Origin of the sequence: Zoogloea sp. (assembly GCF_030157465.1) — a bacterium.
Taxonomy (GTDB): Bacteria; Pseudomonadota; Gammaproteobacteria; order Burkholderiales; family Rhodocyclaceae; genus Zoogloea.
On the sequence record NZ_JAOAUU010000079.1, the window covers coordinates 57672 to 113356 of the forward strand.

Annotated in this window: 59 protein-coding genes (2 of these 59 cut by a window edge); 25 read left to right on the forward strand and 34 right to left on the reverse strand. The window is 67.1% G+C overall.

Annotation, left to right across the window (positions count from 1 at the left end; translation table 11 throughout):
* Window positions 1–657 carry the 5' portion of a murein transglycosylase A gene (locus Q1W26_RS10445; protein ID WP_300439491.1) on the reverse strand. The gene continues 384 nt to the left of window position 1, outside the view, so only the first 657 of its 1041 coding nucleotides appear in the window; the start codon lies at window positions 655–657; the stop codon falls past the left edge of the window.
* Window positions 658–1050: 393 nt separating this feature from the next.
* On the opposite strand from Q1W26_RS10445, the gene Q1W26_RS10450 reads away from it, so the two are divergent.
* Together Q1W26_RS10450 and Q1W26_RS10455 are read left to right on the forward strand one after the other, a co-directional pair.
* Complete coding sequence (locus Q1W26_RS10450; RefSeq protein ID WP_300439494.1) at window positions 1051–1914, forward strand: ATP-binding protein; 864 nt, start codon at window positions 1051–1053, stop codon at window positions 1912–1914.
* Window positions 1911–2861, forward strand: a complete 951-nt coding sequence (locus tag Q1W26_RS10455) for a Nudix family hydrolase (protein ID WP_300439497.1) — start codon at window positions 1911–1913, stop codon at window positions 2859–2861. Before Q1W26_RS10450 ends, Q1W26_RS10455 begins: the two co-directional genes overlap by 4 nt.
* Window positions 2862–2935: 74 nt before the next feature.
* Here the strand turns inward: Q1W26_RS10455 and yacG are convergent, their stop codons facing one another.
* From yacG to Q1W26_RS10510, 11 genes are all read right to left on the reverse strand, one after another.
* Window positions 2936–3142 carry a DNA gyrase inhibitor YacG gene (gene yacG / locus Q1W26_RS10460; RefSeq protein ID WP_300439500.1) on the reverse strand — a complete coding sequence of 69 codons (207 nt, stop codon included), beginning with the start codon at window positions 3140–3142 and terminating at the stop codon, window positions 2936–2938.
* The gene (gene zapD, locus Q1W26_RS10465) at window positions 3142–3897 is read right to left on the reverse strand and encodes a cell division protein ZapD (RefSeq protein ID WP_300439503.1); all 756 of its coding nucleotides are present in this window, start codon (window positions 3895–3897) and stop codon (window positions 3142–3144) included. The genes yacG and zapD overlap by 1 nt, the downstream gene beginning before the upstream one ends.
* Window positions 3898–3951: 54 nt before the next feature.
* On the reverse strand, window positions 3952–4596 hold the full coding sequence (gene coaE, locus Q1W26_RS10470; protein WP_300439506.1) for a dephospho-CoA kinase: 645 nt from the start codon (window positions 4594–4596) through the stop codon (window positions 3952–3954).
* Window positions 4584–5339, reverse strand: a complete 756-nt coding sequence (locus Q1W26_RS10475; RefSeq protein ID WP_300439508.1) for an SPOR domain-containing protein — start codon at window positions 5337–5339, stop codon at window positions 4584–4586. The genes coaE and Q1W26_RS10475 overlap by 13 nt, the downstream gene beginning before the upstream one ends.
* A 73-nt stretch (window positions 5340–5412) precedes the next feature.
* Window positions 5413–6132 carry a type III pantothenate kinase gene (locus tag Q1W26_RS10480; protein ID WP_300439510.1) on the reverse strand — a complete coding sequence of 240 codons (720 nt, stop codon included), beginning with the start codon at window positions 6130–6132 and terminating at the stop codon, window positions 5413–5415.
* Entirely contained in the window at window positions 6132–6896 is a 765-nt protein-coding gene (locus tag Q1W26_RS10485; protein WP_300439701.1) for a biotin--[acetyl-CoA-carboxylase] ligase, read from the reverse strand. Before Q1W26_RS10485 ends, Q1W26_RS10480 begins: the two co-directional genes overlap by 1 nt.
* A 221-nt stretch (window positions 6897–7117) precedes the next feature.
* Window positions 7118–8521 carry a nitrogen regulation protein NR(I) gene (gene ntrC, locus Q1W26_RS10490; protein ID WP_300439512.1) on the reverse strand — a complete coding sequence of 468 codons (1404 nt, stop codon included), beginning with the start codon at window positions 8519–8521 and terminating at the stop codon, window positions 7118–7120.
* Window positions 8522–8617: 96 nt separating this feature from the next.
* Entirely contained in the window at window positions 8618–9691 is a 1074-nt protein-coding gene (gene glnL / locus Q1W26_RS10495) for a nitrogen regulation protein NR(II) (RefSeq protein WP_300439514.1), read from the reverse strand.
* Between the two features lie 70 nt (window positions 9692–9761).
* A complete protein-coding gene (locus Q1W26_RS10500) occupies window positions 9762–10241 on the reverse strand; it encodes a DUF4124 domain-containing protein (protein WP_300439516.1) in 480 nt (159 codons plus the stop codon).
* A 160-nt stretch (window positions 10242–10401) separates the two neighbouring features.
* Window positions 10402–11811 carry a type I glutamate--ammonia ligase gene (gene glnA / locus Q1W26_RS10505; RefSeq protein ID WP_300439518.1) on the reverse strand — a complete coding sequence of 470 codons (1410 nt, stop codon included), beginning with the start codon at window positions 11809–11811 and terminating at the stop codon, window positions 10402–10404.
* A gap of 199 nt (window positions 11812–12010) precedes the next feature.
* Complete coding sequence (locus tag Q1W26_RS10510; protein WP_300439521.1) at window positions 12011–13189, reverse strand: cation diffusion facilitator family transporter; 1179 nt, start codon at window positions 13187–13189, stop codon at window positions 12011–12013.
* A 63-nt stretch (window positions 13190–13252) separates the two neighbouring features.
* On the opposite strand from Q1W26_RS10510, the gene Q1W26_RS10515 reads away from it, so the two are divergent.
* The 12 genes from Q1W26_RS10515 to Q1W26_RS10570 all read left to right on the forward strand — a co-directional run bounded on the left by Q1W26_RS10515 (window position 13253) and on the right by Q1W26_RS10570 (window position 24967).
* Window positions 13253–13705: a rhodanese-like domain-containing protein gene (locus Q1W26_RS10515; protein ID WP_300439524.1), complete on the forward strand. Its 453-nt coding sequence runs from the start codon at window positions 13253–13255 to the stop codon at window positions 13703–13705.
* A 16-nt stretch (window positions 13706–13721) separates the two neighbouring features.
* Window positions 13722–14822, forward strand: a complete 1101-nt coding sequence (gene nadA / locus Q1W26_RS10520) for a quinolinate synthase NadA (protein ID WP_300439527.1) — start codon at window positions 13722–13724, stop codon at window positions 14820–14822.
* Window positions 14823–15024: 202 nt separating this feature from the next.
* On the forward strand, window positions 15025–15792 hold the full coding sequence (locus Q1W26_RS10525) for an endonuclease/exonuclease/phosphatase family protein (protein ID WP_300439530.1): 768 nt from the start codon (window positions 15025–15027) through the stop codon (window positions 15790–15792).
* On the forward strand, window positions 15789–16949 hold the full coding sequence (gene clsB, locus Q1W26_RS10530) for a cardiolipin synthase ClsB (RefSeq protein WP_300439533.1): 1161 nt from the start codon (window positions 15789–15791) through the stop codon (window positions 16947–16949). The genes Q1W26_RS10525 and clsB overlap by 4 nt, the downstream gene beginning before the upstream one ends.
* 84 nt (window positions 16950–17033) lie before the next feature.
* A complete protein-coding gene (locus tag Q1W26_RS10535) occupies window positions 17034–17519 on the forward strand; it encodes an adenylyltransferase/cytidyltransferase family protein (RefSeq protein WP_300439536.1) in 486 nt (161 codons plus the stop codon).
* Between the two features lie 118 nt (window positions 17520–17637).
* The gene (cysK, locus tag Q1W26_RS10540) at window positions 17638–18570 is read left to right on the forward strand and encodes a cysteine synthase A (RefSeq protein ID WP_300439539.1); all 933 of its coding nucleotides are present in this window, start codon (window positions 17638–17640) and stop codon (window positions 18568–18570) included.
* A 123-nt stretch (window positions 18571–18693) separates the two neighbouring features.
* Window positions 18694–19848, forward strand: coding sequence for a PatB family C-S lyase (locus Q1W26_RS10545; RefSeq protein WP_300439542.1), 1155 nt, complete (start codon window positions 18694–18696; stop codon window positions 19846–19848).
* A gap of 70 nt (window positions 19849–19918) precedes the next feature.
* Complete coding sequence (locus tag Q1W26_RS10550; protein WP_300439544.1) at window positions 19919–21733, forward strand: NAD(P)H-dependent oxidoreductase subunit E; 1815 nt, start codon at window positions 19919–19921, stop codon at window positions 21731–21733.
* Window positions 21730–22437: a 2Fe-2S iron-sulfur cluster-binding protein gene (locus tag Q1W26_RS10555; RefSeq protein ID WP_300439547.1), complete on the forward strand. Its 708-nt coding sequence runs from the start codon at window positions 21730–21732 to the stop codon at window positions 22435–22437. The genes Q1W26_RS10550 and Q1W26_RS10555 overlap by 4 nt, the downstream gene beginning before the upstream one ends.
* A complete protein-coding gene (locus Q1W26_RS10560; RefSeq protein ID WP_300439550.1) occupies window positions 22434–22985 on the forward strand; it encodes an NADP oxidoreductase in 552 nt (183 codons plus the stop codon). Before Q1W26_RS10555 ends, Q1W26_RS10560 begins: the two co-directional genes overlap by 4 nt.
* Before the next feature lie 14 nt (window positions 22986–22999).
* Window positions 23000–24466: a Ni/Fe hydrogenase subunit alpha gene (locus Q1W26_RS10565; protein WP_300439553.1), complete on the forward strand. Its 1467-nt coding sequence runs from the start codon at window positions 23000–23002 to the stop codon at window positions 24464–24466.
* A 9-nt stretch (window positions 24467–24475) separates the two neighbouring features.
* Entirely contained in the window at window positions 24476–24967 is a 492-nt protein-coding gene (locus Q1W26_RS10570; protein WP_300439556.1) for a hydrogenase maturation protease, read from the forward strand.
* On the opposite strand, the gene Q1W26_RS10575 is transcribed toward Q1W26_RS10570, so the two are convergent.
* From Q1W26_RS10575 to gspG, 15 genes are all read right to left on the reverse strand, one after another.
* Complete coding sequence (locus Q1W26_RS10575) at window positions 24957–25451, reverse strand: hypothetical protein (RefSeq protein WP_300439559.1); 495 nt, start codon at window positions 25449–25451, stop codon at window positions 24957–24959. The two genes, Q1W26_RS10570 and Q1W26_RS10575, sit on opposite strands and share 11 nt — an antisense overlap.
* Window positions 25452–25906: 455 nt before the next feature.
* The gene (locus tag Q1W26_RS10580) at window positions 25907–26530 is read right to left on the reverse strand and encodes a response regulator (protein WP_300439562.1); all 624 of its coding nucleotides are present in this window, start codon (window positions 26528–26530) and stop codon (window positions 25907–25909) included.
* A 46-nt stretch (window positions 26531–26576) separates the two neighbouring features.
* The gene (locus tag Q1W26_RS10585) at window positions 26577–26753 is read right to left on the reverse strand and encodes a hypothetical protein (RefSeq protein WP_300439565.1); all 177 of its coding nucleotides are present in this window, start codon (window positions 26751–26753) and stop codon (window positions 26577–26579) included.
* A 260-nt stretch (window positions 26754–27013) separates the two neighbouring features.
* Window positions 27014–27769: a LuxR C-terminal-related transcriptional regulator gene (locus Q1W26_RS10590; RefSeq protein WP_300439567.1), complete on the reverse strand. Its 756-nt coding sequence runs from the start codon at window positions 27767–27769 to the stop codon at window positions 27014–27016.
* Window positions 27766–28242 (reverse strand): type II secretion system protein, encoded by a 477-nt coding sequence (locus Q1W26_RS10595; protein ID WP_300439569.1) that lies wholly within the window; start codon window positions 28240–28242, stop codon window positions 27766–27768. The genes Q1W26_RS10590 and Q1W26_RS10595 overlap by 4 nt, the downstream gene beginning before the upstream one ends.
* On the reverse strand, window positions 28239–28619 hold the full coding sequence (locus Q1W26_RS10600; protein ID WP_366143664.1) for a prepilin-type N-terminal cleavage/methylation domain-containing protein: 381 nt from the start codon (window positions 28617–28619) through the stop codon (window positions 28239–28241). Before Q1W26_RS10600 ends, Q1W26_RS10595 begins: the two co-directional genes overlap by 4 nt.
* Window positions 28619–29089 (reverse strand): type II secretion system protein, encoded by a 471-nt coding sequence (locus tag Q1W26_RS10605; RefSeq protein ID WP_300439574.1) that lies wholly within the window; start codon window positions 29087–29089, stop codon window positions 28619–28621. Before Q1W26_RS10605 ends, Q1W26_RS10600 begins: the two co-directional genes overlap by 1 nt.
* A gap of 330 nt (window positions 29090–29419) precedes the next feature.
* A complete protein-coding gene (locus tag Q1W26_RS10610) occupies window positions 29420–31693 on the reverse strand; it encodes a secretin N-terminal domain-containing protein (protein ID WP_300439576.1) in 2274 nt (757 codons plus the stop codon).
* Window positions 31690–32175: a hypothetical protein gene (locus tag Q1W26_RS10615; RefSeq protein WP_300439579.1), complete on the reverse strand. Its 486-nt coding sequence runs from the start codon at window positions 32173–32175 to the stop codon at window positions 31690–31692. Before Q1W26_RS10615 ends, Q1W26_RS10610 begins: the two co-directional genes overlap by 4 nt.
* Complete coding sequence (locus Q1W26_RS10620; protein WP_300439581.1) at window positions 32172–32717, reverse strand: GspMb/PilO family protein; 546 nt, start codon at window positions 32715–32717, stop codon at window positions 32172–32174. Before Q1W26_RS10620 ends, Q1W26_RS10615 begins: the two co-directional genes overlap by 4 nt.
* Before the next feature lie 2 nt (window positions 32718–32719).
* Window positions 32720–33271 (reverse strand): hypothetical protein, encoded by a 552-nt coding sequence (locus Q1W26_RS10625; protein WP_300439584.1) that lies wholly within the window; start codon window positions 33269–33271, stop codon window positions 32720–32722.
* Complete coding sequence (locus Q1W26_RS10630; RefSeq protein WP_300439586.1) at window positions 33268–33978, reverse strand: hypothetical protein; 711 nt, start codon at window positions 33976–33978, stop codon at window positions 33268–33270. The genes Q1W26_RS10625 and Q1W26_RS10630 overlap by 4 nt, the downstream gene beginning before the upstream one ends.
* Window positions 33959–35626, reverse strand: coding sequence for a GspE/PulE family protein (locus tag Q1W26_RS10635; protein ID WP_300439589.1), 1668 nt, complete (start codon window positions 35624–35626; stop codon window positions 33959–33961). Before Q1W26_RS10635 ends, Q1W26_RS10630 begins: the two co-directional genes overlap by 20 nt.
* Complete coding sequence (locus Q1W26_RS10640) at window positions 35623–36798, reverse strand: type II secretion system F family protein (protein WP_300439592.1); 1176 nt, start codon at window positions 36796–36798, stop codon at window positions 35623–35625. The genes Q1W26_RS10635 and Q1W26_RS10640 overlap by 4 nt, the downstream gene beginning before the upstream one ends.
* A gap of 3 nt (window positions 36799–36801) precedes the next feature.
* Window positions 36802–37245, reverse strand: coding sequence for a type II secretion system major pseudopilin GspG (gene gspG, locus Q1W26_RS10645; RefSeq protein ID WP_300439595.1), 444 nt, complete (start codon window positions 37243–37245; stop codon window positions 36802–36804).
* A 215-nt stretch (window positions 37246–37460) separates the two neighbouring features.
* On the opposite strand from gspG, the gene Q1W26_RS10650 reads away from it, so the two are divergent.
* The 3 genes from Q1W26_RS10650 to Q1W26_RS10660 all read left to right on the forward strand — a co-directional run bounded on the left by Q1W26_RS10650 (window position 37461) and on the right by Q1W26_RS10660 (window position 41838).
* Window positions 37461–40502, forward strand: coding sequence for an ExeM/NucH family extracellular endonuclease (locus Q1W26_RS10650; protein WP_300439597.1), 3042 nt, complete (start codon window positions 37461–37463; stop codon window positions 40500–40502).
* 7 nt (window positions 40503–40509) lie between these two features.
* On the forward strand, window positions 40510–41172 hold the full coding sequence (locus tag Q1W26_RS10655) for a hypothetical protein (protein ID WP_300439600.1): 663 nt from the start codon (window positions 40510–40512) through the stop codon (window positions 41170–41172).
* A gap of 186 nt (window positions 41173–41358) precedes the next feature.
* Entirely contained in the window at window positions 41359–41838 is a 480-nt protein-coding gene (locus tag Q1W26_RS10660) for a hypothetical protein (protein WP_300439602.1), read from the forward strand.
* A gap of 113 nt (window positions 41839–41951) precedes the next feature.
* On the opposite strand, the gene ssb is transcribed toward Q1W26_RS10660, so the two are convergent.
* Window positions 41952–42494: a single-stranded DNA-binding protein gene (gene ssb, locus Q1W26_RS10665; protein ID WP_300439605.1), complete on the reverse strand. Its 543-nt coding sequence runs from the start codon at window positions 42492–42494 to the stop codon at window positions 41952–41954.
* A gap of 31 nt (window positions 42495–42525) precedes the next feature.
* Complete coding sequence (locus Q1W26_RS10670) at window positions 42526–43710, reverse strand: MFS transporter (protein WP_300439704.1); 1185 nt, start codon at window positions 43708–43710, stop codon at window positions 42526–42528.
* 90 nt (window positions 43711–43800) lie between these two features.
* Between Q1W26_RS10670 and uvrA the strand changes: the two genes are divergently transcribed.
* The 4 genes from uvrA (at window position 43801) to lgt (ending at window position 49246) form a co-directional block, all read left to right on the forward strand.
* The gene (gene uvrA / locus Q1W26_RS10675; RefSeq protein ID WP_300439608.1) at window positions 43801–46635 is read left to right on the forward strand and encodes an excinuclease ABC subunit UvrA; all 2835 of its coding nucleotides are present in this window, start codon (window positions 43801–43803) and stop codon (window positions 46633–46635) included.
* A gap of 17 nt (window positions 46636–46652) precedes the next feature.
* Window positions 46653–47564 (forward strand): DUF1186 domain-containing protein, encoded by a 912-nt coding sequence (locus tag Q1W26_RS10680; RefSeq protein ID WP_300439611.1) that lies wholly within the window; start codon window positions 46653–46655, stop codon window positions 47562–47564.
* A gap of 79 nt (window positions 47565–47643) precedes the next feature.
* On the forward strand, window positions 47644–48351 hold the full coding sequence (locus tag Q1W26_RS10685; RefSeq protein ID WP_300439614.1) for a YceH family protein: 708 nt from the start codon (window positions 47644–47646) through the stop codon (window positions 48349–48351).
* Window positions 48352–48457: 106 nt separating this feature from the next.
* Complete coding sequence (lgt, locus tag Q1W26_RS10690) at window positions 48458–49246, forward strand: prolipoprotein diacylglyceryl transferase (RefSeq protein ID WP_300439617.1); 789 nt, start codon at window positions 48458–48460, stop codon at window positions 49244–49246.
* Between the two features lie 42 nt (window positions 49247–49288).
* Here lgt and Q1W26_RS10695 read toward each other — a convergent pair whose 3' ends face one another.
* Together Q1W26_RS10695 and Q1W26_RS10700 are read right to left on the reverse strand one after the other, a co-directional pair.
* Complete coding sequence (locus Q1W26_RS10695) at window positions 49289–50110, reverse strand: hypothetical protein (protein ID WP_300439620.1); 822 nt, start codon at window positions 50108–50110, stop codon at window positions 49289–49291.
* On the reverse strand, window positions 50076–50399 hold the full coding sequence (locus Q1W26_RS10700; RefSeq protein ID WP_300439622.1) for a hypothetical protein: 324 nt from the start codon (window positions 50397–50399) through the stop codon (window positions 50076–50078). Before Q1W26_RS10700 ends, Q1W26_RS10695 begins: the two co-directional genes overlap by 35 nt.
* A 263-nt stretch (window positions 50400–50662) precedes the next feature.
* Between Q1W26_RS10700 and Q1W26_RS10705 the strand changes: the two genes are divergently transcribed.
* Window positions 50663–52018, forward strand: a complete 1356-nt coding sequence (locus Q1W26_RS10705) for an ATP-binding protein (protein ID WP_300439625.1) — start codon at window positions 50663–50665, stop codon at window positions 52016–52018.
* A 6-nt stretch (window positions 52019–52024) separates the two neighbouring features.
* Window positions 52025–53404: a sigma-54 dependent transcriptional regulator gene (locus Q1W26_RS10710; RefSeq protein WP_300439627.1), complete on the forward strand. Its 1380-nt coding sequence runs from the start codon at window positions 52025–52027 to the stop codon at window positions 53402–53404.
* Window positions 53405–53408: 4 nt separating this feature from the next.
* Here the strand turns inward: Q1W26_RS10710 and Q1W26_RS10715 are convergent, their stop codons facing one another.
* The 3 genes from Q1W26_RS10715 to Q1W26_RS10725 form a co-directional block, all read right to left on the reverse strand.
* Window positions 53409–53723: an AzlD domain-containing protein gene (locus tag Q1W26_RS10715; protein WP_300439629.1), complete on the reverse strand. Its 315-nt coding sequence runs from the start codon at window positions 53721–53723 to the stop codon at window positions 53409–53411.
* The gene (locus Q1W26_RS10720) at window positions 53720–54424 is read right to left on the reverse strand and encodes an AzlC family ABC transporter permease (protein ID WP_300439632.1); all 705 of its coding nucleotides are present in this window, start codon (window positions 54422–54424) and stop codon (window positions 53720–53722) included. Before Q1W26_RS10720 ends, Q1W26_RS10715 begins: the two co-directional genes overlap by 4 nt.
* Before the next feature lie 61 nt (window positions 54425–54485).
* A complete protein-coding gene (locus Q1W26_RS10725; RefSeq protein WP_300439634.1) occupies window positions 54486–54917 on the reverse strand; it encodes an MAPEG family protein in 432 nt (143 codons plus the stop codon).
* A gap of 224 nt (window positions 54918–55141) precedes the next feature.
* Here Q1W26_RS10725 and Q1W26_RS10730 point away from each other — a divergent pair, with 224 nt between their 5' ends.
* Entirely contained in the window at window positions 55142–55357 is a 216-nt protein-coding gene (locus Q1W26_RS10730; protein WP_300439636.1) for a VF530 family protein, read from the forward strand.
* A gap of 56 nt (window positions 55358–55413) precedes the next feature.
* Window positions 55414–55685, forward strand: the start of a protein-coding gene (locus Q1W26_RS10735; RefSeq protein WP_300439638.1) for a transporter substrate-binding domain-containing protein. The gene runs 532 nt beyond the window's last position; only the first 272 of its 804 coding nucleotides appear in the window; it begins with the start codon at window positions 55414–55416; its stop codon lies beyond the right edge, outside the window.

Below are 55685 nucleotides of genomic sequence, written 5' to 3' on the forward strand. Positions count from 1 at the left end.
GATGCCTTCCATCGACGCCTGCTCGACCCGCAGCTCACCCTTGTCGGCCAGCCAGCGACCGATCGACTGATAGGGATGGCCGTTGGTATCAGCGTAGGCCAGGCGCACCACGCTGCCGTCGGGCAGCTGCACCCGGCCCGAGCCCTGCACCTGCAGGAAGAACAATTCCACCGCGTCCTCGGCGTAAAGAATGGTCTTGCCGACAAACTTGTCCGCCAGCCGCGCCACGTCGGCCCGCGAGTAATAGGGCACGACCTTGTTGCCGACCAGCCGGCCGCGCAGGCGCTGCCCCTTCAGATCGGGGAATACATCGCCCATGTCGATGCCGAGCAGATCGTCCGGTACGCCCAGCACCGGCCACGGATAAGCCTTCGAACGGCTCCGGCTGCCCTTGATCAAGGGCTCGTAATAGCCGGTGACCAGGCCCTCCCGGCTGCCGTCGGCGTTCACCACCCGCCACGGCGTGAAACGCGACTCGAAGAAAGCACGCGCAGCAGCCGCGCCCGGCCGCTCGCCCACGCCACGCGCCGCCTCGCACACCGGCTGCCACGCAGCCTGCCTGGCCAGCGCCCGGCACGAGGCGAGAAAAGCCGGCCAGGCCTCGTCGGATGCGTCGCTCCCCCAGCCGGGCAGATCGGCCCAGGCCGCCTGTTGCAAGGGGCGCGCCAGGGGCTGCGGTGCCGGGGCACCACCTGGAGCAGGCGCGGTAGCCGCCGGGGCGGCAGGTACGGCCGGTTTGCAGTTCGGGCACGGCGGCTCACTGACCGGCCGGGGCGCGCTTGCGCAGGCGGCCAGGAGCAGCATCGATGCAAAAACGGGAACGCGGGACGGATGAATCCGGGGACGAAAAGTGGGCAACATGGATGGGGTACACTCGCAGCCTGCAATCATTAGCCGCCCGAGTATAACCACCGGCCCGCCGGCCCGGGCCTGCAAAGGACGCTTCCATGTGGCTGATCGGCCTCGAACTCGGCCTTGTCGCCGTGCTGCTCGCCATCCTTGGCCTGGCACTGCGCAGCCCGAAGAAAAACGATACGGATGACTCCCCCCATGACTGACCTGACCCCGCTCCTCGCCCGCGCCGAGCGCCTGCTCGAACGCCTCGAACGCCTCCTCCCGGCCGAAGCCGCCGCCCCAGACTGGGCCGCCTCGACCGCCTTCCGCTGGCGTCGCAAGCACAACGCGGTGGCCCTGGTGCCGGTGCTGCGCCCCCACCAGATCCGCCTCGACGACCTGCAGGACATCGACGAGAAGAAGGCACGCATCGTTGCCAACACCCGCCAGTTCCTGGCCGGCAAACGCGCCAACAACGTGCTTCTGACCGGCGCCCGCGGCACCGGAAAATCCTCGCTGGTTAAGGCCCTGCTCAATGAGTTCGCCGCCGACGGCCTGCGCCTCATCGAAGTGGACAAGGACGACCTGATCGATCTGCCCGACATCGTCGACCTGCTCGAAGGCCGCCCGGAACACTTCATCCTGTTCACCGACGATCTGTCCTTCGAAGACGGCGAGCCGGCCTACAAGGCGCTCAAGAGCGTGCTCGACGGCTCCCTCGCCGCCGTGCCGGACAACGTGCTGATCTACGCCACGTCCAACCGCCGCCACCTGATGCCCGAATACTTCGACGAGAACGCGGCCACCAAACACAAGGACGGCGAGGTTCACCCCGCCGAGGCCGTGGAAGAAAAAATCTCGCTCTCCGAACGCTTCGGCCTGTGGATTTCCTTCTACCCCTTCAGCCAGGACGAATACCTGGCGGTGGTCAATCACTGGCTGGGCGAATTCGGCGTCCCCCTTGACGCGGCCGCCAACGCCCGCGGCGAAGCCCTGCAATGGGCGCTGCTGCGCGGCTCCCGCAGTGGCCGGGTAGCCTGGCAGTTCGCCCGCGACTACGCCGGACGGTTCGAGGCATGAGCGCGGCGCAAAGAAAAATCGTCCACGTGGCTGCCGCGGTGATTACCCGTCCGGATGGCAGCTTTTTGCTCGGCCAGCGCGCGCCCGACACCTTCTACCCCGGCTATTGGGAATTTCCCGGCGGCAAGGTCGAAGCGGGTGAAACCCCGCGGGCGGCGCTCATCCGCGAACTCGACGAAGAGCTCGGCATGGACGTGGAAGCGGCCTACCCGTGGATCACCCGCGAACACGTTTATGAGCACGCCCACGTCAGCCTGCATTTTTTCGAGGTGCCGGCCTGGAAGGGCGAAATCCGCGACCACGTGCATGCGGCCCTGAGCTGGCAGCGCGCCGACGCAATGACGGTGGAGCCGATGCTTCCGGCCAATGGCCCCATCCTCAAGGCCCTGCGCCTGCCGCGCACGATGGGGATCACCCACGCCGGCGAGATCGGCGTCGCCGCCCAGCTGGCCCGCCTCGACACCGCGCTGGCCGGCGGACTGCGCCTCGTGCAGATCCGCGAAGCGGGCCTGGCGGCAGACGAGCGCACCGCCTTCGCCGAAGCCGTCGTGCTGCGCTGCCGTGCCGTCGGCGCCCTTGTGGTGGTCAATGACGACATGGAGCTGGCCCGCCGCACCAGGGCCGACGGCCTTCACCTGCCGGCCTGCCGGCTGGCGGCGCTGGATGAACGGCCGGATTTCGAGTGGGTGGGTGCGTCGTGCCACAACCGGGCCGAACTGGAAAAAGCCGCCGCCCTCGGGTTCGATTACGCCGTGCTCGGCAACGTCAAGCCAACCCTCAGCCACCCCGAACGGGCGCCACTGGGCTGGGAGGCTTTCGCCGGGATGATCGGCCAGCTGCCACTGCCGGTTCTTGCACTGGGCGGGCTTGCCGCAAGCGATCTCACCGACGCCAAAACGGCTGGCGCTCACGGCATCGCGGCGATCCGGTCGATCTGGCAGGGCTGACAAAAGAAAAGCGCCTGGCCGTTTCATGCGGCGAGGCGCTTTTCAGCTGAAATGCAGCTGAAATCCGGCGGGTGCTAATGCGGCCCCGAGGCCAGCGGATCGCTTTCGTTGTCGAGAGGCGCTTCGCCCGCCACCCGGTACTGGTCGGTGGCCCAGGCACCCAGATCGATCAAACGACAGCGATCGGAACAAAACGGCCGATAGGGGCTTTGCGGCCCCCATTCGACGCCGGAGCCGCAAGTCGGGCACTTGACCACACGGGGTTTTGCCGGAGTTTCCATCACAGATTGCAGAAAGTCAGTTCGAAGGGCACGTCCACGTCCACCTGCCCCGGGCGGGTCACGGTTTCGGCGTTCATGAAGCGGACGTTGAGGGCGTACTTGTTGGCGCTGGTTTCCGGCACGCACATGGCGCTGCCGTTGAGGCGGATGCGGATCATCTGCACCGTGCGCCCCCCCATCGTCTGCTGGAAGGCACCGCGCACGGCAAGCAGGGTTTCCGGCCGGCCGCTGGCGCGCAGGAGTCGCAGCACGATGGCCAGGCCGTCACGGATCGGCAGCAGCGGCTGAACCCAGGCCATCAAGTCACGGCGACGCAGTTCCACGTCACGGTTGAGCCAATGATGATAGGACGGCAGGTCGAACTCGCAGGCGCCGCCGGGAATCGCCGCGCGACTGCGGATGTTCATCAGCCACTCGTTCTCGCGCAGGTATTGCCCGGTCTTGCCCGCCATGGCGAGCAGGGAGGCCGAGGCCTGCTCGATTTCGTAGAGCGCGCCGGACAGGGCCTCTTCGGAAATCTGCGGATTGTTGCGGAAGGACAGCAAAATCTGGCGCTGGCGTTCGAGTTCCTGGACCAGGTCGACCTTGAGGTCGGCGCGGCTCGCTACTTCGAGGATTTCGAACAGGGTGACGAGGGCGACATGGTGTTCGAGAGAGCCTTCCGCCCGAACAAAATGCATGACCTTTTCGAAAAGGTCTTCCAGCCGGAGTAGCGTGCGGATCCTCTCGTTGAGCGGATATTCGTAGGTGATCACGCGCGCGCCTGAATGAGGGGTGGGAATGTGTCGGTCTAACCGGCGCGAATCATATCACACGCCCCCCGCCCGCGCCGCGAGCTCAAGGTAGCCCCGGTGCAAGGCAGCGACCTGCTCCTGCAGCTGCGCATGGCTGCCGCTGTTATCCACCACGTCGTCAGCGGCGGCCAGGCGCACGGCACGACTGGCCTGGACGGCCATGATGGCACGCACCTGGCTTTCCTCCAGCCCGCTCCGGAGCATCACCCGCGCCACCTGGACCTCCTCGGGACAATCGACGACACACAGGCGCGCAACCCGCTTGCGGTAGCTGCCGGATTCGACCAGCAGCGGCACCACCAGCATCACGTAAGGCGCCTCGGCCAAAAGGCACAGGCGCTCGCTTTCGCTACGGATCATCGGGTGCAGGATGGCTTCCAGGCGCTGGCGGACAGCCGGGTCTTCGAAGGCCAGCGCACGCATGGCAGGGCGATTGAGGGAACCGTCGGCGGCCACCACTCCGCTACCAAAAGCCGCCTCGACCGCCCCCATCGCGGCACCACCGGGCGCGGTGAGCCGGTGGGCGATCAGGTCTGTGTCGACGATGGCGGCGCCCATCTCGCCGAAGAGATCGGCTGCGGCACTCTTGCCGCTACCGATACCGCCGGTCAGGCCGACAACGAAGGGAGACTTGCTCGATGAAGCGGTCATGGGGCGCATTCGAAGCGGCTGGCGCCGCGCATGTTTTCGGAAAGATCGCTGGCGAGGGAAGACAGGCTGTCGCTCGGCCCACGCACTTCCACGCGCAGCGCGCCCGCCCCGCGGGTGGCGATCTGGGCACTGCGCACGCCCCGGCCCTTCAGCGCATCCAGCTGGCGCCCGGCAGCCACTTCGCTCTTGAAGAGTCCGAGGGAAATGGCGTACTGGTTCTGGCCGGCATCCTGGACGATGAACAGATCCGCCACGCCCAGGCTGCGCAGTTCAGCCGCCTTGCGCTCGGCGCCCTCCTTGGTTCCCAGCGACGGGATGTGCACCCACCAGGACGAAGGTGCGCCACTGCGGCTCTCGGCGATCCGGAAGCCGGTACCGGCCTTGGCGATTCGCGCCGAAAGCTCGGCCGCCTGCTCCGAACTGAGGCCGCCAAAGGCCACACAAGCCGGCGGTGCGGCCTCAGGGGCTGGCGCGACAGGTGCGGGGACAGGTGCCGGTGCGGCGGGTTTCCCGGCATCGGCAACGGGCACGGACGGCGGCACAGATTCGGCCAGCGGCGCGGGCGCCACCACGGGCTGAGCCACTGGATGGGGCAGCTCGACCACCAGGCGGATTTTTTCCGGATTGAGCTGGTTGCTCAGCCGCTCGGGTTCCCCATGGGAAACGCTGCCGCCGAGCCAACCCTTCCAGATGGCCAGGGCAAGGATATTGGCAAAAACCAGGGCGATGACTGCTACACGTAAAGAGGCCATGTCCGCAAGACTAACCCATCACGATCGACGGGAAAAGGCACCGAATGCCCGCGAGGCAGGCCGAAACGCTAGGTCACAAATCGTTGAGCATACGGGCAAGCCCTTCGAGCACCAGGTTGTCGACGACCCGGTGGGGACATTCGAGGTGCGGCGCCAGGCTTGCGGCAGCCCCGCCGTTAAGCAGGCACAGCGCGCCCTCCCCGGCCGCCACCAGCCGGAACATGCGCTCGATGGCCCCGAGCTGGGCGTGCAGGCATCCGGTGACGATGGCGTCGGCGGTACGCCGCGGGGTCTGCTCGAAACGGCCGTCGGCAAAGGGCAGCTGAGCCGTGTCGCGGGCCAGGGACATGCGCATCAGATCGAGGCCCGGCAGGATCGCTCCACCCTGGAAAACACCGTGGGCGTCGAGGACATCGGCGGTGGTGGCGGTACCGGACGTCACCACCAGCGCCGCCCCGGCGTGCAGGGCGCGAGCCCCGACCAGCGCGGCCCAGCGATCGGCGCCGAGGCGAGCCGGATCGAGATAGCTGTTACGCACGCCAAAACCTTCCGGATGCGACTTGATCCATTCAGCCGCCAGCCCGCGGGCGGCCATGAAGGCCGTGATCCGCCCACCGACCGCCGGCCCCGCCACATTGGCGCCGAGCATGCGGCGAATCGGGCCAAGCCCGGCGAGCACATCGGCAAAACCATCGAGCGCGGTGAGCAGCACCGCGCCCTGGGCATGCCAGCCGGCGTCGTCGTGCAGGCCCCATTTCAGGCGTGTGTTGCCTGCGTCAAGCAACAAATCCATCAGGCCAACCTCAGGGAAACGTCGCCGGAAAGCACCCGGCGCAAGCCCTCCGGCGTTTGCAGCAGCAGGGCGCCGTCGTCATCGACGCCGACACAGGTGCCGGTCAGTTCATGCGCCTCGCCAAGGATGCGCACCGGCAGATCGGCAAAGGCGTTGCGCTGCTGCCAGGCACCGCGCAGGGCGGTGAATCCGGCGCTGGCGTAGATTTCGAGGAAACGCTGGAGCTGGGCAAGCACCAGACCCAGCAGCCGGCTGGGGCTCGGCGGCGAGGCAAGGCAACTGGCGAGATCGATGACGCCCGTCGGGTAATCCACCGCCGCGTCGGCCGGCATGCGCAGGTTGATGCCGATGCCGATCACCGCCGCCAGCCCGCGCCCGCGGCCCGAACTCAGCTCGACGAGAATCCCGGCGAGCTTCTTGCCCTGAATCAGCACGTCATTCGGCCATTTGAGGGCAACCCCCTCGACACCCAGCTCTTCGAGCGCCCGGGCCACGGCCAGACCCACCACCAGCGACAGCCCGGCCGGCACGTGGGCCGCCGGCGTAAAGCGCCACAGCACCGAGAAGGTCAGCCCGGCCCCTGGCCACGACTGCCACACCCGACCGCGCCGACCGCGCCCGGCCGTCTGCCGCTCAGCCGCCAGCACGTGAACGCGGCCGTCGTCCGGCGGCGGATTGTCGAGCAGCCGACTGTTGGTGGAATCGCACTCCGGCAGGATTTCCAGCGAAAACACACCGGCCAACTCCCCCAGCGCCTCCGCCACGCCCCCCGCATCGAGGGCTTCGTAATCGGAATGGTCCAAGAATCAATACCCGACTGGTTGAAACGAATCGGTAATTATGGCGGAAGAAGGCGGGAGTCCGGAACAGCCAGCCCTATCAAATGCTGGGTCAGAAAGGAGCGAAGGGGTCGCAAGGGCCGAAAAACCGTGACGAGCATCGCCCTCGCAGGATTGCGGGGGCGCGCTGCAGCTTATCGACCCGCTCAGTGGGCTTCGGGGTCTTCCAGGCCAAGCTCCTGGATCTTGCGGGTGATGGTGTTGCGGCCGATGCCGAGCAGTTGCGCTGCCTCGATCCGGCGCCCGCCGGTGGAGGTCAGGGCGCGCCGAATCAGGATACGTTCGAAATCGCGGCTCAGCATGTCGAAGACCTCACCCGGGTGCAGGGCCAGCATGCGGTCGGTTTCGGCCATCAGCGCGTCGCCCCAGTTGGCGAGGTGCTCGCGGGTGGGCTGATCCTTGAGTTCGGGCGGCAGGTCGGCCACCTCGACCGTCTGCCCCGGCGCCATGACGGTGAGCCAGTGGCACAGGTTTTCGAGCTGCCGCACGTTGCCGGGAAAGTCGAGGCTCTGCAGGTATTTCAGCGTTGCGTCGGACAGGCGTTTGGCCTCGACGCCCAGTTCCTGGGCCGACAGGGAAATGAAATGCTTGGCCAGCGGCGGAATGTCTTCGCGACGCTCGCGCAGCGGCGGCAGGCGCAGGCGGATGACGTTGAGGCGGTGGAACAGATCCTCGCGAAACAGCCCCTGACGCACACGGTCTTCCATGTTTTGGTGGGTGGCGGCGATCACCCGCACGTTGGCCTTGATCGGCTGGTGCCCGCCTACCCGGTAGAAGTTGCCGTCGGACAGCACGCGCAGCAGGCGGGTTTGCAGCTCTGCCGGCATGTCGCCGATTTCGTCGAGAAACAGGGTGCCGCCTTCGGCCTGCTCGAAACGGCCGCGACGCATCGTCTGGGCGCCGGTAAAGGCGCCGCGTTCATGGCCGAAGAGCTCGGATTCAAGCAGATCACGGGGGATCGCCGCCGTGTTGATGGCGATGAAGGGCGCGTCGCGACGCGGACTGTGGCGGTGCAGCGCACGGGCCACGAGTTCTTTGCCGGAGCCGGATTCGCCGTTGATGAGCACCGTGGCATGGGACTGGGACAGGCGACCGATGGCGCGAAAAACCTCCTGCATGGCCGGCGCCTGACCCAGAATTTCAGGCACCGAGCTCAGCTCTTCCACGACGCCGGTCTGATGCACGCTCTCCTCGATGGCGCGTCGCACGAGATCGACGGCCTGATCCACGTCGAAGGGCTTGGGCAGATATTCGAAAGCCCCGCCCTGAAAAGCGGACACCGCGCTGTCCAGGTCGGAAAAGGCGGTCATGATGATGACCGGAATGTGCGGGAAGCGCGCCTTGACCTTGGAGAGCAGCGACAAGCCCGACTCGCCGGGCATCCGGATATCCGACACCAGCACCTGTGGCGGCTGCGTGGTGCCCTCCAGCGCCGCCAGCACCTCGGCCGCCGCGCCAAAGCTCTTGTATGGAATCTCTTCCCGCGTCAAGGCTTTCTCGAGCACCCAGCGGATCGAGCGGTCGTCATCAACTATCCATACAGCATTCATGTCATTCACGCGCACAAAAGTGAAACGGGAGAAAAATCGGTTCTGGAGCGCACTCCGGCACCGACGCACCAAAACGGTGCACTAAGTTGTAGCACATCAGGCATCCGCTTCCCGCGAGATCGGGAGGAATACCGTGAAACAGGTTCGGCCGGGGCGGGAATCCACATCGATGGCGCCCTGGTGCTGCTCGACGAAACTTTGCGCCAGCGACAGGCCCAGGCCACTGCCGTTTTCGCGGCCGGACACCAGCGGATAGAAGATCTTGTCGCGGATGTCGTCCGGAATGCCGGGGCCGTTGTCGATCACCTGCAATTGCAATGCCAGCTTGAATCGGCGCTTGGCCAGCGTGACCTGCCGGGCGGCCCGGGTGCGCAGCACGATTTCACCGACGCCATGCATGGCCTGGGCGGCATTGCGAACAATGTTGAGAATCGCCTGGATCAGCTGCTCCCGGTCACCGGTGATGTAGGGCAGGCTGGTGTCGTAGTCGCGGCGCACCTGGACGGACGAGAATTCGGCGAGGATCAGGCGGCGCACCCGTTCCAGCACGTCATGCAGGTTGAGCTGGGTGGGCTGCATCATCCGGTGGGACGTGAGCAGCCGGTTCATCAGCTCCTGCAGGCGATCAGACTCGGCGATGATGACCTGGGTGTATTCGCGCAGCTCCGGATCATCCAGTTCGCGCTCGAGCAACTGGGCCGAGCCGCGGATGCCACCGAGGGGGTTCTTGATTTCGTGGGCCAGATTGCGGATCAGCTCGCGGTTCGCCTGCTGCTGGTGCGCGAGCTGCTCCTCGCGTGCCACCTTGAGCTGCGCATCCATCGGACGAATCTCGAGCAGCAGGCGCGCATCCGCGCATTCAACCGGCGTCACCGTGCAATCGAGGTGCAGGGGCTCGAGGCCCGGGCGCGTCACGGTAAGGTTGTGACTGGTGTAGCTCCAGTTGTCGCGAAGCACGTTGTTGAGCGCACCGGCAAGCCCGGCCGGCTCCCCAAGCAGGCGACCCAGCGCGTAGCCGACGGTTTTGCGGCGGCTCACCGCAAAGAGGTTTTCCGCTCCGGGATTGAGATATCGGACGACGAGCTGATCGTCAACCAGCACCACTGCCGAGGACAGCAACTCAAGGCCGGAGAAAGCGGAAGGGGTGGTTTCAGGCTGGTCGTTTTGCATACCCAGGGCCCATGCAAGAAGCAGACCACACCAGCAGAAAGCGCCGTTTCCAGCGCCTGGACATCAGACTTCAGCGCAGATTGCCGATTTCGCGCCGGAGCGCCTCGACGTTGCGCTCATGGAGCTGGACCTTGTCCTTGCCGGATTGCAGGCGATCTCCCCCCGCGGCACCGTTGGCGTAGCGGGACAGCTGCTGCTCATCAAGCTCCTTGCGGGCGGCATCCAGGCTTTTTTGCTCGGCGCTCAGCTCGCCTTCGAGAATGCGCCGGCGGTCGCTATCGCGCGCCCTCTGGGTGCCCGTATCCACCCGGGGAAAGCCGGCACCACCAGACGATGCACCATTTTGGGGCGACCCCACCACCGCGGGGCGCGGACCACCCGGCACCGACGAAACCGCCTGGTCACGAGCCAGGGTGCTGCAGCCCTTCCCGGAGATCTTGCTGTTGGTGTAGGTGACGTGACCGGCCTCATCGACGCATTTATAGACGTCCGCCCGCGCGAGCGGGGAGCACAGCAGTGTGGCCAGCAACAGGAGAATGCGTGTATTCATGGTCGGCACGGGCAGGCAAGGGCGGCAAACAGTTTAGAGGCGACGCCGGACGATTACAAACGTCAGCCAGCCCCGACACAAAAAACAAAAGGACGGGCCGAAGCCCGTCCTTGAGTAACGCACAGGCCGGCCAGCACGCTGACCGGCTCTGACCGAAAGATCAGATTGCGTAGTACATCTCGAACTCAACCGGGTGCACTTCGATGCGCAGACGGTTCACATCTTCCTGCTTGAGGGCGATGAAGGAGTCGATGAAGTCATTGCTGAACACACCACCACGGGTCAGGAACTCGCGATCCTTGTCGAGGGCCTCGAGGGCCTGTTCGAGGCTGGAGCAGACGGTCGGGATGAGCGCGTCTTCTTCCGGCGGCAGGTCGTAGAGGTTCTTGTCGGCGGGATCGCCCGGGTGGATCTTGTTCTGGATGCCGTCGAGGCCAGCCATCATCAGCGCGGCGAAGCACAGGTAGGGGTTTGCACCGGGATCCGGGAAGCGGGTTTCGATACGACGGGCCTTTTCGCTATTAACGAAAGGAATGCGGATCGAAGCGGAACGGTTCTTCGCGGAGTAGGCCAGCTTCACAGGAGCTTCGTAGTGCGGCACGAGGCGCTTGTAGGAGTTGGTCAGCGGGTTGGTGATGGCGTTCAGGGCGCGAGCGTGCTTGATGATGCCGCCGATGTAGTACAGGGCGGTTTCGGACAGGCCGGCGTAGCCGTTGCCAGCAAACAGGTTCTTGCCGTCTTTCCAGATCGACTGGTGCACGTGCATGCCGGAACCGTTGTCACCAACGATGGGCTTCGGCATGAAGGTGGCCGTCTTGCCGTACTGGTGGGCAACGTTCTGAACGATGTACTTGGTGATCTGGGTCTGGTCGGCACGACGCACGAGGGTGTCGAACTTGGTGCCGATTTCGTTCTGGCCGGCCGTTGCGACTTCGTGGTGGTGGACTTCAACCGGCACGCCGCAGGCTTCGAGAGCCAGACACATGGCGGCACGCATGTCGTTGAACGAATCGACCGGGGGAACCGGGAAGTAGCCGCCCTTCACTGCGGGACGGTAGCCGGTGTTGCCGCCTTCGAACTTCTGGTCGGAGGACCAGGCTGCTTCTTCGGAGAAGATCTTGTGGTAAGCGCCGGACATGCCGACTTTCCACTCGACGGAATCGAAGATGAAGAATTCGGGTTCCGGGCCAAAGTAGGCGGTATCGCCGATGCCGGAGGACTTGAGGTAAGCCTCGGCGCGGTTGGCGATGGAACGGGGATCGCGGTCGTAACCCTTGCCGTCGGCGGGGTCGATCACGTCACAGCTCAGAACCAGCGTGGTTTCGTCGAAGAACGGGTCGATGTAGGCGGTGTTGGGGTCCGGCATCAGCAGCATGTCGGAAGCCTGGATGCCCTTCCAGCCGGCAATCGAGGAGCCGTCGAAGGCATGACCGCTCTCGAACTTGTCTTCGTCGAAAGCGCTGACCGGCACGCCAACGTGGTGTTCCTTGCCCTTGGTGTCGGTGAAGCGGAAGTCGACAAACTTGACTTCGTTTTCCTGGACGATCTTCATGACGTCTTGCGGGGTCATATAACTCACTCCTAACGGGTTGAAGCTGCTGCGCAGTGGATAAAGATTTTGGTGTTACGACAATTCAGTCTGCGAAACCTGCAAGCAGAAAGCATGCCAGCACGAAAAACAAAACACCTCATTGTGCCACAAGGCCCCGAAGCGGCGGCCGGCAAAATAAATCGCACCAACTCGGTGCCATCAATACGTGAACGCACCACTATGGTGCGATTCGACACAGCAATGCGATCCGCCCCCAGCTGGGCGACGCTTCGACACGACGCCTGACCCGCTCCTGCAGGCCCTCGAGCCGAGCGCTGTCGATACACCAGTCAAAGGGCAGATAAACCTCGGCCTCGACCTGATCGCCGACATAGTGAAAAACCGCCGGCGCGGCCTGCGGCACGTCGTCGCCGAGAATCTCGTCGAGTTCCTTCATCAGCGCAGCCCGCCCCGGCAAGATGCGCCCGGCCGAGCCCGCGTGATCTTCCTCGGTATCCACGTGCACCAGCACGTCGAGCACGTCCGGATGAGAGGCCCTGACCCGGCCGCGGGCCAGCTCGGCGATGCGGTGACCTTCCGACACGCTGATTCGCGCATCGACACGCACATGGGCATCGACCAGTACGCGGTGGGCCATGCGGCGGGTGCGCAAATCATGCACATCGATGACGCCGCAGGTGCCGATCACCGTTTCGCGGATCTTCGCCACCTCCTCAGGATCGACCCCGGTATCGATGAGTTCGCGCAGCGCCTCGTAGGCCAGCATTGCCCCCATGCGCAGGATCATGAAGCCCACGAGCGCCGCGGCCAGCGGCTCGAGAAAGCGATAGCCGAGCAGGCTGCCGCCGATGCCCACCGCCACCACCAGCGACGAGGCGGCGTCGGCGCGTGCGTGCCAGGCGTTGGCCACCAGCATCGGCGAGCGCAGGCGCTGGGCCACCGCCAGCATGTAGCGAAACAGGCCCTCCTTGCCGGCGAGGGTGATCAGCGCCATCCACAGCGCCGCCGGATGCAGCTCGGGCAGTGCGTCGAGGCTTTGCATGCGGGCGGCGGCCGTCAGCAGGAAACCGGCCCCCACGCCGGACAGGATCAGGCCGAGAACCATCGACGCGGCGGTTTCGTAGCGACCGTGGCCGTAGGGATGACGTTCGTCGGCAGGATTGGCGCCGTGACGGCTGGCAAACATCACCATGAAATCGCCGACGAGATCGGACAGCGTGTGCATGCCGTCCGCCACCAGGCTCTGGGCGTGGGCGAACAGGCCGACTGCGATCTGGAAGACGGTCAGCACCACATTGACGGCGATGCTGACCCAGGTGGCGCGCTGAGCCTGGCGGGCACGACCGGCATCGAGGGAGACATCGGCGCCGACCGGCGAAGAAGCTTCGAAAGACATGGCTTGCAGGCCGGGAGGCCGGCGGTATACTCACGAGTTAGCCATTCTAGCCGGATGTCCGCCATGGGAAAATTAAGCGAGACCCTCGCCCTTGCGCAAGAACGAGCACGGGCCATGAAGCTCCCCTACGCCGGAGCCCTTGTGCCCCGCGAAGCCTGGGATGTTCTGCAGCTCGCCCCCGGCGCCAAACTCGTCGACGTGCGTACCCGTGCCGAATGGGACTGGGTCGGCCGCGTGCCGGGCGCCGTCGAAATCGAATGGATGCTCTACCCCGGCAATGAGCCCAACGCCCATTTCCTGGCCCAGCTCAAGCGCCAGGTCGATCCCGAAGCACTGGTGATGTTCCTGTGCCGCAGCGGCGCCCGCTCCAACATGGCCGCCAACCTGGCCGTGGCCTCGGGCTTCACCAACGCCTACAACATCCTGGAAGGTTTCGAAGGCGACAAGGACGCCAACGAACACCGCAACAAGATCGGCGGCTGGCGCCACGCCAACCTGCCGTGGACCCAGGGCTGAATACCAAGGACCACCGATGCAAGTCGCTCCCATCAGTTTCGACCGTTTCAACGCCCTCGCCGACGCCGACGCCCATGAGCGCATCCGCGCCGCTCGCGCCCGTCTCGGCGACAAGGCCGTGCTGCTGTGCCACCACTACCAGCGCGCCGACGTTTACCAGTACGCCGACATCACCGGCGACTCGCTGAAACTCTCCCGCCTCGCCGCCGAAACCGATGCCGAATACATCGTGTTCTGCGGCGTGCACTTCATGGCCGAAGTGGCGGACATCATGACCAAGCCCCACCAGCAGGCCATCCTGCCGGATCTGGCGGCCGGCTGCTCGATGGCCGACATGGCCAATCTGGCCAAGGTCGAGCGCTGCTGGCGCGAACTCACCGAAGTGCTCGAAACGCCGGACGAGATCATCACTCCGGTCACCTACATCAACTCCGCGGCCGATCTCAAGGCTTTCTGCGGCGAGCACGGCGGCATTGTGTGCACCTCCACCAACGCCCCGGTGATTCTCGATTGGGCCTTCGCCCAGCGTGAAAAGGTGCTGTTCTTCCCCGACCAGCACCTGGGCCGCTGGACCGGTTTCAAAAAGGACATCCCCCTCGACGAAATGGTGGTGTGGGATCCCGACCTCGAATACGGCGGCCTCACCTTTGATCAGATCAAAAAAGCACGCATCCTGCTCTGGAAGGGGCACTGCTCGGTGCACCAGATGTTCCAGCCGGCGCACATCATCAAGTTCCGCAACCAGTACCCGGACGGCCTCGTCGTGTCGCACCCGGAAAGCGCCCTTGAAGTGTGCCGCCAATCGGATTTCGTCGGCTCCACCGAGTACATCATCAAGGTCATCAAGGATTCCGCCCCCGGCACCCGCTGGCTGGTCGGCACCGAGCTCAACCTGGTGAACCGCCTGGCCGAAGAGGTGAAGTCAGAGGGCAAGATCGTCCAGTTCATGGCCCCCACCGTCTGCATGTGCTCGACGATGCAGCGCATCGACCCCCAGCACCTGGCCTGGACACTCGAAAACCTGGCCGACGGCAAGGTGGTCAACCGCATCACCGTTCCCGAGCACGAAGCGACACTGGCCAGGATCGCCCTGCAGCGCATGCTCGCGGTGTCCTGAAAACCGCCTGAAAACGCCCCGCCCGAAACCCGGGCGGCGGGCCTGGCGGCAAGAACCGCCACCTTGCTGGATCAGCCACACGAAAGAAGGCACACGCGAAGAAGTAAACTCAAGACGGCGCTTCGGGCGCCGTCTTTCATGGGGAGCTGCCGCGTGCGAAAGCCGCACCAAGCGTGCAGAATGGCCCAAAAGGGGAAAAACCATGAACACCTTGCGCATCTGCACCTACAACATCCACAAGGGTTTTTCCCAGTTCAACCGGCGCATGGTGATTCACGACCTGCGCGACCGCCTGCGCCTCTTGGGCGCCGACGTGGTTTTTCTGCAGGAAGTCCAGGGCCTGCACCTGCGCCACGCCCTGCGCCACGCCGACTGGCCCGTCCAGCCGCAGCATGAATTCCTCGCCCGCGACATGTGGCAGCAAACGGCCTACGGCGGCAACGCCATCTACGACCACGGCCACCACGGCAACGCCATCCTGAGTCGCCATCCCATCCTGTCCCAGGCCAACCAGGACATCTCCGACCACCGCTTCGAGAGCCGCGGGCTACTGCACTGCGAGATCAAGGTCACCGGTGTCGACCGCCCGGTGCATTGCGTCTGCGTGCACCTGGGCCTCACCGCCGGCAGCCGGCGCCGCCAGATGGCCGCGCTCGTCCAGCGCCTGGACGAACTCGCCCCCGACGGCGCCCCGCTGATCATCGCCGGCGACTTCAACGACTGGCGCAACCACGCCGACGACTGCCTCACCGAGCAGCTCGGCGTGCGCGAAGTCTTCGTGTCGCTACGCGGCCGGCCGGCGCGCAGTTTTCCGAGCACCCTGCCCGTGCTGCGCCTCGACCGCATCTACGTGCGCGGCTTTGCCGTCGACAAGGCCGAAGTCCACTACGGCCTGCCCTGGAGCCACATCTCCGACCACGCAGCCCTCACCACCCAGTTGCGCCCGGTGGCGCCCGCCGCAGGCCGATGACCATCACCTGGATGCGCGGCAACGCGCTGGACCTGCTCGAAAACGGTTGCGAGTTTTTCCCCGCCCTGCAGGCGGCCATCGACGCCGCCGAGGCCGAGATTTTTCTCGAAACCTACATTTTTGCCAACGACGAAACCGGCCACGGCATCGCTGCAGCCCTGCGCCGCGCCGCCGGCCGCGGCGTGACGGTGCGCCTGATGGTGGATGGATTCGGCGGACGCGATTTCGTCGCCGGCCTGATGGACGAGCTGGCCGCCGGCGGCGTCAACGTGCTGATTTACCGCCGCGAAGTCACCACGCTGTCGCTGCGCCGCCACCGCCTGCGCCGCCTGCACCGCAAGCTGGCGGTGATCGACGGCCGCGTCGCCTTCGTCGGCGGCATCAACATCACCAGCGATTTCGACGACCCCGCCCTCACGGCGCCGCGCCAGGACTACTCGGTGCGTGTCACCGGCCCGCTGCTGGGCCCCATCCACGGCAGCGTCACCCGCGTCTGGGAGCTCGTGTCCTGGGCCTCCTTTCGCAAACGCCGGCGCCTGCCCGCCAGCCCGCCGGTCTTTCCCGAGCCCCGTGGCGACGTCGAGGCCGCCTTCCTGATCCGTGACAACCTCCGCCACCGGCGCGAAATCGAAGACGCCTACCTCCTCGCCTTTGCCACCGCACGCCGCGAAATCGTGGTGGCCAACGCCTATTTCCTGCCCGGCCGGCGCTTCCGCCAGGCCTTGCTGAGCGCAGCCAAACGCGGCGTGCGCGTCACCCTGATGACCCAGGGCTGGACCGACCACCCATTGACCCAACGCGCCACCCGCGCCCTCTACGGGCAGTTTCTTGCCGGCGGCGTACGCATTTTTGAATATCACCGCAGCCAACTGCACGCCAAGGTGGCGGTGGTGGACGATATCTGGGCCACCGTCGGCTCCAGCAATATCGACCCCTTCAGCCTGCTCCTGGCCCGCGAAGCCAACCTCGTCGTGCGCGACGCCCGTTTCGCCGAAGACCTGCACCAACGCCTGGACCGGGCCATGGCCGACGGCGGCCGTGAAATCTCGGCCAACGGACGGGAACGCGGCTCGCGCCTGCAACGGGTTCTCAACTGGGCAGCCTACGGCCTCGTCCGCCTCCTGATCGGCATCGCCGGCTACGGCAACCGGCACTGACGCCGGGCCCGAACCTGCCGCGAAGCCTGCTCGCGGCGGATTCTGCCTTCCTTCATACTTTTGATTTTCGTCCCCGTGCCCGCCATGTATTCCGCCCCCGCCTTCGAAACCAAAATCTGCCCGCCCGACGAACTCGCCGCACGCGTCGCCACGCTGCCCCGTCCGCTGGTGTTCACCAACGGCTGCTTCGACATCCTGCACCGCGGCCACGTCACCTACCTCGGCCAGGCCCGCGCGCTCGGCGCAGCGATGGTCGTGGCGCTCAACAGCGACGCCTCGGTACGCCGCCAGGGCAAGGGCGACGACCGTCCGATCAACACCCTCGCCGACCGCCTCGCCGTGATGGCCGCGCTGGGCTGCGTCGACCTCGTCACCTGGTTCGACGAAGACACGCCCCTCAACACCATTCTTGCGTGCCAACCCGACGTACTCGTCAAGGGCGGCGACTGGGCGCCCGAGCGCATCGTCGGCGCGCCGGAAACCCTGGCCCGCGGCGGCAGCGTGCACTCCATCCCCTTCGAGCACCTGCGCTCCACCACCGCCCTGCTCGAAAAAATCCGCCGGCTGTAAAACGCGGGCCATCCATCTGCAAAGCTTCTTGTCCTGTTCAAAAATGAACAGTCGCTTGGCTTTCGTTAGTTCTAAAATCAACAAATACACGAAAGCCCAAAATGGGATGGAGAAACCGATGCGCATTGCAAACAACGTGGCCGAACTCGTCGGCAACACCCCGCTGGTCAAGCTCAACCGCCTGGCGCCCGCCAGCGGCGCCACCGTCGCCCTCAAGCTGGAATTCTTCAACCCGGCCCACAGCGTGAAGGACCGCATCGCCGTGGCCATGCTCGACGCGGCCGCGGCCGCCGGCAAGATCAAGCCCGACACCATCATTCTCGAGCCCACCTCCGGCAACACCGGCATCGGCCTGGCGATGGTCTGCGCGGCCCGCGGCTACAAGTGCGCCTTTGTGATGCCCGAAACCATGAGCCGCGAACGCAAGCTGCTGCTCAAGGCCTACGGCGCAGACCTGATCCTCACCCCCGGGCCCGAAGGCATGCCCGGCGCGATAAAGAAGGCCGATGAGCTGGCCGCCGCCGATTCCCGCTACTTCATTCCGCAGCAATTCGACAACCCCGCCAACCCGGCCATCCACCGGGCCACCACGGCCGAGGAAATCTGGGCCGACACCGACGGCCAGGTGGATATCTTCGTGGCCGGCGTCGGCACCGGCGGCACCGTCACCGGCGTGGGCGAAGCGCTCAAGGCCAAAAAGCCCGCCGTCAGGGTCGTCGCGGTCGAGCCGGCCGCCAGCCCCGTGCTGTCGGGTGGCAACCGTGGCCCGCACCCGATCCAGGGCATCGGCGCCGGCTTCGTGCCGGGCATCCTCAACACCGCCGTGTACGACGAAATTGTGCAGGTTCCCAACGACGCAGCCCTCGACACCGCCCGCAAGCTGGCAACCCAGGAAGGCCTGCTGGTCGGCATCTCGTCCGGCGCCGCGGTGTGGGCGGCACTGCAGGTGGCCGAAAGGCCCGAAAACGCCGGCAAGCTGATCGTCGTGATCATCCCGTCCTTCGGCGAGCGCTACCTGTCCACCGTGCTGTTCCAGCACTTGGAAGTTTAAAACCGCGCACAAATCTGCTGCGCGCCCGGGGCTGCACAGCGATACTGCCGCAGCACACGTCCGGCAGCCCTGCTGCTGGCCGCCCCGGGTCTGCCCGCCACGATTTCTTCACGGTTTTTTGAATTGAACTCCTTCGACTTCAACACCAGCCCCGATCGCGCCGGCACCGACAGCATCAAGTGGCGCCGCTACGCCGGCCGCGACGTGATCCCCATGTGGGTGGCCGACATGGATTTCGCCGCCCCGCCGGCAATCATCGACGCCCTTCACGCACGCATCGACCACCGCGTGTTCGGCTACGCCGATCCCTGGCCTTCGCTTGCCGAAGCGGTCATCGAAGGCATCGCCCGCGACCACGCCTGGCGCATCCAGCCCGAATGGCTGGTGTGGCTGCCCGGCGTCGTCACCGGCTTCAACGTCGCAGTACGCGCCGTTGGCCAGCCCGGAGACGGCGTCTTCACCGCCACGCCGGTCTATCCGCCCTTCCTGCACGCGGCGGCCAACTTCGATCAACGCCTCGTCACCGCGCCGCTGGCGCACAGCGGCACGCGCTGGGAATGGGACTGGCCCGCCACCGAGGCCGCGCTCCAGGACAAGGTGCGGCTGTTCATGCTGTGCAACCCGCACAACCCCGTCGGGCGCGTCTTCGAGCATGCCGAACTCAGCCGCATCGCCGAACTGGCCGAGCGCCACGATCTCATCATCTGCTCCGACGAAATCCACTGCGGCCTCGTCCTCGATCCGGCAAGGCCGCACATTCCGATCGCCACCCTCGACGAGGCCGTCGCCCGCCGCACCATCACGCTGATGGCGCCCTCCAAAACCTGGAACATCCCGGCCCTCTACTGCGCCTTCGCCATCATCCCCGACGCCGCGCTGCGCACCCGCTACAAGCGCGCGATGGCCGGCATCGTGCCCCATGTAAATGTGCTCGGCCTCACCGCCACCGAAATTGCCTACCGGGATTGCGGCCCCTGGCGCGAAGCCCTCCTCGACACCCTGCGCGCCAATGCGGCCCGGGTTTTCAAGGCCATCAATGCGCTGCCCGGCCTGTCCACCACGCCCGTCGAAGCCACTTACCTGGCCTGGATCGACTGTCGCGCGCTCATTGCCGAACGCGGCATTGCCAACGCCGCAGCGTTTTTTGAAGCCGCCGGGGTCGGCCTTTCCGACGGCAAGGACTTCGGCCTGCCAGGCTTCGTGCGGCTCAATTTCGGCTGTCCGCCGGCCCGCCTGGAGGAAGGTCTGGAACGCATTCGACGCGCCGTGATTTCATGATCTAGCGCAACAGATCCGGCATGCCGACGCGCATACTTCACGCGTTGGCTTCCCACCGCCGGAGGTTTTCGTGAGCGCACTCCCGTCAGACGAATCTGCCGCCCTCGACGGCATCCTGCAGCGACACCGGCACGATCCGACCCGCCTGCTGCAAATCCTCATCGACGCCCAGGACATCGCCGGCTGGCTACCGGCCCCGGTCCTGACCCGCATCGCGGCGGGGCTCGATATCCCCCGCGCCCGGGTCGAGGGCGTCGCCGGTTTCTACAGTTTTCTCTATACCCGCCCGGTGGGCCGCTACCGGGTGCTGTTCTCCGACAACATCACCGACCGCATGCTCGGCAACGCCGAACTGCTCGATGCCCTGTGCCGCAAGCTGTGGATCGAGCCCGGCAAGATGTCGGAAGACGGGCTGGTCAGCGTCACCACCACGTCGTGCACCGGATTGTGCGACCAGGGCCCGGCGATGCTGGTCAATGGCCAGGCCATCGGACAGCTCAACCACCGGCGGATCAACGAAATCGCCGAAATGATCCGCCAGCAGCGCCCGCTCGAGCTGTGGCCCGCCGAATTCTTCCAGGTGGACGACAACATCCGCCTCAAGGGCGCCCTGCTTGGCCTTGAAATGGCGCCGGGCGAGGCCCTCAAGGCGGCCATCGCCCGCGGTCCGGAAGGCTGGCTCGCCGAAATGCAGGCCTCCAACCTGCGCGGACGCGGCGGTGCGGGCTTTGCCACCGCCGTCAAATGGGCCAGCGCCCGCAACGCCCCCGGTGAATTGAAAGTCATCGTCTGCAACGCCGACGAAGGCGAGCCCGGCACGTTCAAGGATCGCGTCCTCCTGAACCGCTACGCCGACCTCGTCTTCGAAGGCATGAGCCTCGCCGCCTGGGCCGTGGGCGCCGGCGAAGGCTTTGTCTACCTGCGCGGCGAGTACCGCTACCTGCGCCCGCAACTTGAAGCCGTGCTGGCCTGCCGCCGCGAAGCCGGCCTGCTGGGCAAAAACATCCTCGGTCAGCCGGGTTTCGACTTCGACATCCAGATCCACCTCGGCGCCGGCGCCTATGTGTGCGGCGAAGAAAGCGCGCTCATCGAATCGCTCGAAGGCAAGCGCGGCACCCCGCGCATCCGCCCGCCCTTCCCCGTCATCAAGGGCTACCTGGGCCGGCCGACGGTCGTGAACAACGTCGAAACCCTGGCCAAGACCTGCCTCGTCGCCCTTCACGGCGGCGCAGACTTTGCCGCCACGGGCACCGCCCAGTCGGCCGGCACCAAGCTCATCTCCATTTCCGGCGACTGCGCCATGCCGGGCATCTACGAATACCCCTTCGGCGCCCAGATCAGCCGCATTCTCGAAGACTGCGGCGCCAGCGACACCCAGGCCATCCAGGTCGGCGGCGCCTCCGGCATCTGTCTTGCAAGCTACGAATTCCAGCGCCGCATCGCCTACGAAGACGTGCCCACCGCCGGCGCCTTCATGATTTTCGACGGCACCCGCGATCTTTTCGAAGTCGCCCGCGCCTTCATCCATTTCTTCGCCCACGAAAGTTGCGGTTTCTGCACCCCGTGCCGCGTCGGCACCTCGCTGCTCAAGGGTTTCATGGACAAGCTGGCCGACGGCCACGGCGCCAAGGCCGATCTCAACGACATCGACTGGATCGACCGCCTGCTCAAGAACGCCAGCCACTGCGGCCTCGGCAGCGCCTCGCCCAACCCGGTGATCGATACCCTGCAAAAATTCCGCCCGGCCTACGAGCGGCGGCTGGTGTCGCTGGATTTCGAGCCCGCCTTCGACCTCGACGCAGCCCTTGCCGAAGCCCGCCAGCTCACCGCCCGCAACGACCCCGGCGCCCATCTCAAGACCCACGAGGAGGAGGAAGAAAAATGACCAAGCAGTTTCTCCTCGACGGCCAGCCCGTGCCCTTCGAAGACGGACAAACCGTTCTCGAAGCCGCCCGCGCCGCCGGCCACTACATTCCCAGCCTGTGCTGGCACAAGGATTTTCCGCCCCACGGCAGCTGCAAGCTGTGCGTAGTGAAAGCGGCCGGGCGCCACGTCTCGGCCTGCGCCACGCCCGCCAAGGAAGGCTGGGAAGTGGAAAGCAACACCCCCGAGATCAACGGTGAGCGCCGCGGCCTGCTGCAAATGCTGCTCGTCGAGGGCAACCACTTCTGCCCCTCGTGCGAAAAAAGCGGCGACTGCGAACTCCAGGCCCTCGGCTACGAATACGAAGTGCTCACCCCGCGCTTCCGGCACTTCTTTCCCGACCGCCCGGTGGACGCCTCCCACCCCGACGTGCTGCTCGACTTCAACCGCTGCATCTTCTGCGAACTGTGCGTGCGCGCCAGCCGTGACATCGACGGCAAATCGGTCTTCGCCCTCACCGGCCGCGGCATCGACAAACACCTGGTCGTCAACGCCGAATCCGGCCGCCTCGCCGACACCGACTTTGCGAAGACCGACCGCGCCGCCAACATCTGCCCGGTCGGCGTGATCCTGCACAAAAGGGTCGGCTTCGCGGTGCCCATCGGCGAGCGCACTTTCGATCTCGCCACGATCAGCGAAAAAACGCTCAAGGAGGGTTCGTCATGAGCACGCTCCCCGCCCGCAAGCTGCGTGTGGCCACCGCCTCGCTGGCCGGCTGCTTCGGCTGCCACATGTCCTTTCTCGACATCGACGAGCACCTTTTCGAACTGGTGGACATCATCGAGTTCGACCGCTCGCCGCTCACCGACATCAAGGAAGTCGGCCCCTGCGACATCGGCATCATCGAAGGCGGCGTGTGCAACTCCGAAAACGTTCACGTGCTGCGCGAATTTCGCCGCAACTGCAAAACCCTGATTGCCCTTGGAGCCTGCGCGGTCAATGGCGGCCTGCCCGCCCAGCGCAACCACATTCCGCTCGCCGAGTGCCTGCGCGAGGTGTATCAGTTTCGCCCCGGCGTCGAAAACGGCCAGATTCCCAACGACCCGGAACTCCCGCTGCCGCTGGACAAGGTGCGGCCGATCCACGAAGTCGTGCGCATCGACTATTTCATTCCCGGCTGCCCGCCCTCCGGCCCGGCAATCTGGAAATTTCTCACCGACCTGATCGCCGGCCGCACGCCGCGGCTCACCGGCGGCCTGCTGCACTACGACTGAACTGAGGTTCCGCCATGAGCTTCGAACTGGAAACCGCCACCAACCGCGAGAGCCTGCGCCGGGTCGCCATCGATCCCGTCTCCCGCGTCGAAGGCCACGGCAAGGTCACCCTGCTGCTCGACGAGGCCGGCCACGTCAAGGAGGCGCGGCTGCACATTGTCGAATTCCGCGGCTTCGAAAAATTCATCCAGGGCCGGCCCTATTGGGAAGTGCCGGTGATGGTCCAGCGCCTGTGCGGCATCTGCCCGGTCAGCCACCACCTGGCCGCCGCCAAGGCCCTCGACCCCGTGGTGGGCGCGGTGCCCATCACCGCCACCGCCGAGAAAATCCGGCGCCTGATGCACTACGGCCAGATTCTCCAGTCCCACGCGCTGCACTTCTTCCACCTGTCGTCGCCCGATTTACTGTTTGGCTTCGAATCCCCGGTACAGCAGCGCAACATCGTTGGCGTGGCCGGTGCGTATCCGGAAGTGGCCAGACAGGGCGTGCTGCTGCGCAAGTTTGGCCAGGAAGTCATCCGCATCACCGCCGGCAAGCGTGTGCACGGCACCGGCGCGGTGCCCGGCGGCGTGAACAAATCCCTCACCCCGGCCGAACGCGACGAGCTGCTGCAGGACGCCGACCAGATGATCCAGTGGAGCCGCGACGCCGTGCATCTGGCGCGCCGCCTCCACGAAACAAACGGCTCGCTCTACGACGAATTCGGGCTGTTCCGCAGCCACCTCTTCAGCCTCGTGCGCGCCGACGGCGCGATGGATCTCTACGACGGCCACCTGCGCCTGCGCGACGCCCGCGGCCAGATCGTCCGCGACGATCTCGCCTGCGACGACTACGACAGCTTCATCCGTGAAGAGGTCAAATCGTGGAGCTACATGAAGTTCCCGTACATCACCGAACTCGGCCCCGCACGGGGCTGGTACAAGGTCGGCCCCCTGGCGCGGGTACAGAACTGCGACTTCATCCCCAGCACGCTCGCCGAAATCGAACGCCAGGCCTTCATCGCCCACGGCGACGGCGAGCCCATTCACGCCCCGCTGGCCTACCACTGGGCGCGCATGATCGAAATGCTCCACGCCGCCGAAGTCATCCGCAGCCTCCTCGACGACCCGGACATCCTCTCCGGAAACCGCATGGCCGAGGGCCCGCGCGGGCGTGAAGGCGTCGGCATCATCGAAGCGCCGCGCGGCACGCTGATCCACCATTACCGCGTCGGCGACGACGACCTCGTCAGCTACTGCAACCTGATCGTCTCCACCACCCACAACAATCAGGCCATGAACGAAGCCGTGCGCCAGGTCGCCCGCCGTTATTTGGACGGGCGCCAGCTCACCGAAGGCCTGCTGAACCACATCGAGGTGGCCATCCGCGCCTTCGACCCCTGCCTCTCCTGCGCCACCCATGCGCTCGGCAAGATGCCGCTGGCGGTCGAACTGCTCGATGCCGGCGGCGCGCTTCTCGACCACGCCTCAACTGGCGGCTGATTAATCATCATGACACTGGTGGTGTTTGCGGTTGGCAACCCGTCCCGGGGCGACGACGCCCTCGGGCCGCTTCTGATGGCCGGGCTGGAAGCGCAGGATCAACCGGGCGTGGTGCTGATCAGCGATTTCCAGCTGCAGATCGAACATGCGCTGGACCTCGACGGCTGCGACCTGGCCCTGTTCATCGATGCGGGTACCGGCACCCCGGCGCCCTTCGAATTCCGCGAAACCGCGCCGGCCCCGGGCAGGCCGGTCAGCTCGCACTCACTGGCGCCCGAAGCCGTGCTGAACGTGTTTGCCGACATCCGCGGCGTGCCTCCGCCGCCCGCCTTCGTGCTGTGCGTGCGGGGTGAGGATTTTGGCTTGGGAAAGGATTTGAGCGCCGCGGCCCGGCAGCATTTTGACGCCGCCGCAGCCCGGCTGGCGGCCTGCCTGGCCCGCCCCGACGCCACTTACTGGCGCCGGCTGACTGACGCCGACAGGCGCGTCATCACGACGTGATCAGCCAGCGCCGCTTGCCGTATTCGTTGAGAAAAAGGCTCATCGCATGGCCGGCGCCCTCGGGCAGGCCACCCGCGCTGCGCAGCTGCACCGCCAGCACCAGCAAACCCAGCCCCTTCACCACCAGCTCGCCACGTACCAGCACAAGACGGTCGCAGGGCATTGCGTGCCAGGCCGGCGACTGCACCTCGATGGGTATGTTCACGACACTGTTTCTGGACGCCAGCCAATCCCGGATCGGCTCCGCCAGGCCGGCGCTCGACAGCACCCGCTCCGACTCGCCGCAACGGGCAAAGCCGCCTGCCCAAACCAGCTCCTCCCTGAGGCATTCGCCATCGGGGGACACGAAGGCGATGGCAATCCGTTCCGCATCAAGGGCACGCAGCAGCTGCCGCAAGGCCCGCAGGCAGGCAAACCGGACGTCGTCCAGATGACGGACGAGCGCTGCACCGGCTATCGCAGCCTCGGAAACGGGATCACCCATGTACTCCAATCCCCCAAGTGGCCGCCCATCCGGCCTGCTTGCATGCGGTGACCACAAAGCCTGTTCTGTGCATGACATCGTTTGTCACCTGTGCCCTTGCAGCCTGCCGGACAAGGCCGGCACAGCAAAAAAGCAAAATGAAAAGGCAAAACGACGAAGTCACAAGAAATGTGACATTCGAACAAAATCTCGTATTGCCGGAAAAAGTAGACGATCGCGTTTTTCACACAATCCTGTGAATTAACGAAATTTTATAAATTAACCGGCAATACAAGCGTGCGCTATTGCGCAGGCCCGCTTGGCGCAGACGCCAACAAAGTCACACTGAATGACAATTCGATGCACCACAGCCCTCATGTGACAAGGGCCCACACGTGATGTGCGAGCCCTGGGGCAATGCGGATGGGGTGAGAGAGGCCGGCCGGCAGATGCGCCGCCGAGCTGTCAGGCCATGTTCAGGCAGTTCGCCCGCGGCGCTGCATGGCCATGATCTTGGCCTGCACGTAGCCCTTCAGCTCACGGAAGGGAACAGGCTTGCTGTAGAAGATGACATCGGGCGGCAGACCACCGTTCTCGAGGATTTCCTCCTCGGTCAGGCCGCTGACCACGACGATGTCGAGATCCTGCAACTGGGGGTCGGCACGCAAGCGGCGGATCATCTCGAACCCGTCGATACCCGGCATGCGCAAGTCGGTGATCAGCAGGTCGGGCGGCAGGCGCCCGATCTCCAGCAGGCCGTCGATACCGCTGAAAACCATGCGGACCTGCATCGGCAGCGCCCAGGACGACAGGGTGTGTTCGTAGAGCTTCTGGAGGATGCGATCGTCTTCGGCCACCAGCACCTGAAGGCTGTTGGCCTGCGGACGCGGCGTATTCTGCCCGCCACCGGCCATGGAACGGGCGCGGAACTCCTCGATGGAGCTGACCCGGATTCGCCGATGTCCCCCCGCAGTTTTCCAGCCCTCCAGCTGGCCGTTTTCGACCATTTGCTGGACGGTACCCAAAGACAGGCCCAGACGCTGGGCGGCTTCGGAAGTGCTGCAGTATTCCTTTTCAGGAGAGTCGGGCGTGACGGCCATGGATCAATCGGACAGAAAGAACAAAAGTTTCAATGATGGTAACAGCTTAGCCGGCAATGACGCGAAACCAAGTCATTGCATCCGCATAGAACAATTTCGTCAGAATAACCAATTTTGTCAAAAAGGCGGAACCAGGAACACCTTCGCGCGGAATCGGCACTTTAGTCAAATCCAGCCCCCAACGAGGGCGATCTGCGCGGATGACAGCCACATTTTCGATCAACAGCCCTCGCAAACCCCAAAAGGCTATCAGCCCCTTTTGGTTGAATCGCCCTCACCGCAAGGACGGCTCAAGCCCGCTAGTGTAACAGCTTGACGCCCCTTCAAAAGAACCGGCCATGACGCCGCCGGAGCGTCCCGCCCGCCGGGCGATGCCCGCGAAGCCTTGCAGGTGCCCATCGAAGCCGACGTCCCCCGGCGCTTTCTTGCGACAACGCGAAAGGCTCATGCCTGCAAGGCGGAGCGTATGCATTTGCATGCTTGTCAGCCCCCGGCGCCGTCGCCGGCAAAGGCCATGCCGGAGGTTACCGCGGCGGCTTCGGCGCGGTTTGCCACGGCGAGCTTGCGCAGCGCCTGCTGGACATGGCTCTTGACGGTGAGCGGGCTGAGCCCGAGCGCCAGGGCGATTTCCGTGTTGGTCTTGCCACTGCGAACACCTGCGAGCACCTGGCTCTGGCGGCGCGACAGAAGCACGGCCTTCTGCCCCGGCGTGTCCTCGTCGCGCAAACCGGCGAGCGCGAAATAAAGATGCGGCAGCAACAGCTCGGCCAGGTAGATCTCCCGCGACGCGGGCCTGGTGGCCATGCCCAGAAAGATGAAGGCACAGGCCCCTCGCCCCCCCGAGGCCTTGGTGCAATGCACCAGCGCATGCTGCCCGCCGGTCTTGTCCACCAGGGAAGCCAGCTGCGACGCGCCATCATGGGCGGTGTGCACATAGGGCCGACGCCCCTGGCGTGACCAGTTGAGGACGATTTCGGCGCGCAAGCCGGCCTTCGTCGCCCTCAGGAATGATTCGGTGTCGTCGCTGATGACGCCTCTCGAAAACACCTCCGGATGGCAAGCGTCGCCCGGCCCGTCCGGCAGAAAGACGAGGGTTTCGTGGGGCAGAAAACTCTGCAGCGCGCCCTGGGCCCACAGGTAGTAATCGCTGCGGCGCCGGATGCGTATGGCGCCATCGAGGGTGGCGGCCAGGCGCTCGAGTTCGTAGGCGTCGAAGCTGACGGCCTGCAGGGCAGTCACCGGGGCTCCTCGCGAAACAGCCAGTCCGCATAGCGGGCCTCGCCGGCAGCCCCCCCCACGCTGACCCAGGCCGGCAGGGCGGCGCTTCGCAAGGCCACACGGGTGGAGCGGCTGCGGATGCCCACGATCTGCTCGCCCTGGCGCTCGACGATCCAGTCGGCCTCGCCGGTCATCGGGTCGCGGTAGAGCCTGCGCAAGTGGCGCAGCACGAAGGGCTGGCGCGGGTCGAGCAGCAGATCCCGCAGCGCCCGCGGGCCTTCGCCCGATCCACCCCCGGCCCCCGGATCGGCCGCCCGATAGCGGCTGATCGCCCGCGCGAATTCACCGCCGATGAAAAGCAGCTCGGCCTCCCGCTCGCGCTGAGCCTGGGTGGCCCACAGCGTGCCGAAACGCGCCAGGCCCAGCCCCAGCGCGGCTACCGCGAAGAGCATCAGCAGGTAGGTGGCGCCGGCCTGGCGCTGCCGGCGCGTCATAGCTCGCCAAAGGCCTGGCCGTCGCGGGCCAGGCCCTGCGCGCTGCTGCGGATGTCCCAGACTCCGCTGAGCCGGGTATCCGGCGGCGCAAGCAGCGTCCAGCTGTCGCGGCGCCCGGTGAGCGGGTCGAGGGGCAGCGCGCGCAGGTAGCGGCGGCTGACCAGCTCGTCCAGATCCTGGGGATAGTGGCCGGTGTCGCCGTGAAACTTGTCGATCGCGTCGCGGGTTACCGCGAGGGTTTCCAGCAGGGCCGCTTCCCGGGCCCGTTCGAGATGCCCGAAATAGCGCGGCGCGGCGATGGACAACAGCAACGCGACAATGGCCATCACCACCAGCAGTTCGACCAGCGTGAAGCCTGGTGAGCGGGCGCGCGTCATCACCATTCCCGGTAGGGGATGCCGTTGAGCCCGGCGCCGGGCGCGCGGGAATACACGTCGAAGACATCCGCCCCCGCCGCCGGCGCATCGGGCGGGCTGGCGTAGCTGCGCAGCCCCCAGCTTGCGGCGGCGTCGAGGCTGGCGTCGGTGTTGAAGGGGTCGCGCGGGATGCGCCGCATCAGGTAGATGCGCGCCGCGCCGGGCGATTTGGCATCGGGCAGGCCTTTCACCAGGTCGTCGAGCCGGGGCGGATAGCCGCTGCCGTCTGCCGCGCGGGCGATACGCCCTTCGTCGGCATGACGCTTGTAGCTGTCGATGCCCTCGCGGAGCTGGCGCAGGGCCGTGCGCAACTCGCTCTCCCTGGCCCGCTGGGCGGTGAGCTGCATCACCGGCACCGCGATGGCCGCCAGCACGGCCACCACCGCCACGGTGACGATCATCTCGATCAGGGTGAAGCCACGCGATTTCATCCTAGAAGCGGCAGTTGAACGCGCCCGATGGTGCATTCGGGCGGGTGACTGACGCGAAGCCGTGGGCCCCCGGCAACACCGCTACGCGATGCTGCCGCCCCCCGAGGGGGCAGCAAGAAAGCTTGGGGCGGCCCGGCGCTTTCTTGCGACAACGCGGCAGGCTCATGCCTGCAAGGCGGAGCGACAAAGTCAGGCGCCCGGCCGGATGTGCCAGCGGGTGCGTAGCGTAGTCACCCAACGGGTGAGCGCCGAACGGAGGAAAAAGACCTGTCTTCATGCGGTCTTCCGGGATGAACGAAAGCGGTCAACTGCCGTTTTTAGGATCATGGTTCAGGGCACGATCCGCACGCTGGCCGGCGCAGGTAGCGGCAGCGGCTGCAGGTGCCCGCCGATCCGGGCCTGGGCCGAGAGCACGCCGAAACGCGTGGCCCCTGCTGCGCCGGCGCGAACCCGGAAGCGCGTGGCGATCTCGCCGGAAGCCTCCGCCGGCAATTGCAGCGCGAGGGCGTCGCCCCCCTCGCCCGGCTGATCAACGGGTTCGACGACCGTGGTGTCGTAGGCCAGCAGCAAAGGCCCGCCCTCCCCGACCGAACCCGCCACGGTGATCGTCACGGCAAAGGTTTCACCTGGTTTGACCTGGGCAGGAACATCGAAGCTCAGTTCCGGCACGCCCTCGTCGGCCACCGCGGAGGCCACTGCGGCCTGGGCAGGCGCCGGCAGGCTTGCGGCCGGTGCCGCGCCGCCGCTCACCCGACCGCCGCCCGGCACGGCCGTTGCCGGGCCGAGCACGAGGGGCGCGGCGCCCACCGATGCCTCGGTGCCCGCCGACTGGGTGGCGCTGGCCAGCGCCGGCTGAATCACGTTACGCACGACGCGCGGGGTGATCAGCAGCACGATCTCGGTCTTGTTGTCCACGTCACGCTGACTGCTGAACAGGCGCCCTATCCCCGGCAGCTCGCCGAGGCCCGGCAGGCGATTGGCCGAGTGGCGCTCCTCGTCGCTGATCAGCCCGGCGAGCACCTGGGTTTCGCCATCCTTGAGGCGCAGCGAGGTCGCGGCGCTGCGGGTGCCAACCTGATAGGCCAGGGAGCTGGACGGCCCGAGCACCTCCTTGACGATGCTGCTGACTTCGAGATTGATCCGGATGGCCACCTCGTCGTCCAGGTGCACCGAGGGCTCGACTTCCAGCTTGAGGCCCACGTCCAGGTAATTGACCGAGGCCGACACCCCCACGTTGGCCGTCGAGGTGGTGGTGAACACCGGCAGCTTCTCGCCGATGTGGATGCGCGCCTTGTCCCGGTTCTTCACCCGGATGCGGGGGTTGGCGAGAATGTTCGAGTTGCCGTCCTGATCCTTGAGGTTGAGCAACATGCCCGGGTTGGCGACAAAGGGCACCATCGCGCCGGTATTGCGCAGGTTGATGTTGCCCGGCAGCAGTTGCCCGCCGAGGTTCTGGGTGATGGTGGTGCCGGTGGGGGTGGTCACCGCGCTGGTCGTGCCGGGCTGCAGCAGGCCGTAGCCGATCTGCTCGGGAAAGCGCAGGCCGAGTTCGAGCAGCGTGTTGCGGCTGATCTCCATCACCTCCACTTCCAGCATCACCTCGGGCTCGGCCAGATCGAGGCTGGCGATCAGCCTTTCGGCAAGGCGTACCGCGTCGGCCGTATCCTTCATCACCAGCAGGTTGAGCTTTTCCTCGACGAACACATCCCGGGTTTTCACCATCTGCTTGATCATCGCCATGGCCTGCCTGGGGTCGGCGTTGGCCAGGTAAAAACTGCGGGTGACCAGATCCTGGTAGTCCTTCTGCTTGGCGGGCGTGTTGGGATAAATCAGGATGGAGTTTTCGTTGAGGAGCTTGCGGTCGAGCTGCTGGGTGAGCAGCAAGAGCTTGAGCACGTCGTCGATGCTGCTTTTGCGGATGAAGATCGACACCTTGAGATCCGGGCGAACGTCCTTGTCCATCACAAAATTGAGCCCCGACTCCCGGGCCAGCACTTCCAGCACGCTGCGCAGCGGCGCGTCGCGAAACTCCAGCGACACCGGCCTGGCGAGGGGCCCCTTGAGCGCGGCCGGCGCCGGGTCGCGCGCGGCGGCCCGCTCGTCCAGCCGCCGCATCACGGCGCGGGCAAGCGCATGGCCAGGCTCGCTGGCCAGCACGCTGCGGGCGGCCGCCTCGGCGCCAACAAAATCGCCCTTCGTCACAAGCCTGTCGGCCTCCTGGGCGGCGAGATTGCGCCGCTTCTGCGCGGCCACGATTTCCAGCCCGGCGATTACCCTCGGGTGGCGCGGGTCGTACTGGCGGGCCAGCGCCAGGGCCGCTTCGGCCTCCTCGAAGCGGCCTCCCGAGCGGGCCTGCTCCGCCACGGCCAGCTGGCGCACCGTGAGCATGTCGCGCTGGCGCAGGTAGTAAGTGCGCAGCTCCAGGTTGCGGGGGTCGGCGGCCACTTTGTCCTGCAGCCCGCGCAGGGCCGCCTCGGGGCTGCCGCTGGCGAAGGCATTGCGACTTTCCTCCAGGGCCCGGCTGCCCGCGCAGGCGGAAAGCAGCCCGATCAAGGCCAGGGCGGCCAGCAGCCGGATGCATCGCGGAAGAATCGTGGGGTTCATGGCAGCGCCCCGGTCAGGAGGCTTTGGGAGGCATTGAGGGGCAGGTAAATGAAGTCGACGCGGGCACGGCTGACCGCGCTCACCCGGTAGCGGCCATCCAGCACGTCGCCGGCCCGAACCAACCGGATTTCGTCCTGCCGGGCCAGAAAAACCGCCGGCGGACCACCGTCGTCCAGCATTCCGCTGTAACGGAAAGGCAGCGGCGGCGCGGTGGGCACCGCTGGCGGCTCGGGCGGTGGAGGCGGCACAAAGCTGCGCGGCGAAAAGAGATCGGGTCGATCCCCGCCGCGAGGTGGCGCCGCGGATTCACGGGCCAGCAGGGTCAGGCCGTCGAGATTGGGCGGCGCGGCCACGTCACGGCGCACGGCCTTGCGTGCGGCGCGCTGCGGCGCCGGCGCCCCTTCGTCGTCGAGGCCCGCCGCCCACCACGCGGCGGCGAGCGTCGCCACGAGGGCGCCGGCCAGCAGCGGTGAGCGCTTCACGCCGGGCGCCTCAGGAAGATCACGAAACGCACCCGCGCCTCGATGTCCGGCTTGCCGATGTCGGCCCGCCGAAAAGCCAGATCGTCGAGCGCCAGCTCCGGCATGCCGGCCCGCACGTCGTCCAGCCATTGCCGGATCGCCGGGTAGCTTGCGCGCACCGGCAGTTCAAGGCTGACCTGTTCAAGGGGCGTTCCGGCAACGGCCTGCACACGGTAATCGGCCTTGTCGGTCGGCACGCCGCGGGCCAGGGCGTGGCCGTGGAGACGCACCAGCAGCTCGGGAAGGCGCTCAGCCAGGGGCAGGCCGGCGTAAAAGGCGGCCAGCCGCTCGCGCTCCGACACCTCCGGCACGCGCCTGTGCTGACGCTGGGTTTTGGCGAGGCTGCGGGCCTCTCGGCGCAGCTGGTCCGCTTCGTCGGCCAGCGCCCGGTTGCCCGTCAGGTCGAAAGAAACCGCGAAGACGCACAGGCCGATGCCGAGCACCCCGGCCCAGCCGGCGGCATTGAGGGCGCGCAGGCCGGATTCGCGTAGTTCGGCCAGCATCGTCACCGGATCGCCTCCCAGCGGGCCTGGGCCGTGAAGCGGACCCCCTGCTGCGGGCCGTCCTGGCGGAATTCGTAGCCCGACAGGCGGGCCTCCCGCAGCATGCCGCCAGTCTCCAGGCGCTGCACGAAGGCGAAAGCCTCCGCCAGGTTGCGGGCTTCGCCGGCGAGCTTGAGCAGGCCCTTGGTGGCGTCCTGATCCACCTCCAGCAAGGCCACGCCCGGATCGTCGGCGGCCTGCTCGAGCAGCGACAGCAGCGCCAGCCCGTCGCGATTCAAGGCGTGGGCCACGGCCAGCGCGGGCTTGAGTTCTGCGTCAGTGAGCGGCACGCCCGGCCGGGCCTGAAGCGCCGCGCCGGCGTCCCCGTTGCGGCGCACCCGCGCCAGGGCATGGGTCTCCTCGGCGACGCGGGTTTCGAGCACATCGTATTCGTGCACCACGCCCGCCGAGGCGACGAGTCCGAACGCCAGCAGCAGCCAGCCCAGCGCACTCGGGCGGCGCAGACTGCCGGAAAAATCCAGGTTCGGGCGCGGCGGCGCACGGCGGGGCGTCACGGTGCGTCCTTCAGGCCGGCGCAGGTCCAGCCGGCCGGCAGCAGGTCGACGGATGGCGTGGCCCCGGCCAGGTGGAGCGTTCCGCCAGCGAACAGGTCTTCCACCGGAAGCGCCGGCAGCAGCGCCGACAGGCAGCGGGCCGCAGCACCTGCGTCGGCCGAATCGACCGGCTGGCTGCGGACGGCCCGCCACTGCCCGGCGCCCCACAGGCCCAGCGTGACCCGCCCGGCCTCGAGGCGCGCGAATGCGCCGTCCCCCCGAAAACCGGCGCAGTGGCGCCGATAATCGGCAACGAAGGCCGGCTCGATGGTGGCGATGCGCAGGCTCCGGGCGCGGGCCCAGGCCTTGAGTGCCAGCGGCAGGCCGGCGGGCAAGGCGGCGGCCAGGCTCGTCCGGCCAAACGCGTCCCGGTCGGCCAGGCTTGTCCAGGGGCCGTCGCCAAACACGCTCTGGAAGCGGTGATCGACGAAGGCCTGGCGCTCGGCCGCCTTGAGCCCCGCCGGCCAGTTAAGGCGCAGGTAACGGGCGTGCCGGTCGGCAACGGTGACATGCAATCCGGCCAAGCGCGGCAGGCCCGGCAGGCTGGCCAGGCTCGCGGCCCAGTCCGCCGCCAAGGGCATCTCCAGCGCTGCCTGCCGCCGGCGCACCAGGCGCAGGGCCTCCGGACCGATACGGAGCTGGATGCTTTCAGGCCACAAAAGTGACACGGTTCAACTCCTGCAAGGTGGTGAGGCCGTCGCGAACCAGCTTGAGCCCGGCCTCGCGAAGATTGACGAAGCCCCGCCGACGGGCGGCGTCCTTCAATTGGCGCAAGGGCACCCGGGCGATGATGAGATCGCGCAGCTCGTCGTTCAGCAGCAGCACCTCGGCGATGGCCTTGCGCCCCCGGTAGCCGGTGCCGCGGCAATGGCCGCAGCCTGCCCCGGCCCGAAAGCCGTAGCCGGCCGTGGCATCCGGCCCGCCGAGGCCCGATTCATCCAGCAGGGCCGTTTCGGGCGTGATGTCGCCGACACAGGCCGGGCAGTTCACGCGGATCAGGCGCTGGGCCACCACGCCGTTGAGGGCGGCCACCAGGTTGTAGGGATCGATCCCCATGTGCATGAAGCGGCCGATCACGTCGAAGACGTTGTTGGCGTGCACCGTGGTGAACACCAGATGGCCGGTGAGGGCCGCCTGGATGGCGATTTCGGCGGTTTCCGGGTCGCGGATTTCGCCGACCATGATCTTGTCCGGGTCGTGGCGCAGGATGGAGCGCAGGCCACGGGCAAAGCCGAGGCCCTTTTTTTCGTTGACCGGAATCTGCAGCACGCCGGCCAGCTGGTACTCCACCGGGTCTTCGATGGTGACGATCTTGTCGTGGCCCGTGTGGGTTTCGGAGAGCACCGCGTACAGGCTGGTGGTCTTGCCCGAGCCGGTCGGGCCGGTGACCAGCAACATGCCGTAGGGCTCGGCGGCCATGCGCCGCAACTGCGCGCGCGTCAGGGCGTCGAAACCCAGGGTCTCCAGGGACAGGCCGGCCATTTCGCGGGTCAGGTGCTCCTTGTCGAGGATCCGCAGCACGGCATCCTCGCCGTGAATGCTGGGCATGATGGAGACCCGGAAATCGATCGGTCGGCCGCCTGCCTGAACCTTGAAGCGCCCGTCCTGGGGCACCCGGCGCTCGGCGATGTCGAGCTCGGCCAGCACCTTGAGGCGCGAGATCGCCTGCTCGGCCATCTCGGCGCCCTGCACCCCGCCGGCCCGCGCCAGCACCCCGTCCACCCGGTACTTGATGACCAGCCCGCCCGGCACGCATTCCAGGTGGATGTCGCTGGCGCCCTGCTGGATGGCTTCATAGAGGGTCGAGTTCACCAGCTTGACCACCGGGCTGGCGTCGCCGGCAATGCGCCGGAGCGAGAGATCCTCCCCGTCGGCGGCGTGGGTTGCGCCATCGCGGGCGGTGAGCACCTCGGACACCACCCGGCGGGATTCCTCGTGGCGGGCCAGACAGGCCGCCAGGTCGTCCCGGCCGGCGAGCCGCAACGCCAGGGCTTCGCCAAGCGTGCCGCCCAGGCCGTCGAGCAGGTCGGCATCGAAGGGGTCGGCCAGCACGATCATCAGCCGGCCCGTGTCATCGCGACCGGCAAACACCTCCCGTCGCAGGGCCGTGTCGAAGGGAATCACCGCGAAATCCGGCGCGAGGGCAAAGAGTTCGGCGTGGGCGATGGGCGCCATGCCCAGGCTGGCGCCGAGCCGGGCCACAAAGCCGGCGGCCGGCACCCCGCGGGACAGCACGTCGATGCGCCGGACGCCTTCCAGACGCGCCTCGGCGTCGGCGGCGGCCAGTTCGGCCCGCGTAAAGGCTGCGCGGCTCACTGGATGCTCTCCGCCACCTGGAAGATCGGCAGGTACAGCATCACCAGAATCAGCCCTACCGCAACGGCGATCACCAGCATCAGGAGCGGCCCGGCCAGACGGGTCAGCACGTCGAGCCAGCGGGCGCTCTCGTCCTCGTGGAATTCGGCGGCGCGCTCCAGCATCTCGCCGAGATTGCCGGCCCGCTCCCCCACCGCGAGCATGCGCAAGGCGATGGGCGTGGCGATGCCATGGGCCTGAAGCGAGGCGGCAAAGCCCTGCCCCTCGCGCACGGCGGCAATCGTGCGGGCCAGCCCCGGGCGCAGGGCCGGCGACAACAGGCCGTCCACCATGCCCATCGCCGCAACGGCCGGAATGCCGCCCCGCAGCAGCATGCCCAGGGTGCGGTAAAGACGCGCCAGTTCGAAGAGACGCAAGCGCTCGCCGATCCGCGGCAGACGCCAGGCCAGGCGCAGGGCGGCGGCCCGGGTTTGCCGCCGGCGCAGAACCAGCACCAGGCCAGCCAGCGCCGCCAGCAGGCCCAATCCGACCGGGCCGCCGTGGGCCTGCATGAGCTGCCCCCAATCAAGGAGCAGGCGCGACATCCACGGCAGCTCGCCGCCCACGCTCTCGAAAACCTGGGCAAAACGCGGTACGACAAAAATGAGCAGAAAGAACATCACGGCCCCGCCCACGAGCAGCAGCAGGGCCGGATAGATGGCCGCCGCCACCAGCTTGCCGCGGATCGACTCCAGCTGGCGCTGATAGTCGATGTAGCGGGACAAGGCCTGCTCCAGATCGCTGGTGCGTTCGGCCGCGCGCACGCTTGCAACATAGAGCGGAGGGAAGACTTGCGGCTGCGCGTCGAGGGCCGTGGACAGGCTGCGCCCTTCGCGCAGCCCCTCGCCCAGCGCCGCCACAACGGCGTGCACCGCCGGCCGCGCTTCCTTCTCGGCCAGCGCCGCCAGCGCCTCGGCGAGGGGAATGCCGGCCTTGAGCAGGGCCACGAGTTCCTGGTTGAACAGCATCAGCGGAAAACGGGCCCGCGAAGCGGAACCACGCAGGGGCGTAACCGACATCACGCTCAGGCCCCGGTCGACGATGAGCTGCCGCGCAGCGGGCGCGTCCGCCGCGTCGACCTCGATCTCATTGACCGACGCAGCGGCCCCGAGCGCCCTGACCCGAAAGCGCATCGCCTACCAGTTGCCGATGTCGGCCGCTTCGCCCGTGCCACCGGGCTGGCCATCGCGGCCCAGCGAAAACAGGTCGAACTCGCCGTGCTCGCCGGGCTGAACGTACTGGTAGGGCTTGCCCCAGGGGTCTGCGGGCACGGCTTTTTTCAGGTAGGGGCCGGCCCAGCGGGGCGCATCGGCGGGCTTTTCATTAAGCGCCTTGAGGCCTTCTTCAGAGCCGGGATAGCGCCCCACGTCGAGACGGTACTGGTCGAGCGCCTTTTCCAGACCGTCGATCTGCGCCCGGGCGGCCTTGATCTCCGACTTGCCGATGTGGGCAAAGAACTTCGGGCCCACGTAGCCGGCCAGCAGGCCGATGATGGTCATCACGACCAGCAGCTCAAGGAGGGTGAAGCCCCGCGATCTCTGGCGCGAGATCGGGGCGAAAGGGTAGCAAGGTGGCAGCATCGCCGCGCAGACTATCCGCGCCCCGTGACAGGCATGTAACAAGACAAAGACGTTTAGGGTACAGACGGCCGGCGGCCGCGGAGAGCCCGGGAGTTGATTGCCGGAATATTCAGGCCTCTCCTCCATTCGGAGTAGCAGAACCCATTCCGGGGCCGTGCCCGCCGTAGCATGGCGTCAATAGAGTTTCGGGCTGACCTTGATTCCGGACACCTCCAATGCCCACTCCCCATCACATCGCGGCGGCCTTGTGCGCCGCCGGCCTCATGTCCGCCAGCGGATTCGCCTTCGCGGCGGGCGACGTCGTCATCAGCCAGATCTACGGCGGCAACGGCAACGCGTACAAATCGGACTACGTCGAGCTGTTCAACCGCAGCGCTTCGCCGATCAACGTGACCGGCTGGTCGGTGCAGTACGCCAGCGCCACCGGCACCGGCCATTTCAGCGCCAACGGCGTCACGGCCCTGTCGGGCACGCTGCAGCCCGGTCAATACCTGCTGGTCAAGCTGGCCACGGTGACCAACGGCAGCGAGCTGCCGACGCCGGAAGCAAGCGGCACGGCCACCAACCTGGCGGCGGCCAATGGCAAGGTGGTGCTGGTGGGCAGCAGCACCGGCCTGGCCTGCAACGGCGCCAGCACGCCCTGCTCCCCGGCCCAGAGCGCCCAGATCGTCGACCTTGTAGGTTACGGCACGGCCAATTTCGCGGAAGGTGCCGCCGCGCCGGCCGCCAGCAGCGCCACCGCGCTGTTCCGCGCCAATGCGGGCTGTACCGATAGCGACCAGAACGCTGCCGACTTCACGAGCGGTGCCCCGAGCCCCCGCAACGGCAGCAGCCCGCTCAACCAGTGCGGCGGTGCGCCCACGCCGGTCAATGCCCCGATCACCCCCACCTGCCCGCCGCTGCTGCTCCAGCAGGGCGCGGCCGGCAGCGTGCAGCTCACGGCCACCGACGTCGACAGCAGCGTGACCGGCGCCACCCTCGTCGGCGGCGCAGTGGCCGGGATCAGCCTCGGCCCGGTCAGCCCGGCCAGCGGCGACGGCGGCACCGCCAGCGTGCTGCTCCAGGCCACCGGCGCCATCGCGGCCGGCACCTACCCGGTCGGCGTTCAATTCACCAATAACGAGGCGCAGAGCGCCAGCTGCACCGTGGACGTGACCGTCGCCGCAGCGCTGGCGACAACGCCGATCGGCGCGATCCAGGGCACCGGCGGCGTCAGCCCGCGCGTCGGGGATTCCGTCGCGACCGGCGGTATCGTCACGGCGCTGACCAACAACGGCTTCTTCCTGCAGGATCCGGCCGGCGACGGCGACCCGGCCACCTCCGACGGCATCTACGTGTTCACCAGCACCGCGCCCACCGTGGTGGTGGGCCAGCGCATCAGCCTCAAGGGCACCGTCGCCGAGTTCAACGGCCAGACCCAGCTCACCGGCGCCAGCAGCATCAGCGTGCTTGCAAGCGGCGAAGCCTTGCCCCTGCCGGTGGACGTGGCCCTGCCGGAATCCGTGAATGGCGAGCTGGAGCGCTACGAGGGCATGGTGGTGCGCATCGTCAGCCCGATGACCGTCGCCCAAAACTACTTCCTGGGCCGCTACGGCCAGCTCACCCTGTCGGCCAACGGCCGCATCGAGAAGGCCACCAACCGCTTCCCGGCCGGCTCGCCGGAAGCCATCGCGCTGGCCGACGAGAACCAGCGCCGCCTGCTGGTGCTGGATGACCGCTCGTCCCGCCAGAATCCCAGCCCCGTTCCCTACCTTGGCGCCGGCAACACGGTGCGTGGCGGCGATACCGTCAATGGCAGCCTCGTCGGCGTGCTCGAGCACGGGGCGATCAACGCGGGCAGCCCGGCGGCCATCGACTACCGCCTGCACCCCATCGAGCCGGTGAGCTTCACGCGCAGCAACCCGCGCACCACCAGCCCGGCGGACGTGGGCGGCAACGTCAAGGTGGCCAGCTTCAATGTGCTGAACTATTTCAACGGTGACGGCGCAGGGGGCGGCTTTCCGACCTCCCGCGGCGCCACCGACGCGACCGAATTCCAGCGCCAGCGCGACAAGATCATCAACGCCATCAAGGCCCTCAACGCCGACGTGGTCGGCCTGATGGAAATCGAGAACGACGGCTACGGCAACCGCAGCGCCATCCAGGATCTGGTGAACGGCCTGAATGCCGCGCTGGGTGCCGGCACCTACGCCGTCGTACCCGACCCGGCCGCCGGCACCGGCAGCGACGAGATCAAGGTCGCGCTGATCTATAAGCCGTCCCGTGTCAGCCGCGTCGGCGCCTCGGTGTCCGATCCGGACGCCATCAACAGCCGCCCGCCGCTGGCCCAGACCTTCGCGGCCCTCAACGGCGAAAAGTTCTCGGTGATCGTCAACCACTTCAAATCCAAGGGCTGCGCGGACGCCACCGGCGCCGACCAGGACCAGAACGACGGCCAGGGCTGCTACAACGCGCGCCGCCTCCAGCAGGCAGGCCGCCTTGCCGGCTTCATCGAGCAGATCAAGGGCAGCGCCGGCGACGACGACGTGGTGGTCATTGGCGATCTGAACGCCTACGGCAAGGAAGATCCGATCAACGCGCTGACCGGCGCCGGCCTGATCAACCAGCTGGCCGAGCGTGAAGCCAACCCCTATTCCTACGTTTTCGACGGGGAAACCGGCTACCTTGACCACGCCCTCACCAGCGCGAGCCTGCACGCCCAGGTCGCGGGGGTCGGGCACTGGCACATCAACGCCGACGAGCCATCCTTCCTGGACTACAACCTGGAGTTCAAGCCGCAAGACCTCTACACCCCGGCGCCCTGGCGCTCCTCGGACCACGACCCCGTGATCGTCGGCCTGCAGCTGGTGAAGAAGCTGGACGGCAGCGCCGGCCGTGACACCCTGGTCGGCACCGCCGGCGATGACGTGATCAACGGCGGCGCCGGGGCGGACACCCTGACCGGTGGCGCCGGTGCCGACACCTTCGTCTATGGCAGCCTGCGCGAAGCAGGCGACACCATCACCGACTTCACCCCCGGCACCGATCGCATCGACCTGCGGGCCCTCTTCGCCAGCATCGGCTACTCCGGCAGCAACCCGGTTGCGGACGGCTACCTGAAGCTGGTTTCAAGCACCGCCGGCACCAGCGTGCAGATCGATGCCGACGGCAGCGCCGGCGCCGGCCTCGCCCGCCCCCTCGTCCTGCTCAAGGACGTGCCCCTGAACACCCTGAGCGTCAGCCGCGACTTCATCGTCGGCCGCCTGCTCGCACAATGAGTCCTTCATGATGAAACTGAACACAGTGCTTCCCGCCGCCACCCTCCTCGCGGCACTGCTCATCGCGCCGGCCCAGGCCGCCCCCATCGCCAATCTCACCGCCTGGGCCGCGATGGGCGACGTGCAGGTCTCAGCCCTCAGCGCGTCCCTCACAACGGCATCGCTGATTTACGAGGACGACTTTCCGGCCGCGGCCGGCACCTACAACATGTCGGGCGTGGGCGCCGCCGACGTGGGAATCCCCGCGGGCCTCGAAGAGTTCGTCGGCCTGCAGATCGGCGGCCTTGACCCCGATCCGGTCAATGGCGTCATGGCGCTGGAAGGCTCTGCACTCAAGCACGCCATCCAGGTTCAGGCCGGTGACACCCTGAGCTTCGACTGGGCCTTTTCAACCCGGGAAGGCCTGCCGACCGACCACAACGACTACGCCTTCATGGTCATCGACGATGTGCTGACCCTCCTCGGCGATGTCGCCAGCGCCTCCACCGGCGGCCGCTTCAGCCAGACCTTCGCGGCGGCGGGCACGGCACAGATCGCCTTCGGGATCGTCGACGTCCGCGACTACGGCGTCACCTCCCGGCTGAACATCGGCGCCTTCGATCTCACATACGCCCAGGCCGTCCCGGAACCGGAAACCCTCGCCCTGAGCCTGCGCCGTGCAAAAAGCTGAGCCCGGCATGCGGCCCCGCAGCGGGCGGCGGGAATAGTCTGGATCGATGCACTGTGAGTTCTCCGACGCCGCCGCCAAGGCGGCGTCGGTCCATCCGGGCCGCCCTTTTTCTGCAAGAGATCAGCCTGCCGGTCTTCCTGAATGCCGCTATACTCGCAGCCGTTTTATGCCCTTTGAGTTGAATTCATGTCGATCCCAAGCATCCGGCTGTTGTCCCGCGTGGCGGTACTGGCCTTCCTTTCCAGCCTGGCAGAAGCCCAATCCTTGCCCGCGCCCGCTCGAACTGTCTTCAAGTGCGAGGAAGGGGGCAGGATCGTCTACTCGGACTCGCCCTGCCTGGAGGCTAAAAAAATCGACGTGGAGCCGACCCGGGGTGTCAGCAGCTTGTCGGGCAAGGAGCGCGTTGGAAACGATGTTCAGCGGGAAGTGCGCCGGGAGCAGATGGCCGAGGCCGTACGCCCGCTCAGCGGCATGAACCCCAAACAGTACGAGGTATTCAGTCGCCGCATGAAGCTCACGTCAGCGGCGCAGCGGGAGTGCCAGCACCTGGACAGACAGATTCCTCCCCTTGAACAGACCGAGGCGCAGGCCAGCGGACAGGATTTTGCCGCGGCCCAGCGGCGCCTCTTCGGTCTGCGAAGCCGCTTCCGCGAGTTGGGTTGCTGACGACGACGGCGGCCTGAAAATCAAGGCCGCGCTCCCCGAAAAAACGCGTGCCAACAAAAACCCCCGCATTGCGGGGGTTCAAAGGGGTGTGTTGCGCTTTTTCTAACGACGCATCAGAACGGAATGTCGTCGTCGAAATCGCCAAAGCCGCCGCCGGCCGGCTTCTTCGGTGCCGGAGCGCTGGGGGCCGGGGCGCCGCCGCCGAAACCACCGCCACCGCCACCACCGTAGCTGTTGTCGCGGCCGCCACCGCTGTCACGGGGGGCGCTGTCACGGCCGCCGCCTTCGCTGCGCGACGGCGCATCGGAGCCGCCCATGCCCTGACGGCTGCCGAGCATTTTCATCTCGTCGGCACGGATTTCGGTGGTGTAGCGGTCCTGGCCGTCCTTGTCCTGCCACTTGCGGGTGCGCAGCGAACCTTCGATATACGCGGCGCTGCCCTTCCTCAGATACTGGCCGGCGATTTCGGCAAGCTTGCCGAAGAAGACCACGCGGTGCCATTCGGTGGCCTCGCGCTTCTCGCCGGTGGCCTTGTCGCGCCAGGTATCGGTGGTGGCGAGGGTGATGTTGCAGATTGCATCGCCGCTCGGGGCGTAGCGGGTTTCGGGATCCTTGCCCAGGTTGCCGATAAGAATCACCTTGTTGACCGAAGCCATATGTCTCTCCTGAAAAATTCTTGGGTGGTGTTCAGGCTGCCGCGACGCGACGGGTCGGGGGTGCGGCCATGCCGCTGGCGAGGATCAGCCACAGCAATGCCAGCGCACAGCCCAGCAGCGATACCGAACCGGGGCCGACGTGCTGGGCCAGCCAGCCGCCCAGAGCCCCGCCGAGGAACAGCCCGATGGACTGCAGCGTGTTGTAGACCCCCAGCGCGGTGCCCTTGGCATGGGCCGGTGCGATCTTGGAAATCCACGAAGGCTGGGTCGCTTCAAGGACGTTGAAGGCGACGAAGAACAGGGTCAGCAGGATCGCCAGCGGCCACAGCCCGGCCCCGCCTGCCACATTGCCCGCCAGGTAAAGCCCGGCCTGCACCAGCAGCAGCAAGACAATGGCCGAATTGAAGACCTGTTTCATCGCGCCTTTTTTCTCGGCCACGATCACCGCCGGCACCATGACGACAAAGGATAGCAGCACCGCGGGCAGATAGACTTTCCAGTGCTCGGCGATGGGCAGGCCGGCATGGACCAGCCCGGCGGGCACCAGCACCCACATGGCGGTTTGCATGAGATGCAGCGAAAACACGCCAAAGTTGAGGCGCATCAGCTGGCCATTGCCAAGCACTTCGGAAAAACGCCCGATGGCCCGCGGCACCGGCGGCGCGGCCGGCACGACAAACAGGATCGTGAAGATCGCAGCCACGGCCAGCGCGGCGGTCAGCCAGAACAGGCCGCTCATGCCGATGACGGCGTAGAGCAGCGGCGCCGCCACCATCGACAGCGCGAACACCAGGCCGATCGACGAGCCGATCATCGCCATGACCTTGGTGCGGTGCTGGTCGCGGGTGAGGTCGGCGGCCAGCGCGGTGACGGCTGCCGAGATGGCGCCGGCGCCCTGCAGCACGCGCCCGACAACCACGGTCTGGACGTCGGTGGCCAGCGCCGCGACGGCGCTGCCGATCACGAACAGGATCAGGCCGACGACGATCACCGGCTTGCGCCCGAAGCGGTCGGAGGCGGCCCCGAAGGGAATCTGGAGAAACGCCTGGGTCAGGCCGTAGGCGCCGATGGCCATGCCGACCAGCGCCACGTTGTCGCCGCCGGGCATGCCGTGGGCATGGACCGCAAAAACCGGCAGGATCAGGAATAAACCAAGCATGCGCAGCGCAAAGATTGCCGCCAGCGAGAGGCCGGCACGGCGCTCGGCCGGGCTCATCTTGTCGTTGTTCGAAGAGGCCATTAAACGTGCTGCGTGGGGAGGGGTAAGAGGCGTATATTAACAGGTTGCCCCTGCCTCGAACGCTCCATGGACGCCATCCGAATCCGCGGTGCCCGCACCCACAATCTGAAAAACATCGCGCTGGACATCCCGCGCAACAAGCTCACGGTGATCACCGGCCTTTCAGGCTCGGGCAAAAGCTCGCTGGCGTTTGACACCCTGTACGCCGAAGGCCAGCGCCGCTACGTGGAGTCGCTGTCGGCCTACGCACGGCAGTTTTTGCAGTTGATGGAAAAGCCCGACGTGGACCTCATCGAGGGCCTGTCGCCGGCCATTTCCATCGAGCAGAAGGCCACCAGCCACAACCCGCGCTCCACCGTCGGCACGGTCACCGAAATCCACGACTACCTGCGCCTGCTGTATGCCCGCGCCGGCACGCCCCACTGCCCGGAGCACCCCGAGCACGCCCTCGAGGCCCAGAGCGTCTCGCAGATGGTGGACGCGGTACTGGCCCTGCCCGAAGAGACCAAGCTGATGATCGTCGCCCCGGTGATCAGCGGCCGCAAGGGCGAGCAGGCCGACCTGTTCGTCGAACTGCGCGCCCAGGGCTTCGTGCGGGTGCGCGTGGATGGCATCGTCCATGAACTCGACAACCTGCCGGTGCTCGACAAGAACCGCCGCCACAGCATCGAGGTGGTGGTCGATCGCATCAAGGTGCGCCAGGATCTGCGCGGGCGCCTTGCAGAATCCTTCGAAACCGCCCTCACCCACGCCGAAGGCCGCGCCATCGCCGTGGAGATGGATACCGGCACCGAGCACCTGTTCTCGGCCAAGTTCGCCTGCCCGATCTGCAGCTTTGCGCTGGCCGAACTCGAGCCGCGCCTGTTCTCGTTCAACAACCCGGTGGGCGCCTGCCCCCGCTGCGACGGCCTTGGCCAGGTAGATTTTTTCGACCCCGAGCGGGTCGTCGTGCACCCCGATCTGTCGCTGGCCTCCGGCGCCGTGCGCGGCTGGGACCGCCGCAACCAGTTCTACTTCCAGCTTCTCGCCAGCCTCGCCGACCACTACGACTTCAACGTGGAAACGCCGTTCGAGGAGTTGCCGGCCACCATCCGCCACATGGTCCTGCACGGCTCGGGGCGCGACAAGATCGCCTTTCGCTACCTCTCCGACGGCGGCAAGCCGGTGCTCAAGGAGCACGCCTTCGAGGGCATCATTCCCAACCTCGAACGCCGCTACAAGGAAACCGATTCGGTCGCCGTGCGCGAGGAGCTTTCCAAATACCGCGCCACCTGCGCCTGCCCGGTGTGTCACGGCAGCCGGCTGCGCACCGAGGCGCGCTTCGTGCTGATCGGCGAGCGCAACATTTCCGAGGTCAGCCACCTGCCGCTGGCCCAGAGCAAGGCCTTCTTCGACGGCCTGACGCTGGTCGGCCAGCGTGCCCAGGTGGCCGACAAGATCGTCAGCGAGATCTCCAGCCGGCTGCAGTTCCTGATCAACGTCGGCCTCGACTACCTGTCGCTCGACCGCTCCGCCGACACCCTGTCGGGCGGCGAATCCCAGCGCATCCGCCTCGCCAGCCAGATCGGCTCCGGCCTCACCGGCGTGATGTACGTGCTGGACGAACCCTCGATCGGCCTCCACCAGCGCGACAACGACCGCCTGCTCGAAACCCTGCGCCGCCTGCGCGACATGGGCAACACCGTGATCGTCGTCGAGCACGACGAAGACGCCATCCGCATGGCCGACTACGTGGTCGACATGGGCCCCGGCGCCGGCGAGCACGGCGGCCGCGTGATTGCGGAAGGCCGCCCGGAAGACGTCGCCGCCCACCCGGATTCGCTCACCGGGGCCTATCTGTCAGGCACCCGCTACATCGTGGTGCCCGCAAAGCGCCTTGCCGCCAACCCGGAAAAAGTCCTGCGCATCGAAGGCGCCAGCGGCAACAACCTCAAGAACGTCAGCGTTGAAGTGCCGGTCGGGCTGTTCACCTGCATCACGGGCGTATCCGGCTCGGGCAAAAGCACGCTGATCAACGACACCCTTTACGCCCACGTGGCCCGCCACGTAAACGGCAGCAACATCGAGGCCGCCCCGTGTGCCGGCATCGAAGGGCTCGACCACTTCGACAAGGTCATCAACGTCGACCAGAGCCCCATCGGCCGCACCCCGCGCTCCAACCCGGCCACCTACACCGGCCTGCTCACGCCCATCCGCGACCTGTTCTCCGGCGTGCCCGAGGCCAAGGCCCGCGGCTACGGCCCCGGCCGCTTCAGCTTCAACGTCAAGGGCGGGCGCTGCGAAGCCTGTCAGGGCGACGGCCTGATCAAGGTCGAGATGCACTTTCTGCCCGACATGTACGTGCCCTGCGACATCTGCCACGGCAAGCGCTACAACCGCGAAACCCTGGAGATCCGCTACAAGGGCAAAACGATCTACGAAGTGCTCGACATGACCGTCGAGCAGGCCCTCGCCTTCTTCAGCGCCGTGCCCATCGTCGCCCGCAAGCTCGACACCCTGATGCAGGTCGGCCTCGGCTACATCCGCCTCGGCCAGAGCGCCACCACGCTCTCGGGCGGCGAGGCCCAGCGGGTCAAGCTGGCCCTCGAACTCTCCAAACGCGACACCGGCCGCACCCTCTACATCCTCGACGAACCCACCACCGGCCTGCACTTCGCCGACATCGAGATGCTCCTCACCGTGCTGCACCGCCTGCGCGACCACGGCAACACCGTGGTGGTCATCGAGCACAACCTGGACGTCATCAAGACCGCCGACTGGCTCATCGACATGGGCCCCGAAGGGGGCGACGGTGGCGGCACGGTGGTCGGCACCGGCACGCCCGAGGCCATCGCGGCCAACCCCGCCAGCCACACCGGCCAGTACCTCGCCAAGCTGCTGGCCACGCCGCGCCCCCAATAAATCGAGATCCCACGCCCATGCCCGACATCTGGTCCGAACTCCGCCCGCAGCTGGAACACCTCACCTCCCCGCTGCCCCTCGCCGCCCTCCAGCTGGCCGAAGCCCGGCGCGACGACATCGCCCCGCAACTCGTCGCTGAACTCGAAGCCATAGCCGCCAACCCGGCCGCGGCCCAGGAAGACGGCTACGTCCTGCACCTCTACGCCATGCTGTTTCTGGCCCGCTGGCGTGACAGCCGCGCCTACCGCCCGCTGGCCGAACTCGGCCACCTGGACGAAGCCACCGTCGACAGCGTCTTCGGGCAGCTGGTCCACGACAGCTACGGCCGCGCCCTTGCATCCTGCTGCGACGGCGACCTGGCCCCCCTCACCCGGCTGGCCGACGACGACGGCGCCAGCAGCTGGGCCCGCGCCGCGGCCCTCGAAGGCCTCACCCTCGCCGCCCTCGAAGGGCGCGCCGCCCGCGGCCCGGTGATCGACTTCCTGGCCGACTTCGGCGCCCGCCACGCCCAGGCCCTGCGCGACAACCCCACCGGCGACGACGACTTCCAGCTCATCGATCCGCTGGTGCTCAACCTCGCCCAGCTCGGCGCCACCGAACACCTGCCGGCCATCCGCGAATGGTTTGCCGCCGGCATCGTCGACGAAAGCTTCGTCGAGCTGGCCGACATCGAAGCCGACATCCAGCAAGATCCCGCCGCCAACCTCGCCAACCTCGCCGACGCCGGCCAGGGCCTGATCGACGACGTGGTTCGCGAAACCGCCATCTGGCCCGCCTTCCACCACCTGCCGGCGCTCGAACTGCCGCCGATTCCCCTCGGCACCCTGCGCGAGCCCATCAAGCGCGAAGAAGCCAAGGTCGGCCGCAACGACCCCTGCCCCTGCGGCAGCGGCCGCAAGTACAAAAAGTGCCACGGCGCTGCCGTTTGAGCGCCACCCTGCCCCTGCCATCGGGCCGACGCAATGCGTCGGCTATGATGTCGCCCTCCTCCGCCTCAGGAAGCCTGCCATGACCGACACCTCGTCCGAAGTCTCCACCGCCCCTGCCGCCGACGCCCCAGCCAGCAGCACCGGTTTCAACCTGGACGACTTCGAGGTGCGCGTCCTCGCGGTGCTCATCGAAAAATCCTTCGTCACCCCCGACGCCTATCCGCTGTCGGTCAACGCCCTGCTGAGCGGCTGCAACCAGCTCACCGGCCGCGAACCGGTGATGAACCTGTCCGAAGCCACCATCCTCGCCACGCTGGACCGCCTGGCCGAGCGCGGCCTCGCCACCAAGCGCCACCAGGCCGGCGCCCGCGTCGCCAAGTGGGAACATCAAATCCGCCTGCGCCACTCGCTCACCCCGCCGATGCAGGCCGTGCTGACCATCCTGATGCTGCGCGGCCCGCAAACCGTCGGCGAAATCCGCGCCCGCTGCGAGCGCATGCACAGCTTCGGCAGCCCCGCCGACGTGGAAGCCGTGCTCGAACGCCTGGACGACAAACTGATGGCCTGCCAGCTGCCCAAGGCGCCCGGCACCAAGGAAGCCCGCTACGCCCACCTGATGAGCGGCGAAGCCGCCCTCGCCCAGCACCAGCATGCCTTCGAAACCGGCGAAGCCTCGGCCCCCCGCGGCAGCCGCGTCGGCGAACTCGAAGAAGAAGTCCGCCGCCTGCGCCAGCAACTCGAATGGCTGACCAACGAGTTCGAGGCATTCCGCAAACAGTTCCAGTAATGCGCTGAGTCATCAGCGGCGCGCGCTGTCCGGGCACCAGCCCGGGCGCGCCGGATCAAACACGGCACTCCAAGGCCTCCCCCAACTCTCCAGCCCCCACCGTTCCATGCTCGTCCATCCCCAGTTCGACCCCGTCGCGATCGCCATCGGCCCTCTCGCCGTACGCTGGTACGGCCTGATGTACATGGCCGCCTTCATTCTCTTCGTCATCCTCGGCCGCGCGCACGCCCGGCGCCGCCCCGAACTGGGCTGGAACCCCCAGCAGATCGACGACCTGCTGTTCTATGGCGTGCTCGGCGTGATCCTGGGCGGGCGGCTGGGCTACGTGCTGTTCTACAAGCCGGCTTACTACCTCGCCCATCCGGCCGAAATACTCGCCGTGTGGCAGGGCGGCATGGCCTTCCACGGGGGCTTTCTCGGCGTGCTGGTGGCCATGTGGGTGTTCGGCCGGCGCACCCGGCGCCCCTGGCTGGCGGTGACCGACTTCATCGCCCCGCTGGTGCCGCTGGGCCTCGCCGCCGGGCGCCTGGGCAACTTCATCAATGGCGAACTCGTCGGCCGCGCCACCGATCTGCCCTGGGGCATGGTCTTTCCGCAGGTGGACGGCATTCCCCGCCACCCCTCGCAGCTCTACCAGTTTGCGCTGGAGGGCGTGTGCCTGTTCCTGATCCTGTGGTGGTTTTCGGCCAAACCGCGGCCCCGCGGGCTGATCTCTGCGGTCTTCCTGATCGGCTACGGCGCCTTCCGGTTCATCGCCGAATTCGGCCGCGAGCCGGACGACTTCCTGGGCCTGCTGACCTTTGGCATGTCGATGGGCCAATGGCTGTCGCTGCCGATGATCCTCGCCGGCATCGGCATGGCCATGTGGGCCGTGAAGCGCGACCGCCAGGACTGAGCCCCGCGCCAGACGGGCCCGGCACCTCCGGGCCACGTCATTTCAGAACGTCCGCGACACCAGCATCCCGACGCCCAGCTCCGGGCTCGCATCCGAAAAGCCCTGCACCGCATAGACCTGCAGCTTCCAGTCCGGCTCGGGTTTCCAGCTCAGGTACAGGGTCGCTTCACTGACCTCCGCACCCCGCGGCGTGAGCCGCTCCCGCCAGTCGTGGAACACCCCGACGCTGGTCGTCGCCGACAAACGCCAGCTCAGGCCCAGGCTGGCGAACAGCGGATTGCGGAAGTCCACGCCATCAGGGTCGCCGTATTTCTTCCAGCCCAGGGTCACCAGCGCCATCAGGCCGCCGATGCGCCACCAGGCGTCGGCCTGCAGCGACCAGTCGGTCTTGCCTGTGCCCAGTTCCTTGTCCGGGTCGGCGGTGGGCAGTTTCAGCTTGACGATGCCGTCCACCAAGAAATCGCCGTGGGTCAGCAGCGTCATGCCGGCAGCCGCCACCAGGTCACCCAACCCCTCCTGCGTACCCCCCGAGCCGGGAATCGCCACCCCGTCCGGGGTGCGGCTCACCGCGCCGGTGTTGCGCAGATAGGGCAGCGTCAGCTTGAAGGTGGCCGGCCCCTCCTCGTAGCGGGCGACGAGGGGAAAGTACCAGGACGTCGAGGGGTCCCGGTCTCCGTACTTGCCCGATGTGTACTCGAAACCCGACGACAGGGTCAGCTCGCCGGCCTGCGCGGCGCCGCCGCCCATGACGAGAACGGCGGCTGCTAGCCGGGCTGCCCACGCGCGGCCCGTGCCCCGCGGCGACACCCCGGGCGCGGCAAAGACGGGCTCAGACCACCCCAACAGGGATATTGCCCAAGGCACCCAGCTTCTCCTTCTTTTCCGGCTTCTCGGGCTTCTCAACCTTCTCGGGCTTTTCCGCCTTTTCAGCTTTCTCCGGCTTCTCGACCTTCTCCGGGCGTTCGGCACGCGCCATCTGGATCACGCCGTCGAGGGCACCGAGCTTTTCCTTCTTCTCGGGCTTTTCCACTTTTTCCGGACGCTCGGCGCGGAAGATCACCGATTCCGGCTGCGACACGGAAGCGGCGGAGGCCTGTATCGGGAGGCCCGCCATCAGGCTCGTCACGGCAAGGGCAAACAGCGAGGTTTTCATTTTCGACTCCTGGATTCGTATGTTTTGAAGGCCGGCCCCCAAGGGCTTCGGCAACTCGCGGAATCGCTCCCGCAGTTCCTCCCGTGCAGGCGCCGTGCCAGAAATCACCCAGCAACCCCAAGCCATTGATACGAAATGGAGTTTCCCAACAAGCCCGCCACGCCCAGCCCATCCTGGGGGGTGTTCCCCCCACCCAGGTGGGTGAAATCCCCCACCACACCCGGTCCGTGCTACCTTCCGCCAACCCCCACGGAGACCCGGCCATGCCGACCACCGCGAACGCCAAGCCCTTCAACCTGCTGCGCTGGTTCGGCTGGCTGAGCCCGCTCCTCATCGCGGGCATGGCACTGGCCAACGCCTGGCTGATCTCCAGCTTCCTCAACGCGCAGCTGTTCCAGCGCGAGGCCAGCATCACCCGGGATTTCGTGCACAACATCCTGCTGGCCGATGGCTCCCTCGAATACCTCGCACACCCCGACGACCCCACCCTGAAGGACCGTTTCCGCAACACCGCGGACCACCTGAACACCATGCGCGACGCGCTGCGGACCAACGTCTTCGGCAGCACCGGCACCATCATCTGGTCGTCGGACAAGAGCCTCGTCGGGCAGCGCTTCACCGACAACGACGAGCTGGAAGAAGCCATGCGCGGCCAGCTGGTGGTCCACGCCGGGCAGATCTCGGAAGAGCACCGGGAGAAGCCCGAGCACGTCGGCCTCGATCCGTCGATCCATTTCTTCGTGGAGAGCTACATCCCGGTAAAGCGCCCCGGGAGCGGCGAGGTGATCGGGGTGATCGAGCTTTACAAGGCCCCGCTCGCCCTCACCGAGGCGATCCAGGCCGGTCGCCGGCAGGTGCTGCTCTCCGCGCTGGGCAGCGCGCTGGCGCTCTACCTGGGGCTGTACGGGCTCATCCGGCGAGCGGATTCCACCATCAAACGTCAGCATTCCCGGCTCGTCGAAGCCGAAACCCTCGCCGTGGTGGGCGAACTCACCTCGTCGGTGGCCCACAACCTGCGCAACCCGCTGGCGTCGATCCGCTCCTCGGCCGAGCTGAGCCTCGAATCCCCCGGCGAAGACTGCTCGGAACAGGCCCGCGACATCATCCGCGAGGTGGACCGCATCAGCGACCGGGTGTCGGAGCTGCTCACCTTCTCGGCCGCCCATGACCCCCAGCCCGGCCCGGTGAGGCTGGACCGCCTGCTGGAAGCCTGCTGCGCCGACCACGCGCCGGCCTTCGAGCGGCGCGGCCAGCGGCTCACGTTCGCCAACGAAGTCACCAACCCCGTCATCGACGGCGACCCCGCCCTGCTTCGCCAGGCCTTCCACAGCCTGCTCTCCAACGCCGGCGAAGCGATGGGCGACGGCGGCCGCTGCACCGTCACCCTGCGCCCGGCGGCGGGCACCCGCTGCCGCATCGACATCGCCGACACCGGCAGCGGCATCGCCGCCGAAGCCGGCCAGCAGATGTTCCGCCCCTTCTTCACCACCAAGCACAAGGGCCTCGGCCTCGGGCTGCCCCTCGCCAAACGGATCGTCGAACGCTTCGGCGGCGAGATCCGGATCAGCGGCGTCCCCGGCGAGGGCACGCTGGTCAGCCTCCTCTTTCCCGCCCGCTAGAACATCATGACCAGCATCCTGATCATCGACGACGAGACAACCCTCGCCCGCAACGCCGCCCGCTTTCTCGAAAAGGGCGGACACGGCGCCACCACCGCCAGCACCGGCCGGGAAGGGCTCAAGCTGTTCGGCGAGCTGCAACCCGACGCCGTGGTGCTCGACTTCCGCCTGCCCGACATGGACGGACTCGCGGTGATCGCCGCCATCCGCGCCGACGACGCCCAGGTGCCAATCATCATGATCACCGGCCACGGCAGCATCGAGCTGGCCGTCGAGGCCATGAAGGCCGGCGCCAACGACCTGCTGACCAAGCCGGTGGCGCTGGGCGAGCTGCGCCAGCGCATCGCCCAGCTCACCCAGCGCCAGCGGGAGAACAGCCGCCTGCAATATTACGAAGCGCGCGAACGCGACCGCAGCCAGCTCGACGCCATCGTCGGCGCCAGCCCGGCGGTGGCCGAGCTGCGCGACCGCATCGCCCGCATCGCCAGCGTAGAAGGCATCGAAACCCTGCCGCCGGTGCTCATCATCGGCGAGACCGGCACCGGCAAGGAGCTGGTGGCCCGCGCCTGCCACTTCTGCAGCCCGCGCCGGGACAAGCCCTTCGTGGAGGTCAACTGCGCCGCGATTCCGGCCAGCCTGCTCGAATCCGAACTCTTCGGCCACGAGCGCGGCGCCTTCACCGACGCCCGCGAACGCAAGCTCGGCCTGCTCGAAGCCGCCGACGGCGGCACCCTGTTCCTCGATGAGATCGGCGAGATGGACCGCGGCCTGCAGGCCAAGCTGCTCAAGGTGCTGGAAGACGGGCGCCTGCGCCGGCTCGGCTCGGTGCAGGAGCGCCAGGTGAACGTGCGCATCCTCGCGGCCACCAACCAGGACCTCGAAAAACACATCGAGGCCGGCCTGTTCCGCGCCGATCTTTACTTCCGGCTGCGTGTACTGCAGATCCACGTGCCGCCGCTCAATGCCCGCGAGGGCGACGTGCTGGTGCTGGCGCGCCACTTCCTCGCCGACTTCGCCCAGCGCTACCGCAAGGGCGCGCTTCAGCTCAGCCCGGCCGCCGAGCGCCTGCTCGTCGACCACGACTGGCCCGGCAATGTGCGCGAACTACGCAACCTGATGGAGCAGGCCGCGCTCCTCGCCAGCGACTCGCTGATCGGCCCCGACGACCTGCCCCTGTCCCCCGCCCGCCGGCCGGGCAACCCCGCTGCGGCACCGGACACCGGCACCTCGGCCCTCGAACGGGTCGAGCGCGACCTCCTCGTCCAGGCCCTGGCCGACACCCGGGGCAACGTCTCCCAGGCCGCCCGCCAGCTCGGCATCAGCCGCGACACCCTGCGCTACCGCATGGAAAAACACGGCCTGCCCGGCAAACGCCCACCGGGCTGAGGCCTCAGCGCAGCACCCACAGCGCCGCCATGCCGGCGGCAAACGGCAGCCACGGATTGCGTGAAACCTGCGTCGCCAGCACCGCGGCAATGGCGCCGCCAAGCTTGGGGTTGAACACATCGACGGCCCCGCCCACCAGCACCAGATCCGGCACGACAATGGCCGCCAGCGCGGCGGCCGGCGCGTAACGCAAGGCCTTGAGCAGCACCTCCGGCAGGCTGGCCCGCTCGCCCAGCACAATGAAGCTGGCACGCGGCAGGGTGGTGGCGAGAAGCCCGATCAGGATGAAGGTGAGCCACAGCGTCCATTCGTCACTCATCGCGACGCCCCCCGTGCCTGCCAGTGCTCCGCGGCAAAACCCGCCGCGATGCCGCCAAGGATCGCCACCATCACCCCCAGGCGCAGCGGCATGCCGCGCAGCAGCACCGCCAGCGCACCGCCGGCAATCATGGCAAGCAGCATCGGCCGCACTTTGGACATCGGCACCAGCAGCACCAGCAAGGCGATGCTGGCCATGAACTCCAGCGACCAGTTGCGCGGGATCGACCCCGCCGCCAGCACGCCCACCAGGGTGGACGTCTGCCATATCAGCGCGCACCACAGGGACGGCGCCAGGTAGAAGCCGAGCCGCCGCTGGGGGTCCGGCTCGCTGCGCAGGTGCTCGAGCGTGGTGGCAAAAACGCCGTCAGTCAGCGCATAGCCGCACAGCCAGCGCTGGGCCAGGGTTCCACCGGACAGCGGCCTGGCCAGCGCCGCGCTGAAGATCACGAAGCGCAGATTCACCACCAGCGCCGTGGCCACGATCAGCCACAGCGGCGCCCCGGCCACGATCAGCGGCAGCGTGCCCAGCTGGGCCGTGGCACCAAAGACGATCAGGCTCATGCCCATCGCCTGCACCACCGTAAAACCCGCGCCGACCATCGCCAGCCCCGTGACCAGCGCCCACGGAATGATTCCCACCGACACCGGCAGGCACAGCCGGAAACCCTCCCGGGCCCCGGCACGAAAACTCGGCGACATGCGCGCTCCTTTCAGATTCCAGGGCCGAAAGGTAGCACGGAGGCACGCCGGCACTTCCGGCTCAGGCCCTGGACACCAACCCCAGCCCCGCCAGCGCCCACAGCGCGGCCAGCACCCCGTTGCTGACCACGAAGGCGGCCAGGCGGTGATACACATGGTTGTAGGAGAGATGGATGAGACTATGCACAACCCGCAAGGCCACATACGCCCAGGCCAGCCCCACCTGCAGCGCCGCCCCCTGGCCCGTCGTGAAAATCAGCAGGCACACCACGTAGAACAGCACCGGCAACTCGAGAAGGTTCATGTAGTTGCGGTTGGGCAGGCTGACATCGGCCGGAACGCCCGCCGACTCGCCGCACCGGAAGTCGGACGCCTGCACCCGGCCGGCAAACCCCGCCCCGATGCGCCGAAAGGCGACCAGGCACAGCACCAGCAAGGTCCACCCGGCAAGGGCAAAAAGGGGAAGGAGAATGGCGCTATCGCGAGGCATCATGGACTGGGGGAAGTTTCCGTTACGGGCAGGGCCGAGAGCCTACCGGCACGCCTCCCGAATGTCATCCCGCCAGCCGGGGGAAAAACGTCCGTCCGGGCGGCACTGCAAAAGCTCGCCGCCCCAAAAAATTTAACGCAGCCACGCCGTTTTGCTGCGGCGCTCTTGGCAGCGCCGACAAAGTCGGTCAAAGTTCCCGACGATCCATCCCGCCTTTCCTGCCGGCCATGACTTCCCAGACAAACAACCCGCTCCACGGCATCACCCTCGAACACATGCTCACCCGGCTGGTGGAGCGCTATGGCTGGGAGAGCCTCGGCTCGGTCATCAACATCCGCTGCTTCCAGAACGAGCCCAGCATCAAGTCCAGCCTCAAGTTTCTGCGCCGCACGCCCTGGGCGCGCGAGCAGGTCGAGGCACTTTACCTGCGCGAAATGGCCTGAACGTGCAGCGGGAACGCCAACCCGCACACACCTGGGCGGGGAAAGGAAAGCCTCGTTTGGGAATCGACCCTTTTTTGCACCCCCTGATGCGCGCCTTGCTGCTGGCCTTGCTGCTGGCCGGTGGCGGGGCTCAGGCCGCCGAGCGCCCCGATTGTTCGCGCCCCCTGAGCCTCGCCCTGCATGATCACGGGCTGCTCTACTCGCGCCAGACCGGCGAGGGCATCGACAAGGATTTCGCCGACGAACTGATCCGCCGCAGCGGCTGCCGGATCACCGTCACCGTGCTGCCGCGCGCGCGCATCTGGCAACTCATCGAATCCGGCGGGCT

Excerpts from the sequence above, each read along its gene's own strand:
- Q1W26_RS10450 (WP_300439494.1), top strand. The coding sequence starts at position 1,051 with ATGACTGACCTGACCCCGCTCCTCGCCCGCGCCGAGCGCCTGCTCGAA.
- Q1W26_RS10455 (WP_300439497.1), top strand. The coding sequence starts at position 1,911 with ATGAGCGCGGCGCAAAGAAAAATCGTCCACGTGGCTGCCGCGGTGATT.
- yacG (WP_300439500.1), bottom strand. The coding sequence starts at position 3,142 with ATGGAAACTCCGGCAAAACCCCGTGTGGTCAAGTGCCCGACTTGCGGC.
- coaE (WP_300439506.1), bottom strand. The coding sequence starts at position 4,596 with ATGCGCCCCATGACCGCTTCATCGAGCAAGTCTCCCTTCGTTGTCGGC.
- Q1W26_RS10475 (WP_300439508.1), bottom strand. The coding sequence starts at position 5,339 with ATGGCCTCTTTACGTGTAGCAGTCATCGCCCTGGTTTTTGCCAATATC.
- Q1W26_RS10480 (WP_300439510.1), bottom strand. The coding sequence starts at position 6,132 with ATGGATTTGTTGCTTGACGCAGGCAACACACGCCTGAAATGGGGCCTG.
- ntrC (WP_300439512.1), bottom strand. The coding sequence starts at position 8,521 with ATGAATGCTGTATGGATAGTTGATGACGACCGCTCGATCCGCTGGGTG.
- glnL (WP_300439514.1), bottom strand. The coding sequence starts at position 9,691 with ATGCAAAACGACCAGCCTGAAACCACCCCTTCCGCTTTCTCCGGCCTT.
- Q1W26_RS10500 (WP_300439516.1), bottom strand. The coding sequence starts at position 10,241 with ATGAATACACGCATTCTCCTGTTGCTGGCCACACTGCTGTGCTCCCCG.
- glnA (WP_300439518.1), bottom strand. The coding sequence starts at position 11,811 with ATGACCCCGCAAGACGTCATGAAGATCGTCCAGGAAAACGAAGTCAAG.
- Q1W26_RS10510 (WP_300439521.1), bottom strand. The coding sequence starts at position 13,189 with ATGTCTTTCGAAGCTTCTTCGCCGGTCGGCGCCGATGTCTCCCTCGAT.
- Q1W26_RS10515 (WP_300439524.1), top strand. The coding sequence starts at position 13,253 with ATGGGAAAATTAAGCGAGACCCTCGCCCTTGCGCAAGAACGAGCACGG.
- nadA (WP_300439527.1), top strand. The coding sequence starts at position 13,722 with ATGCAAGTCGCTCCCATCAGTTTCGACCGTTTCAACGCCCTCGCCGAC.
- Q1W26_RS10525 (WP_300439530.1), top strand. The coding sequence starts at position 15,025 with ATGAACACCTTGCGCATCTGCACCTACAACATCCACAAGGGTTTTTCC.
- clsB (WP_300439533.1), top strand. The coding sequence starts at position 15,789 with ATGACCATCACCTGGATGCGCGGCAACGCGCTGGACCTGCTCGAAAAC.
- Q1W26_RS10535 (WP_300439536.1), top strand. The coding sequence starts at position 17,034 with ATGTATTCCGCCCCCGCCTTCGAAACCAAAATCTGCCCGCCCGACGAA.
- cysK (WP_300439539.1), top strand. The coding sequence starts at position 17,638 with ATGCGCATTGCAAACAACGTGGCCGAACTCGTCGGCAACACCCCGCTG.
- Q1W26_RS10555 (WP_300439547.1), top strand. The coding sequence starts at position 21,730 with ATGACCAAGCAGTTTCTCCTCGACGGCCAGCCCGTGCCCTTCGAAGAC.
- Q1W26_RS10560 (WP_300439550.1), top strand. The coding sequence starts at position 22,434 with ATGAGCACGCTCCCCGCCCGCAAGCTGCGTGTGGCCACCGCCTCGCTG.
- Q1W26_RS10565 (WP_300439553.1), top strand. The coding sequence starts at position 23,000 with ATGAGCTTCGAACTGGAAACCGCCACCAACCGCGAGAGCCTGCGCCGG.
- Q1W26_RS10570 (WP_300439556.1), top strand. The coding sequence starts at position 24,476 with ATGACACTGGTGGTGTTTGCGGTTGGCAACCCGTCCCGGGGCGACGAC.
- Q1W26_RS10575 (WP_300439559.1), bottom strand. The coding sequence starts at position 25,451 with ATGGGTGATCCCGTTTCCGAGGCTGCGATAGCCGGTGCAGCGCTCGTC.
- Q1W26_RS10580 (WP_300439562.1), bottom strand. The coding sequence starts at position 26,530 with ATGGCCGTCACGCCCGACTCTCCTGAAAAGGAATACTGCAGCACTTCC.
- Q1W26_RS10595 (WP_300439569.1), bottom strand. The coding sequence starts at position 28,242 with ATGACGCGCCGGCAGCGCCAGGCCGGCGCCACCTACCTGCTGATGCTC.
- Q1W26_RS10600 (WP_366143664.1), bottom strand. The coding sequence starts at position 28,619 with ATGACGCGCGCCCGCTCACCAGGCTTCACGCTGGTCGAACTGCTGGTG.
- Q1W26_RS10605 (WP_300439574.1), bottom strand. The coding sequence starts at position 29,089 with ATGAAATCGCGTGGCTTCACCCTGATCGAGATGATCGTCACCGTGGCG.
- Q1W26_RS10610 (WP_300439576.1), bottom strand. The coding sequence starts at position 31,693 with ATGAACCCCACGATTCTTCCGCGATGCATCCGGCTGCTGGCCGCCCTG.
- Q1W26_RS10620 (WP_300439581.1), bottom strand. The coding sequence starts at position 32,717 with ATGCTGGCCGAACTACGCGAATCCGGCCTGCGCGCCCTCAATGCCGCC.
- Q1W26_RS10640 (WP_300439592.1), bottom strand. The coding sequence starts at position 36,798 with ATGCGCTTTCGGGTCAGGGCGCTCGGGGCCGCTGCGTCGGTCAATGAG.
- gspG (WP_300439595.1), bottom strand. The coding sequence starts at position 37,245 with ATGCTGCCACCTTGCTACCCTTTCGCCCCGATCTCGCGCCAGAGATCG.
- Q1W26_RS10650 (WP_300439597.1), top strand. The coding sequence starts at position 37,461 with ATGCCCACTCCCCATCACATCGCGGCGGCCTTGTGCGCCGCCGGCCTC.
- Q1W26_RS10655 (WP_300439600.1), top strand. The coding sequence starts at position 40,510 with ATGATGAAACTGAACACAGTGCTTCCCGCCGCCACCCTCCTCGCGGCA.
- Q1W26_RS10660 (WP_300439602.1), top strand. The coding sequence starts at position 41,359 with ATGTCGATCCCAAGCATCCGGCTGTTGTCCCGCGTGGCGGTACTGGCC.
- ssb (WP_300439605.1), bottom strand. The coding sequence starts at position 42,494 with ATGGCTTCGGTCAACAAGGTGATTCTTATCGGCAACCTGGGCAAGGAT.
- Q1W26_RS10670 (WP_300439704.1), bottom strand. The coding sequence starts at position 43,710 with ATGAGCCCGGCCGAGCGCCGTGCCGGCCTCTCGCTGGCGGCAATCTTT.
- uvrA (WP_300439608.1), top strand. The coding sequence starts at position 43,801 with ATGGACGCCATCCGAATCCGCGGTGCCCGCACCCACAATCTGAAAAAC.
- Q1W26_RS10680 (WP_300439611.1), top strand. The coding sequence starts at position 46,653 with ATGCCCGACATCTGGTCCGAACTCCGCCCGCAGCTGGAACACCTCACC.
- Q1W26_RS10685 (WP_300439614.1), top strand. The coding sequence starts at position 47,644 with ATGACCGACACCTCGTCCGAAGTCTCCACCGCCCCTGCCGCCGACGCC.
- lgt (WP_300439617.1), top strand. The coding sequence starts at position 48,458 with ATGCTCGTCCATCCCCAGTTCGACCCCGTCGCGATCGCCATCGGCCCT.
- Q1W26_RS10700 (WP_300439622.1), bottom strand. The coding sequence starts at position 50,399 with ATGAAAACCTCGCTGTTTGCCCTTGCCGTGACGAGCCTGATGGCGGGC.
- Q1W26_RS10705 (WP_300439625.1), top strand. The coding sequence starts at position 50,663 with ATGCCGACCACCGCGAACGCCAAGCCCTTCAACCTGCTGCGCTGGTTC.
- Q1W26_RS10710 (WP_300439627.1), top strand. The coding sequence starts at position 52,025 with ATGACCAGCATCCTGATCATCGACGACGAGACAACCCTCGCCCGCAAC.
- Q1W26_RS10715 (WP_300439629.1), bottom strand. The coding sequence starts at position 53,723 with ATGAGTGACGAATGGACGCTGTGGCTCACCTTCATCCTGATCGGGCTT.
- Q1W26_RS10720 (WP_300439632.1), bottom strand. The coding sequence starts at position 54,424 with ATGTCGCCGAGTTTTCGTGCCGGGGCCCGGGAGGGTTTCCGGCTGTGC.
- Q1W26_RS10725 (WP_300439634.1), bottom strand. The coding sequence starts at position 54,917 with ATGATGCCTCGCGATAGCGCCATTCTCCTTCCCCTTTTTGCCCTTGCC.
- Q1W26_RS10730 (WP_300439636.1), top strand. The coding sequence starts at position 55,142 with ATGACTTCCCAGACAAACAACCCGCTCCACGGCATCACCCTCGAACAC.